Source organism: Pseudomonas fungipugnans (genome assembly GCF_029955235.1).
Classification (GTDB): domain Bacteria; phylum Pseudomonadota; class Gammaproteobacteria; order Pseudomonadales; family Pseudomonadaceae; genus Aquipseudomonas; species Aquipseudomonas fungipugnans.
Genome location: NZ_JARBWL010000001.1, coordinates 3326564 through 3383619, shown reverse-complemented (window position 1 = coordinate 3383619; position 57056 = coordinate 3326564). Strand labels below are relative to the sequence as shown.

Genomic DNA, 57056 nt, shown 5'->3' with positions numbered 1-57056 from the left:
GGCGGCGAACGAATTCGATCCGCTGTTCGAAGACGTCTATGACTGGTGCGAATTGCAGGAGCTGGACCTCGACACGCTGATCCACGAGGACGGCACGGCGCAGATGGAAATCAACTTCCGTCACGGCGACGCGTTGTCGCTGGCCGACCAGATTCTGGTGTTCAAACGCACCATGCGCGAAGCCGCGCTCAAGCACAACGTGGCCGCCACCTTCATGGCCAAGCCCATGACCGGCGAGCCGGGCAGTGCGATGCACTTGCACCAGAGCATCATCGACATCGAGACCGGCAAGAACGTCTTCTCCAATGAAGACGGGACCATGAGCCAGTTGTTCCTGAATCACATCGGTGGCCTGCAGAAATTCATTCCTGAGTTGCTGCCGCTGTTCGCGCCCAACGTCAACTCGTTCCGCCGCTTCCTGCCAGACACATCGGCACCGGTGAACGTGGAGTGGGGCGAAGAAAACCGCACCGTGGGCCTGCGGGTTCCGGACGCGGGGCCGCAGAACCGTCGGGTGGAAAACCGTCTGCCGGGCGCCGACGCCAATCCGTACCTGGCGATTGCCGCGAGCCTGCTCTGCGGTTTCATCGGCATGGTCGAAGGCATCAACCCGAGTGCCCCAGTGGTGGGCCGTGGCTATGAGCGCCGCAACCTGCGCCTGCCACTGACCATCGAGGACGCGCTGGAGCGTATGGAACACAGCGCGACCATCGAGAAATACCTGGGCAAGAAATTCATCACTGGCTACGTCGCGGTCAAGCGGGCCGAGCATGAAAACTTCAAGCGCGTGATCAGTTCGTGGGAGCGGGAATTCCTGCTCTTCGCCGTCTGATGCGCCGGGCGCCGTAGCTATATAGCGGCGCCTTCACCGATAACAAGGAGAATTGGCATGACCAGCAACAACCCGCAAACCCGTGAATGGCAAGCCTTGAGCAGTGATCACCACCTGGCACCGTTCAGCGACTTCAAACAGCTGAAAGAGAAAGGCCCGCGCATCATCACCAGCGCCAAGGGCGTTTATCTGTGGGACAGCGAAGGCAACAAGATCCTCGACGGCATGGCCGGCCTGTGGTGCGTGGCCATCGGTTACGGTCGTGACGAGCTGGCCGACGCCGCCAGCAAACAGATGCGCGAGCTGCCTTATTACAACCTGTTCTTCCAGACCGCCCACCCGCCGGTGCTGGAACTGGCCAAGGCCATCGCCGACATCGCGCCTGAAGGCATGAACCATGTGTTCTTCACCGGTTCCGGTTCCGAAGGCAACGACACCATGCTGCGTATGGTTCGCCACTACTGGGCGATCAAGGGCCAGCCGAAGAAGAAAGTCATCATCAGCCGCAAGAACGGCTATCACGGTTCCACCGTGGCCGGCGCGAGCCTGGGCGGCATGACCTACATGCACGAACAGGGCGATTTGCCGATTCCGGGCATTGTCCACATCGCCCAGCCGTACTGGTTCGGCGAAGGCGGCGACATGACTCCGGAAGAGTTCGGTATCTGGGCCGCCAATCAGCTGGAAGAGAAGATTCTGGAACTCGGCGTGGACAACGTCGGAGCCTTTATTGCCGAGCCGATCCAGGGTGCCGGTGGCGTGATCGTGCCGCCAGACAGCTACTGGCCGCGCATCAAGGAAATCCTCGCCAAGTACGACATCCTGTTCGTGGCGGACGAAGTGATCTGCGGTTTCGGCCGTACCGGTGAGTGGTTCGGTAGCGATCATTACGACTTGAAACCCGACATGATGACCATCGCCAAAGGCCTGACGTCCGGCTACATCCCGATGGGTGGCCTGATCGTGCGTGACGAAGTGGTGAAAGTGCTCAACGAGGGCGGCGACTTCAACCACGGCTTCACTTACTCCGGGCACCCGGTGGCGGCAGCGGTGGCGTTGGAAAACATCCGTATCCTGCGCGACGAGAAAATTATCGAGCGCGTTCATGCCGAAACGGCACCTTATTTGCAAAAGCGTCTACGGGAGCTGAGTGATCACCCGTTGGTGGGGGAAGTGCGTGGCGTCGGTCTGTTGGGGGCCATCGAACTGGTTCAGGACAAAGCCACGCGCAAACGTTACGAAGGCAAGGGCGTGGGCATGATTTGCCGCACCTTCTGCTTCGATAACGGCCTGATCATGCGCGCCGTGGGCGACACCATGATCATCGCGCCGCCGCTGGTGATTACTCCGGCCGAGATTGATGAGCTGGTGACCAAGGCACGCAAGTGCCTGGACCTGACCCTCAGTGCGTTGCAGGGCTAAGTGCTAGGCTCTGGGCGGGGTGCGATGCGGCACTTCGCTCAGTGCAGACAAAGGATGGGGCTTTGCTTGAAACCCCGCCTTGTAACTTGCCAGACTACCGGTTGTTCGGATGCCCGATCTCAGGCCGCTGAGCAGTGGTTAAAAAGAAAAATTGGAGCATGACCCATGAAGGCATTAGGTATGAAGATAGCTGGCAAGACCCTCCTCGCCATGTCCCTGATGGGCGCGGTGGCTGGTGCAGCGCACGCCGACGACAAGGTGCTGCACGTCTACAACTGGTCCGACTATATTGCGCCGGACACCATCGCGAACTTTGAGAAAGAGTCCGGGATCAAGGTTGTCTACGACGTTTTTGACAGCAACGAAACCCTGGAAGCCAAGTTGCTGGCAGGCAAGTCCGGCTACGACATCGTCGTGCCGTCGAACAACTTCCTCGCCAAGCAGATCAAGGCCGGCGTCTACCAGGAGCTGGACACGTCCAAGTTGTCCAACTACGGCAACCTGAACAAGTCGCTGCTCAAGGCCGTGTCCATCAGTGACCCGGGCAACAAGCACGCCTTCCCTTACATGTGGGGCTCGATCGGCATCGGTTACAACCCGGAGAAGGTCAAGGCTGCGCTGGGCGTCGACACCATCGATTCCTGGGACATCCTGTTCAAGCCGGAGAACATTGCCAAGCTCAAGAGCTGCGGCGTGAGCTTCCTCGATTCGCCGACCGAAATGCTCCCGGTCGCTTTGCACTACCTGGGCCTGCCAACCGACAGCCAGAAGAAAGAAGACATCAAGAAAGCCGAAGACCTGTTCCTCAAGATTCGTCCTTCGGTCACCTACTTCCACTCCTCCAAGTACATCTCGGACCTGGCCAACGGCAACATCTGCGTAGCCGTCGGCTACTCGGGTGACGTGCAGCAAGCCAAGTCCCGTGCTGCCGAGGCCGGTGACAAGGTGAAAGTCAGCTACGCCATTCCGAAAGAAGGCGCTGGCAGCTTCTACGACATGGTCGCGATTCCGAAAGACGCGGAAAACGTCGACGGTGCCTACAAGTTCATGAACTACCTGTTGCAGCCAAAAGTGATGGCCGACATCACCAACAGCGTGCGTTTCCCGAACGGCAACGCCGAGGCAACCCAGTACGTGAGCAAGGAAATCACCTCGGATCCGGGCATCTACCCGCCGGCTGACGTGCAGGCCAAACTGTATGCAATCGCCGACTTGCCGGCCGCGACCCAGCGTGAGCTGACCCGCAGCTGGACCAAGATCAAATCCGGTAAATAAGCCGGTTTGAAGCGCCAGCCTGTTACCGTCGTCAGCGCGACGACGGCAACAGGCACAATTAAATGTCAGAAAGTTTTGCTGTGTCGGTTGTTCGAGGGTAAGTTGCGCGCCGGTTTCGTTGCCAGGCAGCCATGGCTGTCATGTAACACGGGGCAACTTGGGCCCAACTAATTCAGAGGACCTCCACTTGCCTGTTTTTTCTTTATTGCGCAATGCCCTGCTGGCCAGCGCCGGACTGACACTGGCTGTCAGCGTCCAGGCCGCGCCTGTGGTGCATATTTATAACTGGTCGGATTACATCGCTGCGAACACCTTGGCCGATTTCCAGAAAGCCACCGGCATCAAGCCGGTGTATGACGTCTTCGATTCCAACGAAACCCTGGAAGGCAAGCTGCTGGCCGGGCGTACCGGCTATGACGTGGTCGTGCCGTCCAACCACTTCCTTGGCAAGCAGATCAAGGCGGGCGCGTTCCAGAAGCTCGACAAGTCGCAGCTGCCGAACTACAGCAACCTTGATCCGGTGCTGCTCAAGCGCCTGGAACAGAACGATCCGGGCAACCAGTACGCCGTGCCGTATCTGTGGGGCACCAACGGCATCGGCTACAACGTCGATAAAGTGAAAGCAGTGCTGGGCGTCGACAAGATCGATTCCTGGAGCGTGCTGTTCGAGCCGGAAAACATCAAGAAGCTGCACAGCTGCGGCGTGGCGTTCCTCGATTCGGCTGATGAAATGATGCCGACGGTGCTCAATTACATGGGCCTGAACGCCAACAGCACCAACCCTGAAGACTACAAGAAGGCCGAAGCCAAACTGCTGGCAGTGCGGCCCTACGTGACCTACTTCCACTCCTCCAAATACATTTCGGACCTGGCCAACGGCGATATCTGCGTCGCGATCGGGTTCTCCGGTGATGTGTTCCAGGCCAAGGCCCGTGCAGCCGAAGCCGGCAAAGGCGTGAACGTCGCCTACGCGATCCCGAAAGAGGGCGGAGCGTTGTGGTTCGACATGCTGGCGATTCCAAAGGATTCGACCAACGTCAAGGAAGCCCACGCCTTCATCAACTATTTGTTGAAACCTGAGGTGATTGCACAGGTCAGTGATTCTGTCGGCTACGCCAACCCGAACCCAGGCGCGGACAAACTGATGGAGCAGTCCATACGCACCGATGCTGCGGTTTATCCACCGCAAGCCGTGCTCGACAAGACTTACGTGTCGGTCGAGTTACCACCAAACATTCAACGTTTGATGACCCGCAGCTGGACCAAGGTCAAGTCGGGCAAATAGCTCAAACTATCCAAGGTTCGCTTGCCTTGAGCGAACTGCAAATTTTGTTGGGAGTTTCGTAAATGGCAGTTGCCTCCGGCGCCTACAAGAAAGCCCTTGAGGGCGACCAGACACCCAAAGAGGTGTTGGTCAGAATCGAACGGGTCACGAAGAAGTTCGACGAGACGATTGCCGTGGACGACGTGTCCCTGGAAATCAAGAAAGGCGAGATTTTTGCCTTGCTCGGCGGTTCGGGTTCGGGCAAATCCACCTTGCTGCGGATGCTGGCAGGTTTCGAACGGCCCACGGAGGGGCGCATTTTTCTCGACGGCGTCGACATTACCGACATGCCGCCGTACGAACGACCGATCAACATGATGTTCCAGTCCTACGCCTTGTTCCCGCACATGACCGTGGCGCAGAACATCGCCTTCGGCCTCAAGCAGGACAAGATCCCGTCGTCGGAAGTCGACGCCCGCGTGGCTGAAATGCTCAAGCTGGTGCAGATGAGCCAGTACGCCAAGCGCAAGCCGCATCAGTTGTCCGGTGGTCAGCGTCAGCGTGTGGCCCTGGCCCGTTCGCTGGCCAAACGGCCGAAACTGCTGCTGCTCGACGAACCGATGGGCGCGCTGGACAAGAAGCTGCGTTCGCAGATGCAGCTGGAACTGGTCGAAATCATCGAGCGCGTCGGCGTGACCTGCGTCATGGTGACCCACGACCAGGAAGAGGCCATGACCATGGCCGAGCGCATCGCGATCATGCACCTGGGCTGGATTGCCCAGATCGGCAGCCCGATCGACATCTACGAGACCCCGACCAGCCGTCTGGTGTGCGAGTTCATCGGCAACGTCAACATCTTCGAAGGCGAAGTGATCGACGACGCCGAAGGCCACGCGACCATCACCTGCAAGGATCTGGACCGCCACATCTACGTCGGCCACGGCATCAGCACCTCGGTGCAGGACAAATCCGTGACCTACGCGATCCGTCCGGAAAAACTGCTGGTCACCGCTGAAATGCCGACCTGCGAGCACAACTGGTCCAGCGGCAAGGTGCACGACATTGCCTACCTGGGCGGGCACTCGGTGTTCTACGTCGAATTGCCAAGCGGCAAGCTGGTGCAGTCCTTCGTCGCCAACGCCGAACGCCGTGGCGCCCGTCCTACCTGGGGCGATCAGGTCTACGTGTGGTGGGAAGACGACAGCGGCGTGGTGCTTCGCTCATGAACATGCGCAAACTCAAACGCCGCCTCAATCGAATAATTCCCGGTGGCCGCCAACTGGTCATCGGGGTTCCGTTCATCTGGCTGTTCCTGTTCTTCATGTTGCCGTTCTTCATCGTCCTGAAGATCAGCTTCGCCGAAGCCGACGTCGCCATTCCGCCGTACACCGAAATCTACAGTTTCGTTGACCAGAAGCTGCAACTGCTGCTGAACCTGGGCAACTACGCGATGCTCGGCGACGACGAACTGTACATCGCCGCCTACCTCGGCTCGCTGAAGATGGCGTTTTTCAGCACCATCCTTTGCCTGCTGATCGGCTACCCGATGGCCTACGCCATCGCCAGCGCCCGCAAAGAGCTGCAAACAGTGCTGGTGCTGCTGATCATGATGCCGACCTGGACCGCGATCCTGATCCGCGTATACGCGTGGATGGGCATCCTCAGCAACAACGGCCTGCTCAACGGCTTCCTGATGAGCATGGGCTGGATCAACGAACCGCTGCAGATCCTCAATACCAACCTGGCGGTGTACATCGGCGTGGTGTATTCGTACCTGCCGTTCATGATCCTGCCGCTCTACGCCAACCTGGTGAAGCACGATCACAGCCTGCTGGAAGCAGCGTCGGACCTGGGTTCGAGCACTTTCAACAGCTTCTGGAAAATCACCATTCCGCTGTCCAAGAACGGCATCATCGCCGGCTGCATGCTGGTGTTCATCCCGGTGGTGGGCGAGTTCGTGATCCCTGAACTGCTGGGCGGCCCGGAAACCCTGATGATCGGTAAAGTGCTGTGGCAAGAGTTCTTCAACAACCGCGACTGGCCGGTGGCGTCTGCCCTGGCGGTGGTGATGCTGGCGATCCTGATCGTGCCGATCATCCTGTTCAACCGTAGCCAGGCCAAAGAAATGGAGGGCAAAGAATGAAGCGCTTCAATTTCTCGAGTTTCATGCTGGTGTTCGGTCTGCTGTTCATCTACGCGCCGATGCTGATCCTGGTGATCTACTCGTTCAACGCCTCGAAACTGGTGACGGTGTGGGGCGGATGGTCGGTGAAGTGGTACGTCGGCCTGCTCGACAACACGCAACTGATGGGCTCGGTGCTGCGCTCGCTGGAAATCGCCTGCTACACCGCGATTGCCGCAGTGGCGCTCGGCACACTGGCAGCGTTCGTGCTGACCCGCATCACCCACTTCAAGGGCCGCACGCTGTTCGGTGGCCTCGTCACCGCACCGCTGGTGATGCCGGAAGTGATCACCGGTCTGTCGCTGTTGCTGCTGTTCGTGGCCATGGCGCAGATGATCGGCTGGCCACAGGAGCGTGGCATCGTCACCATCTGGATCGCCCACACGACGTTCTGCGCGGCGTATGTGGCGGTGGTGGTGTCGGCGCGTCTGCGTGAGCTGGACCTGTCGATCGAAGAAGCCGCCATGGACCTGGGTGCGCGGCCGTGGAAGGTGTTCTTCCTGATCACCATCCCGATGATCGCGCCGTCGCTGGCAGCGGGCGGCATGATGTCGTTCGCCCTGTCGCTGGATGACCTGGTGCTGGCGAGCTTTGTCTCGGGTCCGGGTTCCACGACCTTGCCGATGGAAGTGTTCTCGGCGGTGCGTCTGGGCGTGAAGCCGGAGATCAACGCCGTGGCCAGCCTGATTTTGCTGGCGGTGTCGATCGTGACGTTCCTGGTGTGGTTCTTCAGCCGCCGCGCCGAAGAAAGCCGCAAACGGGCGATCCAGCAGGCCATCGAAGAAGGCGCTGCCGATTCGTGGAAACAACCTGACGTACGCCGGGCAGCACAGGCGCCGGAAGCAGCTTGAGTGTGATCAGGGATTGACCACATTCTTGTGGTCATCCGGATCAAATGTGGGAGCAACTGTCTTGCTCCCACATTTGCTTTATGCAGCCCAGGGAGATTGGCGGATGATCTGGACAAAGTTCATCGGCTTGAACCCCGCCTCACTGTCCACCAGCACATCCGCATTCACCGTGCCGAATGTGGTGTCCGGCCGATGTTTGAAGCCATTGGCAAACGCACACAGAATGCATTCCTTGAACCCCTCGCCGCGTGGATGCGCATGCACCACGGCTTCCCTTTGCTGCGTCGGGAACGCCGCGTAATCAATCCCCAGCACATCCATCTCGACCCCCGCCGTCACCAGCGCCACGTTCGGCCGCAGATGCTGAGTTACGCCCGGTGTGGTGTGCAGGGCAATCGACAGCCACACTTGCTCGATATCGTCATCGCTCAGCCCATAAGGCTTGAGAAACGCCTTGGCCGCATTGGCTCCATCCACTTCGAAACGCTCGTCGTCACTGCGCTGGCCTTCCACCAGACCCAGGTCATGGAACATGGCGCCGACGTACAGCAGCTCCGGATTGTAGGCCAGTTGCTTGCGCTCACCGCTCAGCGCGCCGAACAGAAACACCCGGCGGGAGTGGTGGTAGAGCAGGTCGGATTCGATGTCACGAATGTACTCGGTGGTGGCGCGGGCCAGCGCACTGTCGGGGATTTTGATGCCGGCGATGATGTTGCTCATGGTGTTGTCCTCGTGGGCGGGAGTGATGAGGACAGTCTGTTCCGGCCCCTGAGGATGAACAATCGAGCCATGGGAGCGATCCCGGCCAATGAGCAGGCATATCGCGCCAGCCTCGCTTGTTGAGGGGGGATTGGCTAGGGTTGGTCACAATCCTTCAGTCAGACACAACACCTGTGGGAGGCGGCTTGCCCGCGATGGCGGTGGATCAGTCGACATCTTTGTCGCATTAAACTCAGTCATCGCGGGCAAGCCCGCTCCCCCAGGGTCTATGTTTGCCTTAGCTACGTCATCACCCATAGAGGGCGTTTCAAGCCATGCAAAAAACCGTCGCCATCGTGGTCTTCTCAGGCGTGCAGTCGCTGGACGTCACCGGCCCCATGGATGTGTTTTCCGAGGCCAATCGTTTTCTGGCCCCCGAGGATCACTATCGGCTGGAGGTCATTGGCGTCGAGCGCGGGCTGATGCCGTGTTCCAACGGTTTGTCACTCAACGCGCACAAGCATTTCAGCGAAGCGCTGGAGGCCTATGACCTGCTGCTGGTCGCGGGCGGGCCGCAGTTGCCGTTCATGGATTTCGGCGCGGTATTTGACGCCTGGCTGCGCGATGCCAGTGGCCGGGCGCGCCGCTTCGGTTCCATCTGCAACGGCGCGTTCATGCTCGCCCGGGCCGGGTTGCTGGAAGGCCGGACCGTCACCACGCATTGGGGCGATGCAGCGGCATTGGCTGTGTTGTGCCCGACGACTCAGGTCGAGGCAGACCGCTTGTATGTGCAGGACGGCGAGTTGTACACATCGGCCGGGGTTACGGCGGGGATCGACTTGTCGCTGTACCTGCTGGCGCAGGATCACGGTCCGGAAGTGGCGCTGCATGTGGCGAAACGTCTGGTGGTGTTCACCCAGCGCTCGGGCGGGCAATCGCAGTTCAGCCCGTTTCTCACGCCCCACGCGGAGCCGACCTCGGCGGTGGCGCTGGTGCAGCTGTATGTACTGGCCAATCTCACGGGCGATCTGGCACTGAGCGATCTGGCCAATGCCGCCAACATGAGTGCGCGCAATTTCTCTAGGGTGTTCGCCAGGGAAGCCAAAGTGACCCCGGCGGAGTTCGTCGAGCGGGCTCGGGTGGACGCGGCGCGGGTGCTGCTGGAAAGCACTCGATCGCCGCTCAAGACCGTGGCGTATCAGTGTGGGTTTCGTGACGCCCAGCATATGCGCAGTGTCTTCAATCGCAGGCTGGGGGTGACACCGCAGCAGTTCAGGCTGAATTTTGCGGCGATGGTTTGAGAGTTTGTGTTGTTTTGCAGGCCCCTTCGCGAGCCTGCTCGCGAAGGGGCCATCACCAACAACAAAAAATCTATTGTGAGACCCGCGCCGGCATCAGCTTCAACGTACTGCGCGTATTCGCCGTCACCTCTTCATCGTTGAAGTGCGCCTGCAAATACATCCCGTCGATATACGCCTCAGCCTGATCCTCATAGTGACGGTCGAACGGCACTCCGCTCTGGCCCACCGGGTTGATGGTCAGGCTGTGGGCCGGGTCGGCGAAGTCAATCAGGCGCCGGGTCGACGGGCCATATGTCACCGGCCACGGCGCCGGGCCGATCTTCGCCGAGAGGTTGTTCGGCACTTCATGGCTGCCGGGGGCCGCGAACGGGCCGACGTTGAAAATCCGGTCCAGCGGCTTTTGCATGCCCAGCGGATGACCATGGGTCAGCGTGTGCGCCTTGCTCCACTGCCATTGAGCGAAGTCGTTGCCGAGGGTGGCCTTGAGGTGCGCAATGCTCGCTTGCCACGCCACCTTCACCGTATCGGCGCGGGTCTCCCTGGCTGGCGTATCGCGATTGTCCCACCACGGCGAATCGGGGCTGGCGGCCAGTCGAGGTAATGCCGCATCGATCACCCGGGTCGAGAGCAGGGTTTCGAAGAAGTCGTCGCCCAGCTTGTTGCGCATGGTCGCGTCGGTCAGGTTGTACAGGAACTGATTGAACACCGTGGCGTTGATGGAATCCAGCGGATAGTCGCCTTGCCATTGCGCCAGCTGCTCGACCAGTTTCAGTTCCGCCGGATCGCTGACCACTTCACGCAACACCGGCAACAGCGGGGCGAGCACGCGTGGGCCATAAGCAGTGGTAGTGCCCAATTGCAGTTTCTGACTGGCCTCCAGGTCCCACTTCACGCTCTTGTCACTGAGCTGGCGATTGAGCTGCTGACCACGGTCGGCGAGGTTGTAGTAACCCGGAATTTCCATGCCGGTGGGCGATACCGGCTGGAAGTTGGCCGAGACGATGTAGCCCCGCGCCGGGTTCTCCTCCTGCGGGTTGGCGCTGAACGGGTAGAAGCCGTCCTTGTCCGCCTGATTGGTGCTGCCATCGAGGATGAACTCCGGTTTGACCCCGGCCGGGCGTTTGGGCAGCAGCGCCGACGCCCACCAGCCGATATCGCCCTTGGCGTTGGCATAGACGATGTTCAGCCCCGGCGCCTGCACCTTGGCTGCCGCCGCACGGGCCTTGGCCAGGGTGTCGGCACGATTGAGCTGGTAGAAGCCTTCGAGAATCGGGTTCGGCGTTTCAAGGAACGCCCACCACATGGCAATCGGCGTCTTGCCGGCCGTGCTGCCGATGACGTCGTTGATGATCGGACCGTGGGGCGATTGACGCAGAATCAACGTCACCGGCGCTTGCCCCTTCACCGCGATCTGCTGCTCGGTGTTGACCATGTCGACCCACTTGCCGCGATACCAGACCTGATTCGGGTTGTCCGGGTTGACCTTCTCGGCGATCAGGTCCAGATCGTCGTTCTGGAACATGGTCAGGCTCCAGCCGAAATCCAGGTTGTGGCCGAGGAATGCGAACGGCACCAGTGCCTGATGATGGCCGTACAGCTCGAAGCCCGGCGCCGACAGTTGCGCCTCGTACCACACCGACGGTACCGAGAAGCGGATGTGCGGATCACCCGCCAGCAGCGGTTTGCCGCTTTTGGTGCGATTGCCGGAAATCACCCAGGCGTTACTGCCCTCGAACTGCGGCAGGCCGTTGTCGGCCAGCGCCTGCTCGCTCAGGCGGGCGAGGGCGTTGAGGTCTTTCCAGTCACCGGCAGTCAGGGCGGGTGCCGGTTTGGCGCGAGTCTTGGCCAGCGCGCCGTTGGGCTGCCAGTCGAGGTCGAAGATGTTCAGGTATTCAGGGCCGAGCTGATCACGCACGTAAGTCAGCAACGGCTCTGTACGAAAAGCGGCGGCAAAGCTGTAGGCCATGTAGCCGGCGACGCTGATGCTGTCTTCAGCGGTGAACGTGCGCTTGCGGATGCCCAGCACGTCAAACTCGATCGGTGCGGCGTGGGTGTCCTGATATTGATTGATGCCATCCAGATAGGCTTGCAGGGCCTTCCACGCCGGAGACTGGCGGTCCAGGGCCGCCACATAACTTTCGGCACGTTCGCGAATGCGCAGGCTGCGGAACAGTTTGTCGGTGTCCACCAGCTTCGGCCCGAGCACTTCGGCCAGCTCGCCACGCGCCAGGCGGCGCATGACTTCCATCTGGAACAAACGGTCCTGAGCCTGCACATAGCCGAGGGCGCGATAGAGATCGGTTTCGTTGTCGGCACGAATGTGCGGCACCCCGCGCTCGTCATAACGCACCGTCACCGAGCCTTGCAGGTTGTTCAGCGCCACCTGGCCCTGACGCGTCGGCTGCTTGCTGTAGATGTAACCACCGACTCCGATGGCGAGCAGGACGATCAGCAAGGCAAGTACGGTCAGGACGCGTTTCATGGTGACTCCCTGTTCTTGTTGGATTGCCGTACGTATGGACTGCAAACATGTAGCACAGACCTCTCATGCCGGGCACCACCGTCCTTGAATAGTCCGGAATGCCTTACTTCACGTCCAGCGACCACGGGCAATAACACCCCACCGCCAGCGTATGCGTGGCATTCACTGTTCGCCCTTCGTTCAGTGCTTGCAGGATAGGCTCGATAAAGCTGTTGCTCGAATTGCAGGTCAGGCCTTCGCTGTACGGGCCGAAATAGGCGAGTTTGCCGCTGCGGTCCCAGATTGCCACGGCCGGGCTGGCAGGGATCTGTTCGGAGCCGGGGAGTACGGCGATGTGTTTGAGGCTGTTCAGGGTGGCGGGTAGCTGGCCGTGGCTGCCGGGTTTTTGCACGGCGAAGAATTCCACGCCCTGCGGGGCGTAGTGTTCGACGAGTTCGGTGAGGTGTTGCTGGTTGCCGACGTTGCACGGGCAGGTCGGGTCCCAGAAATGTACGAGGCGGATGGCGCCGGGGCCGGCGAGGTTGTCGGGCAGGCGCAGCGGGTCGCCGGAAAACACCGCCGTGTGTTCGCTGAACGCCCGCAGGTAGCGCCCCTGAAACCAGTCGTAGGCCGCCCACAGCACGCCGGCGCACACGAGGGTGAGCAGGCTGGCAATCAGGGTGGTTCGGTAGGCCGCACGCATGGCTTTCAATCCTCGAAGGGCGGCTAGCTTGCCATGCTTGCCGCGACAGATGAATATCGCAGGCCGATAAAGTCTGTTTCAAGCTTTGGAATTGCTCATGCCTGCCACTTTCGACCCTGATCATCTGCGCGCCAGCCTGCGGCCTCTGGCCGAGCGGCAGCCACTGTCGGTGGAGGCGCAGGCCTATCAGCGGTTTTATGGTCTGGATTTTCCCGGCCGCACCTTAAGCACTGGCCTGGGTCGCTACGCGGTCGACAGCTATGAGGTGGTCAGCCAGTTCTGGAAGCCCGAGCGGGCGAAAGCGACGCTGTTCCTGTTCCACGGTTTCTATGACCACACCGGGCTGTATCGGCATGTGATCGAGTGGGCGCTGGATCAAGGCTTTGCGGTGATTGCCTGCGACTTGCCGGGCCATGGCCTGTCCAGTGGCGAGCGCGCCAGCATCAAGGATTTCGCCGAGTATCAGGACACGCTGCAAGGGTTGTTCAAGGAGGCGCAGTCGCTGGATCTGCCGCAGCCGTGGCACCTGTGCGGGCAGAGTACCGGCGGGGCGATTGTGATTGATCATGTACTGAATCAGGGGGCGAGCAGTCCGGCCCAGGGTCAGGTCATTTTGCTGTCGCCGCTGGTGCGACCACGGGCCTGGGGCTGGTCGCAGCTCAGTTATTACCTGCTCAAACCCTTCGTCAAAGGTATCGACCGGCGCTTCAGCGAGAACTCCAACGACCCGGCGTTCTTGCCGTTTCTGCAGGCCGATCCGTTGCAGCCATTGCGGTTGCCGACGGCGTGGGTGGGGGCACTGGCGCGTTGGATCAAACGCATCGAAGCCGCCCCGCCGAGCCCGCGTCGTCCGTTGGTGGTGCAGGGGCAGGCGGACATGACCGTGGACTGGCAGCACAATCTTGAGGTGTTGAAGGCCAAGTTTGATCGGCCCCAGGTGTTGATGCTGCCTGAGGCGCGGCATCATCTGGCGAATGAGACAGAGGCGATGCGCGGGGAGTTTTTCGGGTTTTTGAGCAAGAGGATCAAAGGCCGAGGTCTTTAGGTGATCATGCCGGCCCCATCGCGAGCAAGCTCGCGATGGCTATGTGTCAGGCGCCGCATATTACTGGCCAGGATTAGTATTCTGCCCCACCGCCAACCCCGCCCGAATCGCCGCCAGCGCCGCCTGGTAATAGGCCTTGCCCTCAGACGACTCGGCAAACGTCGCAAACTCTTCCAACTCGTCATCCGACAGATCGCGATACACATACAGCAGCGTGTTGTTCATGTCGGCGCCAATCTGGTCCATCAAACGCTGACGTTGTCCGTTCAACATGCCTTGTGCCTGACCGCCGCCGAGCAGCCCCGGGATCATCGAACTCAAACTGTCCGCCGCCACGCCGGCAATCGCCAGGCTCACTTCGGCACCGGCTTCACGGGCGGGCAGGGCCTGGGCCAGGTGGCCGATGATCAGCAGACGGCTGTCGCTGGCTTGAATCTTGGGCAGGCCCTTGGCGTTTTTCGCCAGTTGATCGCGGCGGGTCGCCAGCAATTCGGCGGCGACGATTTTCTTGCCCAGGGGCGATTGAAAGAAGTTCAGGGCCGGTTTCGGGTCGGCCAGGGTGTGGCGCAGTTGAGCTTCGGCCCGCTGGTCCATGGCCTGCGGCGCAAAGCGCTGGTTGCTGTTGTTCACCAAGGCCTGGAACACCGCAGGCGGCAGGCTGTTCTGGTAGCGCTGCTGGGCGGCAGAAAGGGCGTCGTTAAAATGCGCGCGTTGGTCTGGCCAACCGGCGACCTTGTACAACTGGTCGTGGCCGTCTGCCCAGGCGGGCAAAACACAGAGCATCAACAGTGAAAAAAGCAAACGGCGCATAGGGACTCCTGTCAGCAGGCGACTATTCTCCGTGCGGTACAGGAACTTGTCGAGAATTCGTATCAGCCCGCTGCGTGGCTCTGTCGGATTTGTGGGCACAGGAATACTATGCGCGCCATGCAAATACCCTCTGATCACCCGCTGCTGTTACGTATCGTCGACGACCTGGCTGCACGCGGCTGGTCGCAGCAGAATATTTTCCTGCCTCTGGGTCTGACCCAGGAACTGGCGGCTGAGTGCCGTAAACGCGCCGCCGAGGGTGAACTGGCGCCGGCCGCCGTGGGGCGCGGTCCGACGTCGGAGATCCGTGAAGGGATTCGTGGCGACCGTATCCAGTGGCTCGAGCCCGGTGAAACCGTGGCCTGCGACAGTTATCTGGAGTTGATGGACAGCCTGCGCGAGGCCATGAATCGCGGTTTGTTCCTCGGTCTTGAGGACTTTGAAAGCCACTTCGCCCTGTACCCGCCTGGCGCGTTCTACCTCAAGCATGTGGACCGCTTTCGCGATGACGATCGGCGCATGGTCTCGGCGGTGATCTATCTCAATGACGCCTGGCTGCCCGAACACGGTGGTCAGTTGCGCATGTACCTCAAGGAAGGCGTCGAATACGATGTGGTGCCCACAGGCGGTTGCCTGGTGGTGTTCCTGTCGGGCGAGGTGCCCCACGAAGTCCTGCCCGCGACCCGGGATCGTCTGTCATTGACCGGCTGGTTCCGGCGTCGTGGTAACGAGCCGTTCTGATCATGCACAAGATTCTGATAAGCCGCTGCCTGCTGGGCCACCGCGTACGTTACGACGGCGGGGCGAGTGGGCCGTTCGATCAACTTCAGCAGTGGATTGAAGAAGGTCGGGTGGTGCCGTTGTGCCCGGAAGTGGCCGGTGGCCTGCCGACCCCACGGGCAGCGGCAGAAATTCCTGGTGGGCAGGGCACCGAAGTGCTTGATGGTCGCCAGCCGGTGATGACCACTGAAGGCGAGGACGTCAGCGCCGAGTTTCTTTCAGGCGCGTATCAGGCGTTGGAGCTGGTGCAAAAACACGGCATCCGCGTGGCCGTGCTCAAGGCCAACAGCCCGTCCTGCGGCAATTTGCTGACCTATGACGGGACGTTCAGCGGGGTGAAGGTCAGTGGCGAAGGGGTGACGGCGGCGTTGCTCAAGCGTCATGGGGTGTTGGTGTTCAGCGAGTTGGAGCTGCCGCAAGCGGCTGCTGCCTTGGCAACCTTGAACTAAAGACCGACACAAAACCCATGTGGGAGCGAGCCTGCTCGCGAAGGCGGACTAACATTCAACATTGATGTTGACTGGTCGGGCCTCTTCGCGAGCAGGCTCGCTCCCACAGGGTCAGTGGACAACCTGAAATCACGGCTTGGCCGCAATCCCCGTATCCGCCCCCAACCACTTCTGCGACAACGCCTCCAGCCGCCCATCTGCCTTGATCCGCTGCAACGCGCTTTCCAGGCTGGCGTGAAACGCCGGGTTGCCCTTCTGAAACGGAATCACCAGGCTCACTGTCGGGCTGACTTTCTTTGCCTCATCAAACGACTGCGCCAGCACCAGCGGGCGCGGCTGCGGTGGTTCGTGGGAGATCGCCTGCTCGGTGGTGCGGGCATAGGGCTCGCTGAAATCGAAACGATCCTTCAAATCCGGGGTCAGTGCTATGTGGTTGATGGCGACGTCGTATTTGCCGGATTCAACACCGGGCAGCAACTCGGCGGCCTCGGTCACGACGAAGTCGGCGCGCACATCCAGCTCATTGGCCAGCAGTTGGCCCAGCTCGACTTCAAACCCGGCGAGTTTGCCGTCGTCCTTGAAGTTGAAGGGCGGTGTATTCGCCTCGAGTGCAATGCGCAGTTCGCCACGGTCGTTGATGTCGTCAATCAACTCGGCATGAGCCAAGGGGCTCAAAAGGGGTAGCAGGCAGATCAGGCCAGGCAAAAAGCGCATGGTCACTCCTTTGAATTCATTATCGCGCCGCGCTGTTCAGCTGCGCTTTGCTATGGTTGTCGAGTGCCTTCGACAACGAATGGTCATGAAGTTGTCATGACCGCGCGGATTTTACGGAAAAACTGGAGAAGAGAATGCAAACATTCATGTCACGTGCTGGTTTGGCTGCCCTGCTGCTGGGCGCTTCGATGATGGCCAGTGCGGCTACCCCGGCCCCGCAAGGTGCAGCAGTGAATATCGGCTCGCCAACAAGCGGCGAAACGGTTGGCAAGACGTTCAAGGTCAAGTTTGAAGTCAAAGGCATTGCTCTGGCTCCGGCGGGCGATGCCACCGCGAACACCGGCCACCACCACCTGCTGATCGACGCCAAGCAGATCATTCCTGCCGGTGCGGTTATCCCGGTAGACGCCAATCACGTGCACTTCGGCAAGGCCCAGACCGAAACCGAGCTGACATTGACTCCGGGTCAGCACACCTTGCAACTCGAATTGGGTGACAAGAACCACATGGCTTTCGATCCGCCAATCGTCTCGGAAAAGATCACCGTGACGGTGAAATGACTTTCCAGCAGGCATGAAAAAGGGAGCTCCGAGGAGCTCCCTTTTTTTCGCTCAAGTCGCTATCAGAACAGCACGCGGCAACGAATGGTGCCGTTGATGTGTTGCAGCTTTTCTTGCGCCAGGTCCGAGTACTCGGCATCGACGTCGATGACCACGTAACCGACCTTCTCGTTGGTCTGCAGGAACTGACCGGAGATGTTGATACCGTTTTCGGCGAAGACCTTGTTGATCTCGCTCATCACACCCGGGATGTTCTCGTGGATGTGCAGCAGACGGTGCTTGCCAGGGTGAGCCGGCAGGGCCACTTCCGGGAAGTTGACCGACGATACCGAAGTACCGTTGTCGCTGTACTTGACCAGTTTTTCCGCCACTTCCAGACCGATGTTGGCTTGCGCTTCCGCGGTGGAACCACCGATGTGCGGGGTCAGGATCACGTTGTCCAGGCCACGCAGCGGGCTTTCGAACTCTTCATCGTTGGAACGTGGTTCCACCGGGAATACGTCGATGGCCGCGCCGATCAGGTGCTTGTCCTTGATCGCGTCCGCCAGGGCGTCCAGCTCGACCACGGTGCCGCGAGCCGCGTTGATCAGGATGCCGCCTTTCTTGATGGCGCGGATTTCCTTCTCGCCGATCATCCACTGGGTGGCTGCGGTTTCCGGTACGTGCAGGGTGACGATGTCGGACATGCCCAGCAGCTCGGTCAGGTTGCCGACCTGGGTGGCGTTGCCCAATGGCAGCTTGGTCACGACGTCGTAGAAGAACACCTGCATGCCCAGGCCTTCAGCCAGGACCGACAGTTGCGTACCGATCGAGCCGTAACCGACGATGCCGAGCTTCTTGCCACGGATTTCGAAGGAGTTGGCCGCGCTCTTGATCCAGCCGCCACGGTGGCAGGAAGCGTTCTTCTCCGGGATGCCGCGCAGCAGCAGGATCGCTTCGGCCAGCACCAGTTCAGCCACGGAACGGGTGTTGGAGTACGGTGCGTTGAACACCGCGATGCCGCGTTCGCGAGCCGCGTTCAGGTCGACCTGGTTGGTGCCGATGCAGAAACAGCCGACAGCGACCAGCTTCTTCGCGTGATCGAAGATTTCTTCGGTCAGTTGCGTGCGGGAGCGAATGCCGATGAAGTGCGCATCAGCGATCTTTTCCTTCAGCTGGGCTTCAGGCAGAGAACCGGTGAGGTACTCGATGCTGGTGTAGCCCGCCGCCTTGAGGACGTCGACAGCCGATTGGTGGACGCCTTCGAGAAGAAGGAACTTGATCTTGCTCTTATCGAGAGAAGTCTTGCTCATCTGCGTAAACCTGTATCCCGGAGAAAAATGGCAGGAAATGGTCAAGGTGTCCTGCCTTACACGTCCTGTTCCTTTTTGACGGCGTCTGTTGCCGTCATGCTGCGTTGTCGCTCCTCGCCATAGCGGGCTATGACTCGTCGCGGCGCCTGGCCTGACGACAACAGCCACTCGTCAAAAGAGGAACGTACGTGTAAAGCAGGGCACTGGATGCTGACCCGGACGGCAAGAATACCGTCGCCGCAGAAAGCCCTTGGGCACTATCCTGCGGGGTCGATATGCTAGCATATGCACCCCGCTAAACACTCATTCCTGCGACGTGAAGCGTCTTCAGGATGACCATGAATTGTTCGAGAGTTCTGTCGATGACCAATCCTGCCCTGATTGATGAGCTGAAGACCCTGGTTGAGCCTGGCAAGGTGCTGACCGATGCCGACTCCCTCAATGCTTACGGCAAGGATTGGACCAAGCATTTCGCCCCGGCGCCATGCGCTATCGTGTTCCCCAAGACCACCGAACAGGTGCAGGCCATCGTGCGTTGGGCCAATGAACACAAGGTGGCGCTGGTGCCGTCCGGTGGTCGTACCGGCCTGTCTGCCGCCGCTGTCGCCGCCAATGGCGAAGTGGTCGTGTCATTCGATTACATGAACCAGATCCTCGACGTGAACCTGACTGACCGCACCGCCGTCTGTCAGCCGGGCGTGGTCACTGAGCATCTGCAGAACGTCGCTGAAGAAAAAGGCCTGTACTACCCGGTGGACTTCGCTTCGGCCGGCTCCAGCCAGATTGGCGGCAATATCGGCACCAATGCCGGCGGAATCAAGGTCATTCGCTACGGCATGACCCGTAACTGGGTGGCGGGCATGAAGGTTGTCACCGGCAAGGGCGACCTGCTGGAACTGAACCGGGACCTGATCAAGAACGCCACCGGCTACGACCTGCGTCAGCTGTTCATCGGCGCCGAGGGCACCCTCGGTTTCGTGGTCGAAGCCACCATGCGTCTGGACCGTGCGCCGAAAAATCTCACTGCCATGGTCCTCGGCACCGCCGATTTCGACTCGATCATGCCGGTATTGCACGCGTTCCAGAGCAAACTCGACCTGACCGCTTTCGAATTCTTCTCCGACAAAGCCCTGGCCAAGGTCATGGCCCGTGGCGACGTACCGGCGCCGTTCGAGTCCGACTGCCCGTTCTACGCGCTGCTGGAATTCGAAGCGACCACCGAAGAAGTCGCCAACCACGCCCTGGAAACCTTTGAGCACTGCGTCGAGCAGGGCTGGGTGTTGGACGGCGTGATGAGCCAGAGCGAAACCCAGTTGCAGAACCTGTGGAAGTTGCGCGAGTACATCTCCGAAACCATCTCCCACTGGACCCCGTACAAAAACGACATCTCGGTCACTGTGTCGAAGGTGCCGGCATTCCTGAAAGAAATCGACGCGATCGTCGGCAAACACTACCCGGACTTCGAAATCGTCTGGTTCGGCCACATCGGCGACGGCAACCTGCACCTGAACATCCTCAAGCCGGATGACCTGAGCAAGGACGAGTTTTTCGCCAAGTGCGCCACCGTCAACAAGTGGGTGTTCGAGACCGTCGAGAAGTACAACGGCTCGATTTCCGCCGAACACGGCGTGGGCATGACCAAGCGTGACTACTTGACCTACAGCCGCTCGCCGGTCGAAATTGAGTACATGAAAGCCGTCAAGGCGGTGTTCGACCCGAACGGCATCATGAACCCGGGCAAGATCTTCGCTGTTTGAATCAACGAACCAGGAGTCGGTAATGAGCTATCAGCACCAGTATGTCGACGGTACGCGTATTCACTTCCCGCTGGGCAAAGTGGTGTGCATCGGCCGCAACTACGCCGAACACGCCAAGGAACTGGATAATCCGGTCCCGACCGAGCCTTTGTTGTTCATCAAGCCGGGCAGTTGCGTGGTACCGCTGGAAGGCGGGTTTGCCATTCCGACCGAGCGTGGCTCGGTGCATTACGAGGCGGAAATCGCCGTGTTGATCGGCAAGCCGCTGTCGACCAAGCCGAGCCGCGAAGAAGTGCTGGACGCCATCTCCGGCTTCGCTCCGGCCCTGGACCTGACCTTGCGCGACAAGCAGGCCGAGCTGAAATCCAAAGGCCTGCCGTGGGAAGTCGCCAAATCCTTCGACGGCGCGGCGGTAATTGCTCCGTTCGTGGCCGGCAGCACGTTTGCCGACCTGACTGATATAGGGATTCGCCTGACCATCAATGGCGAAGTGCGCCAGGATGGCAACAGCAAGGACATGCTCAACCCGATCGTGCCGATGATCCAGTACATGGCCGGCTGCTTCTCGCTGCAGGCCGGTGACGTGATTCTGACCGGCACGCCAGTGGGTGTTGGCCCGCTGAATGTGGGCGACGACCTGGTGTTGGAACTGCCGGGCGCGAGCAGCTTCACCAGCAGCGTCCGCTAGCTCACACAAAACCTGTGGGCGCTAGCCTGCTCGCGAAGACGTCGGACCCGTCGACATCAATATTGACGGACACGCCGCTTTCGCGAGCAGGCTCGTTCCCACATTTGGTTTTGTGACCCTGCCCGCAAACCGAAATGTCCGGGCAGGGCTTTCCCGCCATTTACCGTTTTTTTCACATCCTGTCTGGATAATTCCGGGGCTCTGGCGTGCGACTTTGCCCGTTTGTGCTATTACCTTTAGCCTGAATTTCTGGAACGCATTCCCCGATGGCAACGCAACCGCTCCCGACTCTGCAACCCCCTCGTCGCCCACGCCTGCTGATGCGCTGGTATTACTGGCTGTTGCTGGCCGTTGTGGCAGCTTATGGCCTGGCGTTTGCGATGCATTGGGATGATCGCGGCGTCCTGTGGCTCCGGGAGCGTTTTGAAAGCCCCTCGGTGCGTCAGCAAAGTGTCTGGCTGCCGGATTACCGGGCAGTGATCGATGCCAAGCTGCTGCCGGGCATGGAAAAGGACGAAGCCTCGGATCTGTCTTACGATCCGCAGACCAAGACCCTGTTCTCGGTGATGGGCAAGAACCCGTTTCTGGTCGAGCTGACCCTGCAGGGCGACGTGCTGCGCAAGATGCCGCTGGTGGGCTGGGTCAATCCCGAAGGCCTGACGGTGATGGGTAACGGTCTGATGGCCATTACCGATGAGCGTGAACACATGCTGTCCATCATCAAGGTCGATGCCGACACTCGTGAGCTGAACCGCGACAACTTCCCGAAATACGACCTCGGCCCATCAAAAAACCAGAACAAGGCTTTCGAAGCCATCGCCTGGGACCCGCGCAATCAGCAACTGTTGCTGGGTGAAGAACGCCCGCCAGCGCTGTTCACCTGGAAAAGCGACGGTAGCCAGACGCTCAAGGGCGACAAGCAGAAACTGGTCAGCAATGAACTGGACATCCGCAACCTGTCGGCCCTGGCCATCGATCCGCGTACCGGCCATACGCTGGTACTGTCCGCCGACTCGCACCTGTTGCTGGAGCTGGACGAGAAGGGTGAACAGGTCAGCTTCATGACCCTGCTGGGTGGCTTCAACGGCCTGAACAAAACCATCCCCCGCGCCGAAGGCGTGACCATGGACGAAGCGGGTACGCTCTATATGGTCAGCGAACCGAACCTGTTCTACCGTTTCGAAAAACAGAAGTAATAATGCCCGATTCGCGTAGGAGCCGGCGCAGTAAGGGGTGATATTGTCGTTTAAGGCCACTGGCCATTAAGCTTGAATTCATGCGCTCGTGATATTTCATCCGCCCGCCCTGTTTTCGAGTTTGCCTGAATGCGTCGACTTGCCCGTCCCCAGCCCCTCATTTTGATCCTGTCGGTGATTGCACTGATCGCCTTGGTCGCGGTCGGTCAGTACCTGCGTCTGTTCGAACGCGGCTGGTTCAACCTGCATACCCTGTGGCAGCCGGTCAACGTTCAGTCCATTGCTCTGGACCAGTATCAGGTCTCGGTCGAAGCGCGGGTGATCGAAGGGCTGAACAAAGATGTGTCGGCCCTGACCTACGATCCGGTGCGTAAAAGTCTGTTCACAGTGACCAACAAAAACGCCGAGCTGATCGAGTTGTCCCTGGACGGCAAGATCCTGCGGCGTGTGGCGTTGATTGGTTTTGGCGACGCGGAAGCCGTGGAATTCATCAGCGCCGACACTTATGTGGTCAGCGACGAACACCAGCAGCGGCTGATCAAGATTCACCTGGAGGAGGGCACGACCTTCCTCGACGCCGCGGAGGCTGAACAGATGACCCTCGGCGTGCACGCCGGCGGCAACAAGGGGTTTGAAGGCCTGGCCTATGACTCGGTGGGCAAGCGGCTGTTTGTCGCCAAGGAACGCGACCCGATGCTGGTCTATGAAGTACAGGGCTTCCCTCATTACAACCCGGAAAAATCCTATTCGGTGCACGTGATCAACAACCCCAAGCGCGATGCCGGGATGTTCGTGCGCGATCTGTCGAGCCTGCAATACGACGAGCGCAGCGGCCATTTGATGGCGCTGTCGGATGAGTCAAGGTTGATTCTGGAACTGGATATCGACGGTCGGCCATTGAGCACGATGTCACTGAGCAAGGGGCGCCAGGGCCTGCAAAAGACCGTGCCGCAAGCGGAAGGCATTGCGATGGATGACGAGGGGACGTTGTACCTGGTGAGCGAGCCGAATCTGTTTTACGTCTTCAAGAAACCAACACAAAACTAGTCAACACCACACAAACCAATGTGGGAGCGAGCCTGCTCGCGAAGGGGCCGTGTCAGCCGATGAAGATATCGAATGACACACCGCCTTTGCGAGCAAGCCCACTCCCACATTTTGATTGGCGTGTGCCTTATTTGGCGCGCAGGGTTTTCACGCCTTCTTTGGTCCCCAACAACAGCAAATCTGCCGGACGTGCCGCAAACAACCCATTGGTCACTACGCCGACGATCGCATTGATCTGCGTCTCCAGTTCCACCGGGTTGGTGATCTGCATGTTGAACACGTCGAGGATGATGTTGCCGTTGTCGGTCAGCACGCCTTCACGGTAAACCGGGTCGCCGCCCAGCTTCACCAGCTCGCGGGCGACGTGGCTGCGGGCCATCGGGATCACTTCCACCGGCAACGGGAACGCGCCGAGTACCGGCACCAGTTTGCTGCCGTCGGCGATGCAGATGAAGGTCTTGGCCACGGCCGCGACGATCTTCTCGCGGGTCAGGGCTGCGCCGCCGCCTTTGATCAGGTTCAGGTGTTCGTCGCTTTCGTCGGCGCCATCGACATAGAACTCCAGGTCGCTGACCGTATTGAGTTCATACACCGGAATGCCGTGGCCCTTCAGGCGCGCAGCCGTGGCTTCGGAGCTGGCAACCGCGCCATCGAAAGCACCTTTGTGTTTGGCCAGGGCGTCGATGAAGCAGTTGGCGGTAGAACCGGTGCCGACCCCGACGATGCTCTTGTCATCGAGTTTCGGGAGGATGAAGTCGACGGCGGCTTGGGCCACTGCCTGTTTGAGTTGATCCTGGGTCATGCGGGCTCCGAGGTGCCGAAGGGGGACGAAAGGCCGGCATTATAGGCGCCAGGGCGGGGAAGGTCATTGCCCGATTGGCTGATGAGGTGCGCGGGGAGCGATGCGGTCCCTGTGGCGAGGGAGCTTGCTCGCGCTAGGCTGCGCAGCAGTCGCAAAACCTGCTTGCAGGGTATGTCTGAAAGAATGCAGGGGGGGACCGCTTCGCGCTCCAGCGGGAGCAAGCTCCCTCGCCACAATGAGTCGGTGGAATACAGGAGGGGTTTAAAACCCCCTGTTTAGTGTGGTCGCCCGGACGAAAGCCGGGTTAGACTCCTTGGCCCTGCCCAACCCGCTCAGTGATGCTTTCCGATGCTCGAACAGTACGTCAAGAAGATCCTCACCTCGCGCGTTTATGACGTTGCCGTAGAAACCCCGTTGCAGACTGCTCGCCAGCTCTCCGAGCGGCTGGGCAATAACATCTGGCTCAAGCGCGAAGACTTGCAGCCGGTGTTTTCCTTCAAGATTCGCGGTGCCTACAACAAGCTGACGCAGCTGAGCGATGAAGAACGCGCTCGCGGCGTGGTCACCGCGTCGGCAGGCAACCACGCACAAGGCCTGGCCCTGGCCGCGAAAGTGTTGGGCGTGAAAGCCACCATCGTGATGCCCAAGACCACCCCGGAGATCAAGGTCGAGGGCGTGCGTTCCCGTGGCGGCAAAGTGGTGCTGCACGGCGATACGTTCCCGGAAGCGCTGGCCTACTCGCTGAAACTGGTCGATGAAAAGGGCTACGTCTATATCCATCCGTACGACGATCCCCACACCATCGCCGGGCAGGGCACCGTGGCCATGGAAATCCTGCGCCAGCACCCTGGCCGCCTGGACGCGATTTTTGTCCCGGTAGGCGGTGGCGGCCTGATCGCCGGTATTGCGGCGTACGTGAAATACCTGCGCCCGGAAATCAAGATCATCGGCGTCGAGCCCGACGACTCCAACTGCCTGCAAGCCGCGATGGCGGCGGGCGAGCGCGTGATTCTGCCGACCGTGGGCATCTTTGCCGACGGTGTCGCGGTGGCGCAGATCGGTCAGCATACCTTCGACATCTGCAAGCACTATGTCGATGAAGTGATCACCGTCAGCACCGATGAGATCTGTGCGGCGATCAAGGACATCTACGACGATACCCGCTCGATCACCGAACCTGCCGGCGCCCTGGGCGTGGCCGGGATCAAGAAATACGTGGAGCTGAACGGCGTCACCGGCCATACCTTCGTGGCCATCGACTCCGGCGCCAACGTCAACTTCGACCGCCTGCGCCACGTTGCCGAACGCGCCGAACTGGGCGAAGGCCGCGAAGCGATCATCGCCGTGACCATCCCCGAGAAACCGGGCAGCTTCAAGGCGTTCTGCGAGGCCGTCGGCAAGCGCCAGATCACTGAATTCAACTACCGCTACAACACCGGCAGCGAAGCGCACATCTTCGTTGGCGTGCAGACGCACCCGGAAACCGACCCACGCAGCGCGCTGATCGCCAGTCTGAGCGAGCAGGGTTTCCCGGTGCTGGACCTGACCGACAACGAATTGGCCAAGCTGCACATTCGCCACATGGTCGGCGGCCACGCGGCCCATGTGATTGATGAAGTGGTGCTGCGCTTCGAATTCCCGGAGCGGCCAGGCGCGCTGTTCAACTTCCTCAACAAACTGGGCGGGCGCTGGAACATCTCGATGTTCCACTACCGCAACCACGGCGCGGCGGATGGCCGTGTGGTCGCCGGCCTGCAAGTGCCCCACGAGGAACGTCATCTGGTGCCGGCGGCGTTGGAAGAAATCGGCTACCCGTACTGGGACGAAAGCGACAACCCGGCCTATCAGCTGTTTCTCGGCTGAGCGGCTACGCTGATGGGCAGCTCATAAGGAAATCGAACAATGGAAACGTTAACCGCCCTCAAAACCGGGCACATGGTCGCGACTGCAGTGCTGTTGCTCTGTGCGCTGGGGCTGGCGATCCGGGTCTGGCGCACGCGGCGCAACGGTGATGCGAACGCTGCGGGCCATACGTTGCAGCGGCCATGGGTATTTGTCTGGCTGTTGATGGGGCTGGCGCTGCTGAGCATGCCCTTCACCGGCTGGTGGATGGTGCATCTGGTGGGCTGGCCACTGGGGCAGACGTGGCTTCTGGCTTCCAGTGTGCTGTACACCGTGGCGGCGCTGGGCTGGTTCTGGTTGCTGGTGCGGCTGAGCAAGTTGCGCAAGGCGACGGGGGCGGGCAACGGGAAGTTCACCTTTGCCTTGGCGTTGTTCAGCTTTGTCTGCTTTATCGCGATTGCGGGGTTGATGGGCGCCAAGCCGGTTTAAGGCTTCAGACCGCGTTGGCCCCTTCGCGAGCAGGCTCGCTCCCACATTAGATCTTCAGTGAGCACAGATTTTGTGAACAAAGCAGATCCAGTGTGGGAGCGAGCCTGCTCGCGAAAGCGGTTTCAGTCGCGCAGACTCATCACCGGCCATCCACGCTTTTCAGCCTCAGCCCGCAGATTCGGATCCGGATCAACCGCCACCGCATGCGTCACCTGCTCCAGCAACGGCAAATCATTCATCGAATCACTGTAGAAATAACTGCCTTGCAGCGAATACCCGGTCTCTTCCAGCCAGCGATTGAGCCGTGTCACCTTGCCCTCGCGAAAGCACGGAATGTCGGTACTGCGCCCGGAATAACGGCCATCAATCATTTCGCATTCGGTGGCGATCAAGGTTTCAACGCCCAGACGCTGGGCAATCGGCCCGGTGACGAAGCGGTTGGTGGCGGTGATGATCACCAGCTTGTCGCCAGCCGCACGGTGTTTGGCCAGCAATTCGAGCGCCTTGGGCAGCATGATCGGTTCGATGCAGTCGCGCATGTAGTCGCGGTGCCATTCATCGAGCTGGGCCATGTCGGTGCGGCCAAGGATTTCCAGGCAGAAGTTCAGGTATTCGGCGTTGTCCAGCGTGCCGGCCAGGTAGTCCTGGTAGAACTCGTCGTTGCGTGCCTTGTAGGCCACGGCGTCGAGGATGCCCCGTTCGCACAGGTAATCGCCCCAGGCGTGGTCACTGTCACCGCCCAGAAGCGTGTTGTCCAAGTCGAATAAAGCCAGGCGCATTGCAGTTACTCGCTGAAAAGTCTGTAGAAAGGCGTCCAGAATACGTACTTTTCACAAGAGTGCACATAAGGTAGGCCGGCTCGTTGCTGCCTTCACAACCTTTGTGGAACAATGCGGCAACATGCGTTTGCGAGGTTGTTGCCGTGATCGACCCCGATGGTTTCCGCCCCAATGTCGGGATCATTCTCACGAATGATGCTGGCCAGGTGCTATGGGCTCGCCGTATCAATCAAGATGCCTGGCAGTTTCCTCAGGGCGGAATCAATCCCCAGGAGACGCCGGAAGACGCCTTGTACCGCGAGTTGAACGAAGAAGTGGGTCTAGAGCGCGAAGATGTTGAAATTCTCGCCTGCACCCGGGGCTGGTTGCGCTATCGTTTGCCGCAACGTCTGGTCCGTACCCACAGCCAACCGCTGTGCATCGGCCAGAAACAGAAATGGTTTCTCCTGCGCCTGGTCTCCAACGAGCAGCGGGTGCGGATGGATTTGACCGGTAAACCGGAATTCGATGGCTGGCGCTGGGTCAGTTATTGGTATCCGTTGGGCCAGGTGGTGACATTCAAGCGCGAGGTGTATCGACGCGCTCTCAAAGAGCTTGCCCCGCGCCTTTTAGCGCGCGACTGACGACGGAGTTCGACCCCGAGCCATGCTCAATACGCTGCGCAAGATCGTCCAGGAAGTTAACTCCGCCAAGGATCTCAAGGCGGCGTTGGGGATTATTGTGTTGCGCGTCAAAGAGGCCATGGGCAGCCAGGTCTGCTCGGTCTACCTGCTTGATCCAGAGACCAACCGCTTCGTACTGATGGCCACCGAGGGCTTGAACAAGCGCTCGATCGGCAAGGTCAGCATGGCACCCAACGAAGGTCTGGTCGGCCTGGTCGGCACGCGTGAAGAACCCCTGAACCTCGAGAACGCCGCGGATCACCCGCGCTACCGCTACTTTGCCGAAACCGGTGAAGAACGCTACGCCTCGTTCCTTGGGGCCCCCATCATTCACCACCGCCGCGTTGTCGGGGTGTTGGTCATTCAGCAAAAAGAACGTCGCCAGTTCGATGAAGGTGAAGAAGCCTTCCTCGTGACCATGAGCGCGCAGCTTGCCGGCGTTATCGCCCACGCCGAGGCCACCGGTTCGATCCGTGGCCTGGGCCGTCAGGGCAAAGGCATCCAGGAAGCCAAGTTCGTCGGCGTACCCGGTTCGCCGGGTGCAGCGGTCGGTACGGCGGTGGTCATGTTGCCGCCGGCGGATCTGGATGTGGTGCCGGACAAGGCGATCAGCGACATCGACGCGGAACTGAAGCTGTTCAAGACCGCCATCGAAGGCGTACGCGCCGACATGCGCGCCTTGTCCGCCAAGCTCGCGACGCAGTTGCGTCCAGAAGAGCGCGCACTGTTCGACGTCTACCTGATGATGCTCGACGATGCCTCGCTGGGCAGCGAAGTCACCACTGTGATCAAGACCGGTCAGTGGGCCCAGGGCGCGTTGCGTCAGGTGGTCACCGATCACGTCAACCGTTTCGAACTGATGGACGACGCCTACCTGCGTGAGCGCGCCTCGGACGTCAAGGACCTCGGTCGCCGCCTGCTCGCCTACTTGCAGGAAGAGCGCCAGCAGACCCTGGTCTACCCCGACAACACCATTCTGATCAGCGAAGAACTGACGCCGGCGATGCTCGGCGAGGTGCCGGAAGGCAAGCTGGTCGGTCTGGTGTCGGTACTCGGTTCCGGCAACTCCCACGTCGCGATCCTGGCGCGAGCCATGGGCATTCCGACGGTGATGGGCCTGGTCGACTTGCCGTACGCCAAGGTCGACGGCATCCAGATGATCGTCGACGGTTATCACGGCGAGGTCTACACCAACCCCAGCGACGTGCTGCGCAAGCAGTTCGCCGAGGTGGTCGAGGAAGAGAAACAACTGGCACTGGGGCTGGACGCGTTGCGCGACCTGCCGTGCGTGACCGTCGATGGCCACCGCATGCCGCTGTGGGTCAACACCGGCCTGCTGGCGGATGTGGCGCGGGCGCAGAAGCGCGGCGCCGAGGGCGTGGGCCTGTACCGCACCGAAGTGCCGTTCATGATCAACCAGCGTTTCCCGAGTGAGAAGGAGCAGCTGGCGATCTATCGCGAGCAACTCGCCGCCTTCCACCCGCAACCGGTGACCATGCGCAGCCTGGACATTGGCGGCGACAAGTCACTGTCGTATTTCCCGATCAAAGAGGACAACCCGTTCCTCGGCTGGCGCGGGATTCGCGTCACGCTGGATCACCCGGAGATCTTCCTGGTCCAGGCCCGCGCCATGCTCAAGGCCAGCGAAGGCCTGAACAACCTGCGGATCCTGCTGCCGATGATCTCCGGCACGCATGAACTCGAAGAAGCGCTGCACCTGATTCACCGCGCCTGGGGCGAAGTTCGCGACGAAGGCACTGACGTGCCGATGCCGCCGATTGGCGTGATGATCGAGATTCCAGCGGCGGTTTATCAGACCCGGGAACTGGCGCGGATGGTGGACTTCCTGTCGGTCGGCTCCAACGACCTGACCCAGTACCTGCTGGCCGTGGACCGCAACAACCCGCGTGTGGCAGATCTTTACGACTACCTGCACCCGGCGGTGCTGCAAGCCTTGCAGAACGTGGTGCGTGACGCCCATGCCGAAGGCAAGCCAGTCAGCATCTGCGGTGAAATGGCCGGTGACCCGGCGGCGGCGGTGTTGTTGATGGCGATGGGGTTCGACAGTCTGTCGATGAACGCCACCAACTTGCCGAAGGTGAAATGGATGTTGCGCCAGATCAACCTGAGCAAGGCCAAGGAATTGCTCGCCGAGCTGATGACCATCGACAACCCGCAAGTTATCCACAGCTCGCTGCAATTGGCGCTGAAGAACCTTGGGTTGGCGCGGATCAATCCGTCTTCGGTCAAGACCCTCTAATCTGGCCTTTGTGGCGAGGGAGCTTGCTCCCGCTGGAGCGCGAAGCACTCCCAAGCCGGCTAACGCGTTCTTTCTGGAAGATCGCATTAGCGGGATGACGACTGCTTCGCAGCCGAGCGGGAGCAAGCTCCCTCGCCACAATTTGGTGCCTGACCGTCAAACTCGCAACGCCACTTCCCCCAAATGCCCCCCATACGGCCCGAAACTCCTCTCGACCATATGCCGCGTCCCATCCGCACCCACAATCAACGCCGTACTCGCCCGCGTCCCATACGTCGGACTGGCAATAAACACACTCGACAACAAACTCTCCGTCGCCAAACCGACCCCCGTATCCGGCAACTGCGCAAACGACGCCACCTGCGCATCACTCAAAATCGCCAGTAACGCCTCAGGCCGCGGATCGTCCAGCACCTCAATCAATGCCGCCCTGGCCTTGAGCAACTTGGGCCACGGCGTATCCAGCCCCGCATTCGACACGCCATAAACCCCAGGCGCCAGCATCACCGGTCCTGACTCCCGGGCGTTGAAATGCCACAGCTCATGGGCATTGCCGAGCAGCAGGTTGAACCCGGCATATTCAACCGAGCGGCCAACGACATCGGTCAGATAATCATCAATCGACATCTCGCCACTGAGAAACCGCGCCACCAGTTCGCCCCGTGATTTACGCGCCGGCGGTTGATGGGGATCGCGGATGTTGGTCAGGGCGGCAAAGCGGCCATTGGCGCCGACACCGAGCCAGGTGCCACCGGCTTCCAGGTCGCGACCGGCATGGACTTGGGGTGCTTCAGGCCACGAGGCCAAGGGCAGGCTGGGCCGGGCGTAGAACTCGTCGCGGTTGGCTGCGACGATCAGCGGCAGGGCGTGGCCGGGTCGCCAGGCGAAAACAATCAGGCACATAAGGTGGTCCTTGTGTGTTTTTTGCTCACTCTACGCAGACATCGCTCATCGATCCATCGCCTTGCGCAGTGGAGCTGGAGGCCATTACTCCGTTACCATGCCGCTCGTATTTTTGGGTAGTGGAGACGAACGGTCATGGCATTCGTACTCTACCTGTTGCTGGGCGCCTGTGCGGGCGTGCTGGCCGGGCTGTTCGGTGTCGGTGGCGGGATCATCATCGTGCCGGTGCTGGTGTTCAGTTTCACCTTGCAGGGCTTTGATGCGTCGATCCTGACTCACCTGGCAGTCGGTACATCGCTGGCGACGATCATCTTCACTTCGGTCAATGCCATTCGTGAACATCACCGCCGTGGCGCGGTGCGGTGGCCGATCTTTGCCTGGATGACGGTCGGTATTCTGATCGGCGCCGGGTTTGGCGCGCTGACTGCCCAGGCGATTTCCGGGCCGAATCTGCAGAAGATCATCGGCGTATTTGCCCTGGTGATTGCCGTGCAGCTTATGCTGGACGTCAAACCCAAGGCCAGCCGAACGGTGCCGGGTAAAGTCGGTCTGACCCTGGCAGGCGGCGTGGTGGGCTGGGCCTCGGCGATCTTCGGGATTGGCGGCGGTTCGTTGACCGTGCCGTTCCTGACCTGGCGCAGCGTGCCGATGCAGCAGGCGGTGGCGACGTCTTCGGCGTGCGGCTTGCCGATTGCCTTGGCAAGTGCATTAAGTTTCATGATTCTGGGCTGGCACGATCCGTTGCTGCCAGCCCATAGTCTCGGTTTTGTTTATTTGCCGGCGTTGCTGGGCATCGCGTTGACCAGCATGTACTTCGCCCGGATCGGGGCGCGCCTGGCGCACAAGTTGTCGCCGCGCTTGCTGAAAAGACTGTTCGCCGCTTTGCTGTTTTGCGTGGGCCTGAATTTCCTGCTCTGACACAGCGCACAATCCTGGCTTAATCCTGAGGTGGCAGCGTCCCCCGGGAATATTGAAAGTTTCAACTCTAACGAGGAGTCGCAATGCTGCCTTACCCGCAGATCGACCCGGTGGCACTGGCCATCGGTCCGCTGAAAATCCACTGGTACGGTCTGATGTACCTGATCGGCATCGGCGGCGCCTGGCTGCTGGCGTCCCGACGGCTCAACCGCTTCGACCCGACCTGGACCAAGGAAAAACTCTCCGACCTGATCTTCTGGTTGTCGATGGGGGTCATTGTCGGTGGCCGTTTGGGTTATGTGCTGTTTTACGACCTGAGCGCCTACATCGCCAACCCGACGCTGATTTTCGAGGTGTGGAAGGGCGGCATGGCGTTCCACGGTGGCTTTATCGGCGTGATGATCGCGGCCTGGTGGTTCGGTCGCCGTAACGGCAAGTCGTTCTTCCAACTTATGGACTTCGTCGCGCCCATGGTGCCGATTGGTCTGGGCGCCGGGCGTATCGGCAACTTCATCAACGCCGAGTTGTGGGGCAAGCCAACCGATCTGCCGTGGGCGATGGTGTTCCCGCCGTTCAGCGACCCGGCGCAGCTGCCGCGTCACCCGTCGCAGCTGTACCAGTTCGCACTGGAAGGCGTCGCGCTGTTCCTGATTCTCTGGCTGTTCTCGCGCAAGCCGCGGCCAACCATGGCAGTGTCCGGCATGTTCGCGCTGTTCTACGGGATTTTCCGTTTCATCGTCGAATTCGTTCGCGTACCCGATGCGCAGCTCGGTTATCTGGCGTTCGGTTGGGTGACCATGGGGCAGATTCTGTGCATCCCGATGATCGTCGCCGGTCTGTTCCTGATCTGGCTGGCTTATCATCGTCAGCCAAAGGCTCCAGTGACTTCGGCCGCCTAAGACGCCGCGATCTACATTCGAACCCGGGGTTTCGGCCCCGGATTCAAGGACACAGGTAACTCATGAAGCAATATCTCGATCTGGTGGCGCACGTCATCAAGAACGGCACCAAACAGGCCAACCGTACCGGCATCAACACCATCAGCTTTCCTGGCGCGATGCTGCGTTATGACCTGAAGGAAGGCTTTCCGGCGATCACCACCCGCAAGATGGCCTTCAAATCGGCGATCGGCGAGATGTGCGGTTTTCTGCGTAGTGTGAACAACGCCGCCGAATTCCGTGCCCTGGGCTGCAAGGTCTGGGACCAGAACGCCAACGAGAACGCCCAGTGGCTGGCCAACCCGTTCCGTCAGGGCGAAGACGACCTGGGCGAGATCTACGGTGTGCAGTGGCGCAAATGGCCGGCGTACAAGCAGATCCCGGTCAGCAATAAAGCCGCTATCGAGCAGACCCTGGGCCAGGGCTATCGCCAGATCGCCGAAGGCGAAGAAGACGGTCAGGCCTACGTGGTGTTGTACAAGGCGATCGACCAGATCCGCCAGTGTGTCGACACCATCATCAAGGATCCGGGCAGCCGCCGCATCCTGTTCCACGGCTGGAACGTCGCCCAGCTCGATGAAATGGCCCTGCCGCCGTGCCACCTGCTGTACCAGTTCCATCCGAATGTCGAGACCAGAGAGATTTCCCTGACCCTCTACATCCGCTCCAACGACCTGGGCCTGGGCACGCCGTTCAACCTCACCGAAGGCGCCGCGCTGCTGAGCCTGATCGGTCGCCTGACCGGCTACACGCCGCGCTGGTTCACCTATTTCATCGGCGACGCCCACGTCTACGAAAACCACCTGGACATGCTCAACGAACAGCTCACCCGCGAGCCGTTCCCGATGCCGAAACTGGTGATCAGTGATCGTGTGCCGGCGTTTGCCGAGACTGGCGTGTACCAACCGGAGTGGCTGGAGTTGATCGAGCCGGGCGATTTCTCGCTTGAGGGTTATCAGCACCACGCGCCGATGACGGCACCGATGGCGGTCTGAAGAACTCCGCCGACCCTGTGGGAGCGAGCTTGTTCGCGATGAGGCCATAACATTCAACATCTATGTTGACTGTCAGACCGCCATCGCGAGCACGCTCGCTCCCACATTGTTTTTGTGTTGTGTTCAATGCCCGTGGCTTCTCCCAACATGGGAATGCTCAACCTCAGTCGCCACAACCCCGCCACTCACTTCCAGCCGCTGCAAGATCCCGCACTGTTCAACATCCGCCCCTTCGCCACAGCGTTGGCGCAGGTCGAGCAGTTGTGCCTGCAAGGCCAGCAAACCATCGATCCGCGCTTTGACGTGATGAATATGCTCGTCGATCAGCGCGTTGACGTTTTCGCACTGATCTCGCGGGCTGTCGCGCAGGGCCAGCAGGCTGCGGATTTCTTCCAGTGTCATGTCCAGTGTGCGGCAATTGCGGATAAAGGTCAGGCGCTCAGCGTGGGCCTGGGTGTAGACGCGGTAGTTGCCGTCGCTGCGGGCCGGCTCCGGCAGCAGGTTTTCGCGCTCGTAATACCGAACGGTTTCGACGGCGCAGTCGGTGAGTTTCGCCAGTTCTCCGATCTTCATCGCGGCAATCTCCAAATAGGTGCTTGACCCTATAGTGGCTACAGGGTCTTTACTTGGCAACAGGCACCTTTATGGACGCGACCCAATGAGCGATTCCCAACACACCCACAAGCCCGAGACTGGGCACGATCACGATCACGATCACGATCACGCACACAGCCACAAGCTGCAGCCTGTGCAAAAGCAGCATGACCACGGCAGCCACGGCGATTCCTGCTGTTCCTCCAACGTGGCGGCGCCTTCGCTGATCAAGCTCAGCGACAAGCCGACGGACGGTGCACGGCTGAGCAGTTTCCGCATCGACGCCATGGACTGCCCGACCGAGCAGACGCTGATCCAGAACAAACTGGGCAAGCTCGCCGGTGTGCAACAGCTGGAATTCAACCTGATCAACCGCGTGCTGGGTGTGACCCACGACCTGCCGAGCACTGCGCCTATCGTCGAGGCGATCAAGTCGCTCGGCATGCAGGCCGAGCCGCTGGAGTCGGGTGTCGAAGTCCCGGCGCCTGCGCCTGAGAAAAAGCCCTGGTGGCCGCTGGCGTTGTCCGGCATCGGCGCGCTCGCTGCTGAAGTCATTCACTTCACCAGCGCGGCGCCGACCTGGGTGGTCGCCGTCATCGCGCTGATCTCGATTCTCAGCGGCGGCCTCACCACCTACAAAAAGGGCTGGATCGCCCTGAAAAACCTCAACCTGAACATCAACGCACTGATGAGCATCGCCGTGACCGGTGCGGTGCTGATCGGGCAGTGGCCGGAAGCGGCGATGGTGATGTTCCTGTTCACCGTGGCCGAGTTGATCGAAGCCAAATCCCTGGACCGTGCGCGCAACGCCATCAGCGGCCTGATGCAGATGACGCCGGAGCAGGCCACGGTGCTGCAGGCCGATGGCAGCTGGGCTGAGCTGGACGTCAAAAGCATCGAGCTGGGCGCGCGAGTGCGTGTGCGTCCGGGCGAGCGCATTGGTCTGGACGGCGAAGTGGTCTCGGGCAGTTCGACCATCGATCAGGCGCCGATCACCGGTGAAAGCCTGCCGGTGGAAAAAACCGTAGGCGACAAAGTGTTCGCCGGCACCATCAACCAGGCCGGCTCGCTGGAATACACCGTCACCGCAGCGGCCAACAATTCAACACTGGCGCGGATCATCCACGCCGTCGAACAGGCCCAAGGCGCACGGGCACCGACCCAACGCTTTGTCGATCAATTCTCGACAATCTACACCCCGGTGGTGTTTCTCCTCGCGCTGGCAGTCGCCGTCATCCCGCCGCTGTTCATGGGCGCGGTGTGGTTCGACTGGATCTACCGGGCGCTGGTGCTGCTGGTGGTTGCCTGCCCGTGTGCGCTGGTGATTTCCACCCCGGTGACCATCGTCAGCGGCCTCGCGGCGGCAGCGCGCAAAGGGATTCTGGTCAAGGGCGGCGTCTATCTGGAGGGCGGTTACAAGCTCGACTACCTGACGCTGGACAAGACCGGCACCATCACCCACGGCAAACCGGTGCAGACCGATTATCTGTCGCTCGATCCAACCGCCGACGAAACCGCACCGGCCATTGCCGCCGCGCTGGCCGGTCGTTCGGACCACCCGGTGTCACTGGCCATCGCCAACGCAGCTGTGGATAAACAATTCGCAACGCTGACTGTGGATAACTTCGAAGCGCTGGCCGGTCGCGGTGTTCGGGGTGAAATCAACGGTCAGGTGTACTACCTGGGCAACCACCGGCTGGTGGAAGAGCTGAAGCTGTGTTCGCCAGCGCTGGAAGAAAAACTGTTCGCGCTGGAGAAGCAGGGCAAGTCCGTGGTGTTGCTGCTTGATCAGTCCGGTCCGCTGGCGTTGTTCGCCGTGGCTGACACGGTGAAAGAGTCCAGCCGCGAAGCGATCCGCCAGTTGCACGAACTGGGGATCAAGACCCTGATGCTCACCGGCGACAACGTCCACACCGCCCGGGCGATTGCCGCGCAAGTCGGCATCGATGAGGCCAAAGGCGATCTGCTGCCGACCGACAAGCTGCAAGCCATCGAAGCCCTTTACGCCCAGGGCCATCGGGTGGGCATGGTCGGCGACGGCATCAACGACGCCCCGGCGCTGGCGCGTGCGGAGATCGGTTTCGCCATGGCCGCTGCCGGCACCGATACTGCCATCGAGACCGCCGATGTCGCCCTGATGGACGACGATCTGCGCAAGATCCCGGCATTCATCCGCCTGTCACGGCAGACGTCGAGTGTGCTCAAGCAGAACATCGCCCTCGCATTGGTCATCAAGGCGATCTTTCTTGGGGTAACCTTCTTTGGGCTCGCCACCATGTGGATGGCGGTGTTCGCCGACATGGGCGTCAGCCTGTTGGTGGTGTTCAACGGTTTGCGCCTGTTGCGCAAATAGACGATGAGGGGCGGGTGTGCTGAGTGCCGAGCTGAAAGCGTTTTACATGGTGGCCCGGCTGGGCAGCATTACCCTGGCGGCGAAAAAACTCGGCTTGAGCCAACCGACGGTGACGACCCAGATTCGCCACCTGGAAAGCCAGTACTCGGTGGAACTGTTCTACCGTGGCGGCCGCCGCCTCAGCGTCAGTGATGAAGGCGCGCGGTTGCTGCCGATGGTCAAGGCGCTGTTGCAGCAGGAAGCCGACATCGAGTTTTTCCTGCGCAACAGCGGTCAGGTCCAGGGCGTGCTGCGCATCGCCGCCACGGCGCCTTATTACATCCTCGATCTGGTAAAGACCTTTCGCGAGCGCCTGCCGCAAGTGGAGGTGTCGGTGGAGATCGGCAACTCCCAGCAGGTGCTGGAAGCGCTGGAGGATTATCGGGTCGATGTCGCCGCGTCCTCGCAGTTGCTGGACGATGCGCGATTGATTCGGCGGGTATTGGGCAGCGATCCACTGGTGCTGGCGGTGCATCGCAATCATCCACTGGCGGTGCATGAGCATGTGCCGCTCAGTGCGCTGGCCGGGCATACCTTGTTGATGCGCGAGTCCGGTTCGACCACTCGCCGGTTGACCGAAGAGCTGCTGGCCAGCGCCGGAGTGAGTTTCGGGCCGCTGCTGGAGATTGGCAGTCGTGAATCGATCCGCGAGGCGGTGCTGCGCAATATCGGCATCAGTATCATCGCCCGCCAGGAAGTGCCGCACGATCCGCAGTTGCGAGTGCTGACCATCGAGAATGCGCCGCAAATTCCCGAGTACCTGTATTGCCTCAAGGAACGCAAAGGCGCGCGATTGCCGGCGGCGTTTCTGGGGTTGGCGCAGGAAATGGCGCCGGCGTAAGCCTCTGTGGCGAGGGGGCTTGCCCCCGTTGGGCCGCGCAGCAGCCCCAAAACCTGCGGTCGTATTTCTTCAGGCATACAGTATTCAATGGCTTTACGACGGCTGCGCAGCCGAACGGGGGCAAGCCCCCTCGCCACAATGTTATCCGGCCGAAGACCGCAGAGCTCTCCAACCCAAATCCTTGAATACCACTATCAGCCGTTTTTGCCTCACTGCCACATGACGGACGCATTACAACCCTAGGATGGCCCTCATCTGCTTGATGAGGTCTGCCCATGAACCATTCGATCGCCACTGCCCTGACCAACCCCGGCGCGCCCATGAAAGTGCGCGGTGTGCAGAAACGCTTCGGCGCCTTCACCGCGCTGGATAACGTCTCCCTCGACGTGGCGGCCGGTGAGCTGGTGTGTCTGCTCGGTCCGTCCGGTTGCGGAAAGACCACCTTGTTGCGCTGCATCGCCGGCCTTGAGAAACAGGACAGTGGCGAGTTGTTCCTCGGTGATCGCGACGTGTCCCGCCTGGCGCCCCAGGCGCGGGACTACGGCATTCTGTTTCAGTCCTACGCGCTGTTCCCCAATCTCACCGTCGAAGCGAACATTGCCTACGGCCTCGCCGGCAGCGGTCGCGATGAAGTGCGCAAGCGGGTCGGGCAGATGCTGGAACTGGTCGGCCTGACCGGCAGCGAGAAAAAGTACCCCGGCCAATTGTCCGGCGGCCAACAGCAGCGGGTCGCCCTGGCGCGCGCCCTGGCACCGGCGCCGTCCTTATTGCTGTTGGACGAGCCGATGTCGGCCCTCGATGCCCGTGTCCGCGAGCACCTGTGCACCGAGCTGCGCCAACTGCAACGCAACCTCGGCGTCACCACCCTGATGGTCACCCACAATCAGGACGAAGCCATGCTGATGGCCGACCGCATCGCCGTGATGAACAACGGCCGCGTCGAGCAATACGCCACGCCGCAGGACATCTATAACCGCCCGGCGACGCCCTTCGTGGCGGAGTTCGTCGGACAGGGTAACTGGCTGCCATTTCGCCGCAGCAGCGACAGCCATGCCCAGGTCGGCGGGCTGAACATGCGTTTGGCCGACGGCTGTGCGAAAACGGCGTCGGGCCGTTTGTTCTGCCGCCCGGAGGCGATCAACGTCAACCCGCCGGTTCACGAAGAAAACCTGTTTGCGGCGAAAGTCCGCGAGATCACCTTCCTCGGCAATCGCTGCCGCATGAGTTTTGAACTCGACCAGCTACCGGGCCACGCGCTGCTGGCGGAACTGGCGCCGGAAGCGATGCCACGCCTCGGCGCCCAGCAGATCATGGTCGCCTTGCCGCCGCGCAGCTTGCAGGTGTTTGCCTGATGAGCGCGAACCTCGCGCTGCCGATACCGCACAAGCAGGTTCGGCAGGCCTCCCGCGCCGAGATCGGCGACCGGGTATTTGTGGTCGGTGGCAAAGTTCTGCTGCTGGTGCTGCTCGGTCTCGCCGTGTTGATGCCGTTGCTGGCGATCTTCTGGCGCGGTTTCAGCGCCGAGGCCGGGCAGGGCGGTGGTCTGGTCGCTGCTCGGGAACTGGTCACCAGCGCCAACTTCCACTGGTTGCTGGGCAATAGCCTGAAAGTGTCCCTCAGTGTGGCGGCCATTGTCGTACCGCTGGCCTACCTGTTTGCCTACGCCCTGCAACGCACACTGATTTGCGGTAAAGGCCTGTGGCGCGGCATTTCGCTGCTGCCGTTGATGGCGCCGTCGATGCTACCGGGGATCGCGCTGGTCTATCTGTTCGGCAATCAGGGCCTGCTGCGCGGGCTGTTCTCGGACAACATCTACGGGTACTGGGGCATTGTGCTGGGTGAGGTCATCTACACCTTCCCCCACGCCTTGATGATTTTGCTGTCGGCGCTGTCGCTGGCGGATGCGCGATTGTTCGATGCCGCGTCCAGCATGGGCGCGGGTCCGGCCAGGGCCTTTCGCAGCATCACCTGGCCGGCGACCCGTCAGGCCGTGTTTGCCGCCTTCTGTCTGGTGTTCACCCTGACCATCACCGACTTCGGCGTGCCGGTGGTGGTCGGTGGCGACTACCAGGTGCTGGCGCTCGAAGCCTACAAAGCCGTGGTCGGTCAGCAGCAGTTTGGCCGCGGCGCGTTGATTGGCATGGTTCTGCTGCTGCCGGCGCTGTTCAGTTTCGGGGTCGATGCCTGGTTGCGTCGGCGCCATGGCGATTCCATGAGCGGTCGGGCGCAAGTCTTCAAACCAGCGCCTTCGAAGCTGCGTGATGGTTGCTACCTGGCCATCGTGCTGCTGATCTGCGCGGCCTTGCTGCTGGTGTTCGGCATGGCGGTGTACTCGTCGCTGGTCAAGTTCTGGCCATACAACCTGTCGCTGTCGCTCAATCATTATCAGTTCAACGACACCGCGGGTGGCGGTTGGCTGGCCTACAGCAACAGCGTGAAGATGGCTCTGTGCACGGCGCTGATCGGCAGTGTGCTGATCTTCACTGGCGCCTACCTGATGGAAAAAACCAAAGGCCAGCGCGGACTGAACCTGACCCTGCGCCTGCTCAGTTTCGTGCCGATGGCGGTGCCGGGTCTGGTGCTGGGTCTGGGCTACGTCTTCTTCTTCAACCTCGGCGGCAACCCGCTGCATGTGCTCTACGGGACCATGACGCTGCTGGTGGTCTGCACCATTGCGCATTATCTGACCACCGCACAAATGACCGCCACCACCGCGCTGCGCCAGCTCGACGCCGAGTTCGAAGCCGCTGCGTTGTCGCTCAAGGCGCCGCTCTACCGCCATTACCTGCGGGTCACCGTGCCGATCTGCCTGCCGGCGCTGCTGGACATCGTGCGCTACCTGTTCGTCTCGGCGATGACCACTGTTTCGGCGGCGATCTTCCTCTACAGCCCCGACACCATCCTCGCGGCGGTGGCGGTGCTGAACATGGACGACGCCGGCAACGTGGGCGGCGCGGCGGCCATGTCGACCCTGATTCTGTTCACCTCGGCGGGCGTGTCCCTGCTGCTGGCCTGGGCCTCGCGCGGTTTGCTGCGCCGCTCCCAGGCCTGGCGGCAGACCGCGCCCGGTCAATGATTTCCATCGTGCACACCTCAACTCAAAACAGGAAAGAGATCATGTTCAAGCCCCTGGCCCTGGCCGCTGCTGTCCTCACCGCTTTCAGCCTGAACGCCTTTGCGGCGAAAACCGAGTTGACGGTATACACCGCCCTCGAAGCCGAGCAGTTGACCGCCTACAAGGCCGCCTTCGAAAAGGCCAACCCGGACGTCGAGATCAAATGGGTGCGTGATTCCACCGGTATCATCACCGCCAAACTGCTGGCTGAAAAAGCGCGCCCGCAGGCTGATGCGGTCTGGGGCCTGGCGGCCTCAAGCCTGGCGATCCTCGACCAGCAGGGCATGCTGCAAACCTATGCGCCGAAGGACCTGGCGAAGATCGGCGGCAACTACCGCGACGCCGCCAACCCGCCGGCCTGGGTCGGCATGGACGTGTGGGCCGCGACCATCTGCTTCAACACGGTCGAAGCGCAAAAGCAGGGCCTGAGCAAGCCCGTAAGCTGGCAGGACCTGACCAAGCCTGAGTACAAAGGCAAGATCGTCATGCCCAACCCGGCCTCGTCCGGCACCGGTTTCCTCGACGTCAGCGCCTGGCTGCAGACTTTCGGCGAGAAGCAGGGCTGGCAGTACATGGACGACCTGCACCAGAACATCGGCCAGTACGTTCACTCCGGCTCCAAGCCGTGCAAACTCGCGGCGTCGGGTGAGTTCCCGATTGGCATTTCCTTCGAGTATCCGGCGGTCCAGTTGAAGCGCCAGGGCGCGCCGCTGGACATCATCCTGCCCAAAGAAGGCCTGGGCTGGGAGATCGAAGCCACTGCCGTGATCAAGGGCACGGCGCATGAAGAGGCGGCGAAGAAACTGGCTGACTTCTCGGCCAGCCCGGCGGCGATGGAGCTTTATAAAGAGAACTTCGCGGTGCTTGCACAGCCCGGTATCGCCAAGCCGCAGACCGAACTGCCGGCTGACTATGAACAGCGTCTGATCAAGAACGACTTTGCCTGGGCTTCGAAGAACCGCGACGAGATCCTGACCGAGTGGCGCAAGCGCTATGACGGCAAGTCCGAGAAGGTGGTTGCCAAGTAAATCTTCATTGGCTGACAGGGCCTCTTCGCGAGCAGGCTCGCTCCCGCATTGGATCTGTGTCGTGCACAAAATCTGTGGTCACTGAAGATCAATGTGGGAGCGAGCTTGCTCGCGAAAGCGGCTTCAAATTCAGGGCATCTCTTAATGACACAACACAACGACATGCTGATCGTCGGCGCCGGCATCCTGGGTCTGTCCCACGCCTACGCCGCCGCCAGACGTGGTCTCAAGGTCACGGTTTTCGAACGCAGCGAAACGCCCTTGGGCGCTTCGGTGCGCAACTTCGGCCAGGCCTTGGTCACCGGCCAGCCTCCAGGCCAGATGCTCGACCTGGCCAAAGCCAGCCGCGAAATCTGGGGCCAGTGGGCACAAGCGTCCGGCCTGCAACTCAAGCGCAACGGTTCTTACCTGTTCGCCCGCACCGAAGCCGAAGAGCACCTGCTGCAAGCCTTCTGCGATGGCCGGGCGGTAGAGCACGGCTACAACGTCAAGCTGCTGCGCGGCGCGCAATTGCGCGACTTGTACGGCGGCCAGTTCAGCCATCACCGCGCCGCCTTGCACGGCCTGGACGACCAGCAAGTGTATTCCCGGGAAGCGATCCCACAGCTGATCGACTACCTGCGCCGCGAGCTCGGTGTCGAGTTCCACTTCTCGACCCTGGTGCGCGACATCGAGCCAGGCTGTTTGCACAGCACCGCCGGCAGTTTCAGTGCCGGGCAGATCATCGTCTGCTCCGGTCACGATTATCAGACGTTGCTGGCCGAGCAAATTGCCGGGCTGAACCCGCAAATTTGCCGCTTGCAGATGCTTCGCGCGCGCCCGCAAATCAATCTCGGCCTGCAACATGCCTTGCTCACCGGATTGAGCTGCGTGCATTACGGCGCTTTTGCCGATCTGCCGGAAGCGGCTGCGGTACAGGCCCAGATTCTGCGAGAGGCGCCCTATCTGCACGAAAACGGCATTCACCTGCTGATCAGCCCGACGCCTTACGGTGAGCTGATCATCGGCGATTCGCACCATTACGGCGGCGATCCATCGCCATTCAACGCCGAACAGGTCGATGACTGGATGATCGAACTGGCGCAACAGACGTTGGGCTGCAAGGTGCAGGTGCTTGAACGCTGGCAGGGCGTTTACGGCTCACGCGGGCCGGGGCCGTTCTCATTCCTGCGGCCGGCACCGGGCTTGAGTGTGGCGCTGATGCACACCGGCGTCGGCATGAGCGTTGGGCCGGCCATGGCCGAGCGTAATATCGCTGCGTTGTTGGGAGAGCATTGATGGGGCGGCACGAGCAGGTGATTGCCGAAGTCTTCGGCCTGTACGAGCGCTTTGGCGACAGCGACTACATTGGCGAACCGGTGTCGCAGATCGAGCACATGTCCCAGGCTGCCGAACTGGCGATGGCCGAGGGCTTTGATGATGAGGTGGTGTTGGCAGCGTTCTTTCATGACATTGGGCATATCTGTGCCGAAAGCGCCGAGAACATGGGTGGATTTGGCGTGGTCAGTCATGAACGTCTGGGCGCCGATTATCTGCGGCGTGCCGGGTTCAGCGAACGGCTGGCGCGGCTGGTGGAGTATCACGTTCAGGCCAAGCGGTATCTGACGCTTAGAGAGCCTGGGTACTTCGAGTGTCTGAGTGAAGCCAGTCGGCGGACGCTGGCGTATCAGGGTGGAGTGATGACGGAAGCTGAAGCGCAGGCATTCGAGCAGGACCCGTTGTGCGAGGTCAGCCTGCGGATGCGGCAGTGGGATGAGCTGGCCAAGGAACTGTGGGTGCCGGTGATTGATCTTGAGATCTTGAAGCGTAAGGCACTTGGTTTGTTATCCGGTACGTAGGGGCTTGGCATCGTGGGACGTTTGAGTACCAACTGCTTTCAGCTGGCGATGAATTATCCTACATGGGAAGCAGAGTGGTCTTGCAGATAGTTCGGTAAGGAGGGGCTAGCGTGGCCGGCCTTTTATCGATGAGAGACATCTACATGCGCTATTTGAAAGTGACTGCCCAGGACCGAATCGGGAATGGCAAGGCAGATACTGTGCTTCTTCATTTTTTCGAGGAAACCAAGGCTGCCGAAGATACGCTCGTCCATAAAGCCTATGCGCTGGATATGACCGCCAATGGCAAGATTGATTTTCAGGTCGGCGACGTAAACAACGATGGCAAGGAAGACCTCAGCGACGAGCGTTTGCTCAAGGCGTTTGCGGAGACGTTCTTGCAGCTCAACTGGTTTAATCGCGGGGAGACCTGGGAGCGCTATCTGAAAATATTCACCGAGGACTTTGCCAACGACGGTTCGCCAGACACCGTGCGTCTGCATTTCCATGAAGGCATCGGCAAACCGTCGGATCAAAGCATTGTTTACACCGCGTCTGCCTACGACACCAACAACGATGGAAAGCTGGACTGGACGATCAACTTCGATATCGATAACGACGGTGATCAGGATGCGGTGGATCAGAAACTGGTCTCGCACCTGAGTAACGGGTATCTGAAGTTCAACTGGCGTTAATCATCTGCTAGCTCAAAGCTGCTGCGCCAATACCTCAACCTGCTCCTGCCGTTCCGCCTGATTCAACTTCGCATGGGGATTAAGCGACGACCACTGCGGATGCGCCCGTGCCTTGTTCAATGCGTTCGGCAGCTTGCCTTCGCGCCAGGTCTTGTCCTGGGGTGTGGCGACCTGGATGCTGTCCATCGCTGCATGCCCGCGCTGGTTCAGCGCTTGCACCAATTGGCGCTGACGCAAGGCCAGCAGGCGCAGCACGCTGTCGTCGACGGTCAGTTCGCGCTGGCCCTTGATTTTGCCCAGCAAACGACTGCCATAACTGCGCGCCGTTTGCAGGGCGCCACCGGCAATGGCCCCGGCCAATGCGGCGGCACCGAGGGTCAGGCCGCCCACCAGCAAGTCGACGCCAGCACCGGCTGCCGCGCCGGCTGCAATGCCGCTACCGACTCGCACACCGAGCTGTTTCAGGGTTTCGGGGTTGAACAGGTCATCGCCCCAGCGCCCATCCAGCAGCGGCAAGTCACTGGCGGCCGCGTCCTGCGGGCGAAAGCCGTAAAGCTTCAGCAGGGCTTCGACGCAGCGTTGCTCACGTTGGCGAACGGCTTTGCGCAACTCGCTGATTGCCTGTTGCTCCTGCCCGGCATCGCTGACCACGCTGCGCCGGCAGGCCGCGCAATCGATCAGCAATTCGGCAATCAATCGCGCCGCGCTTTGCTGGCGGACCAGGCGCTGGGCCTGCTGGTCGACGATCAGCCGTTCGAGTTGTGGCCGGGCATTTTCCAGCAACAGGGCAAGGCTTTCATAGAGTCGTTGTTCGCCATCTTCCGGCGGCGCGACGCTGTCAAAACGCACCAGGGCATGCAGCCCAAGCCGCGCCAGGGCTTCGCGCCAATCGGGCTCGCGGTGGTTGGCGCTGCTGACGAAATTGAGCACCGGCAATAACGGTTTGCCACAACTGGCCAGCACTTGCAGCTCGTCGCGGTACTTGGCCAACACCGGTTCCCGGGCGTCGATCACGTACAGGCCGGCATCCGAGGCCAGCAGTTGGCGCAGGACTTTGGCTTCCTGTTCGAACCGTTGCCGCGCCTCGCTGCCTTCAAGGAATCGGGCCAACCGCGCCGGGCCGTCGAGGCGTTCGCCGGGACGTTCCAGGCGCTCCAGATAGTCGAGCAGAGCGATGGCGTCTTCCAGCCCCGGTGTGTCGTACAGATCAAGCAGCGGTTCGCCGTCCACCGACAGACGTGCGCCCTCGACGTGTCGAGTGGTGCTGGGCCGGTGGGACACTTCGCCGAAGCCGACATCCCGGGTCAGGGTGCGCAACAACGAGGTTTTGCCGACATTGGTGTGGCCGACGACGGCAAGCTTTAGAGGTTTAGTCATGGCCGGTCTCCAGCCAGTTCAGCGGCGCGCAATCGGCGAATGGCAGCTCCAGCTGTTGCAGCGCCGCGTGCCAGTCACCGAGCCGTGCGGCGTCAAGCGCTTCACCGGGCGGCGCTTGCAGCAGCCAGACTCGCGTGGCGCTGGCACTGCGGGCCAGCTCGGCAATCAGCGCCAGGCTGCCGCGATCCGGCGACCGCCGTGGGTCGCAGGCAATGGCCAGACGGGCCGGGGGAAAGCGGCTGAGTTGTTCCAGCAGTTTGTTGCGCGACTCTCGGCTGTCGAGAATGCCTGCGTTGCTCACCGTTTTCGGCAGTGCTGGCGGCCATGGGCGTTGCTCGTCCAGCTCGATGGCCACCAGCAGCGCGCCGTCGCTTTGCAGGTCGCTGACGCCGCTTTCGACCTGATGTAACTGATCCGGCGCCGCGTCGCTGATGCCCAGGCGTTCGCTGCTGGGCATCAGGCGTTCGCGCAATTGGGCATAGCCGGGCAGGTTCAAATCCAGACGCAACGCGCCACGGCCGGTTTTCCAACGCCACAGGCAAAACAGTGCCAGCAGCAGGCGGGGCGCCACGCCGTAGACCACCACCACGCCCACCAGCCACGTCGCCCAGGCCTGACGGGCGCTTTCGATATTGAGCGCGGTGTCGCCACTGGCGCGGATCATCTCCACGGTCGGCACGTTGAAACCGAGCAGTGCCGGCAAGGTGCCGAGGGTTTGGGTCATTGCGACAAAGGTGTCGGCGCTGAGCAGGGTGGTTTCCCAGACAAAGCCGTAACGGCGGGTCGCCATCAGCGTCAGCAACAGGGTCAGGGCGCTGAGCATCGCCAGCGACCACACACTGTTGACCAGCACGCCGATGGCCCAGCGATTGAGTTTTTGCCGTTGCAACAACAACAGCAGCGCCGGCGCCAGTTGTGCAGCCTTGGCATCGCGGGCGAATTTTTCGCTGAGCCACAGCCACAGGCGTCCGAGGGTGGCGCCGTGTTCACCGGCAAACACCAGGCCCAAGGCCCAGCTCAGCAGCAGAATCAGGTTCAACCCGAGCAGACTGCCCAGTGCCCAGAACACATTCACCGCCAGTTGTCCGTCGCCCAGCGCGGCAAACGCCAGGCCGGCACCGCTGATCGCCGCCAGCACCGCCAACACCAGCAGTGCCAGACGCGCACCTTGCAGCCAGTGCTTGAGCGCGTTGGTCAGTCCGTCCCGTTCGGCCAGCCACAGGGCCCGGTACTGAATCCGGGCCGGCAGGTCGCCGCCTGCGGTGCGGGCCAGCCGATTGGCTTCCAGATCATCCAGCAAGCCCGCGTGTTCTTCACGCAGGCGAATGGTCTCGGTCAGCCAGAGGTTATTCAGTTCAGTCACGCGTCATCCCGTCGCTCCAATGAACGCTGAGCATAACCGCTGTGGCGCTTATCGGGGAAAGGGTGGCTCTGGTATCCTCGCCGACATGACTAAATCACTCCCCCTCAGCCTGATCGCAGCCCTCGGTGAAAACCGTGTGATCGGCGTCGACAACAGCATGCCCTGGCACTTGCCGGGGGACTTCAAGTACTTCAAGGCCACCACCTTGGGCAAGCCGATCATCATGGGTCGCAAGACCTGGGATTCCCTTGGCCGTCCGCTGCCGGGCCGGTTGAACATCGTGGTCAGCCGTCAGGCGGATCTGGTGCTTCAAGGCGCGGAGGTTTATCCGTCACTGGAGGCCGCAGTGGTTCGCGCTGAAGCGTGGGCGACGGAGCAGGGCGTTGATGAGCTGATGCTGATTGGCGGGGCACAGTTGTATGCCCAGGGCCTGGCACAGGCCGATCGGCTGTACCTGACACGCGTGGCGCTTAGCCCGGAGGGGGATGCGTGGTTTCCGGAGTTTGATTTGGGCCAGTGGAAGCTGGTGTCGAATGTGCCGAATGCGGCAGAAGGGGATAAGCCGGCGTACAGCTTCGAGGTGTGGGAGAAAGCCTAAAAGCTTCGCGAGCAAGCTCGCTCCCACAGTGGTTTGAGGTGAAACACATATTCTGTGAACACCGCAGATCCCTGTGGGAGCGAGCTTGCTCGCGAAGAGGCCCGCTCAGGCAACGAAAATCTTAAGCCTGAGCCAACTCCGCATGCTCATCCGCATCCAGCAGCGCTTTATCGGTCTGCTGCATCATCTGGCTGGTGATCGCCCCGGCCGTGATCGAACCACTCACGTTCAACGCCGTGCGGCCCATGTCGATCAGCGGTTCAACCGAGATCAGCAACGCCACCAGTGACACCGGCAAGCCCATGGCCGGCAGCACGATCAACGCGGCAAATGTCGCACCGCCACCCACGCCCGCCACACCGGCCGAACTCAGGGTCACAATCGCCACCAGTGTTGCGATCCACAGCGGATCCAGCGGGTTGATGCCCACGGTCGGCGCCACCATCACGGCCAACATTGCCGGGTACAGACCGGCGCAGCCGTTCTGGCCAATGGTCGCGCCGAACGAGGCGGCGAAACTGGCAATGGACTGCGGGATGCCCAGACGACGGGTCTGCGCTTCGATGCTCAACGGAATGCTTGCGGCGCTGGAGCGGCTGGTGAAGGCAAAGGTCAGCACCGGCCAGATCTTGCGGAAGAAACGCAGCGGGTTGATCCCGGCCGCCGACACCAGCAAACCGTGGACGACAAACATCAAACCCAGCCCGATGTAGGACACCACCACGAAACTGCCAAGCTTGATGATGTCTTGCAGGTTGGAACCGGCGACCACTTTGGTCATCAGCGCCAGCACACCGTACGGAGTCAGCTTCATCACCAGGCGCACCAGACGCATCACCCAGGCTTGCAGGGTGTCGATGGCGTTGATCACTTTCTGACCTTTTTCGACATCATCTTTCAGCAGTTGCAGCGCGGCGACGCCGAGGAACGCGGCGAAAATCACTACGCTGATGATCGACGTCGGCTTGGCGCGCGCCAGGTCGGCGAACGGGTTCTGCGGGATGAACGACAGCAGCAGCTGCGGCACATTCAGGTCGGCGACCTTGCCGGCGTAGTCGGTCTGGATCGTTTGCAGGCGCGCCATTTCCTGAGTGCCAGCGACCAGGCCGTCGGCGGTCAGGCCAAACAGGTTGGTCAGGCCGATGCCGATCAGCGCCGCGATGGCGGTGGTGAACAGCAGCGTGCCGATGGTCAGGAAACTGATCTTGCCCAGCGACGAAGCGTTGTGCAGGCGGGCCACGGCGCTGAGGATCGAGGCGAACACCAGCGGGATCACGATCATTTGCAGCAACTGCACGTAGCCGTTACCGACCAGATCGAACCAACCGATCGAGGCTTTCAGGACCGGGTTGCCGGCACCGTAAATGGCGTGCAGTGCCACACCAAAGACCACGCCCAGCGCCAGGGCGAGCAAGACTTTCTTGGCCAGGCTCCAGCCGGTATGACGGGTTTGCGCCAGGCCGAACAGCAGCGCGAGGAACACCAGCAGATTGAGAATCAGCGGCAGATTCATAGAGTCTCCATAGACTTGTGCCAGCTGCATGCTTGGGCAGCTGCGAACCGGCAAGCCTAACAGCTTGATATCTAATGAATTAATACCAAAAATGAAGGTGGACTGTCGTTTTTGGAATAAGCCGGTGCCGCTGCGGGGAATGCGCCTGACGGAATCAGGACGCAAGCGGTCGCGGGCAGACGAGGATTGTCATACTTTTTTGTTAGCGTCGATTCTTTGAATCAGGGTCTCTCTACAAGGAAGCATGCCGATGAAATTCGCACCGAAGATTCTGGCTGTCGCATTGACTTTAGGAGTGGGGTTAGGCCTCGCCAGCCAGGCGTTCGCCACCGAGTTGAAACACTGGCCAGCCGATCAGGCCAGAGCGCTGGACGCCATGATCGCGGCCAATGCCAACAAGGGTAACTTTGCGGTGTTCGACATGGACAACACCAGTTACCGTTATGACCTCGAAGAGTCACTTCTGCCGTTTCTGGAGAACAAGGGCCTGATCACCCGCGAGACACTTGATCCGTCCCTGAAACTGATCCCGTTCAAAGACACCGCCGACCACAAGGAAAGCCTGTTCAGTTACTACTATCGCCTCTGCGAAATCGACGACATGGTTTGCTATCCATGGGTTGCGCAGGTGTTTGCCGGCTTCACCCTTCAGGAACTCAAGGGCTATGTCGATGAGCTGATGGCGTCCGGCAAACCGGTGCCGAGCACTTATTACGACGGCGATGTGGTCAAGAACATTGATGTTCCACCGCCGAAAGTCTTCACCGGCCAGGCCGAGCTGTACAACAAGCTGATGGAGAACGGCATTGAGGTCTATGTGATGACCGCCGCCTCCGAGGAACTGGTGCGTATGGTCGCTGCCGATCCGAAGTACGGCTACAACGTCAAGCCGCAGAACGTGATTGGCGTGAGCACGCTGCTCAAGGACCGCAAGACCGGCGAACTGACCACTGCGCGCAAGCAGATCACCGCTGGCAAGTATGACGAGAAGGCCAACCTCGGCCTGGAACTGACGCCTTATCTGTGGACTCCGGCGACGTGGATGGCCGGCAAACAGGCGGCGATCCTGACCTATATCGACGAATGGAAAAAACCGGTGCTGGTCGGCGGCGACACCCCGACGAGCGATGGCTACATGCTGTTCCACAGTGTTGACGTGGCCAAGGGTGGCATCCACTTGTGGGTCAATCGTAAAGATAAATACATGACCCAACTCAACGGCATGATGGCCAAGCATGCCGCGGCCCAGGCCAAAGAAGGCCTGCCGGTGACGGCGGACAAGAACTGGGTGATCGTCAAGCCGGACGAGATTCAGTAAGGCCGGGTCGCTCTCATCGCGAGCAGGCTCGCTCCCACAAAGGATCGAGGTGAATCACAAGTTCTGTGGACGCCAGAGCCCCCCCTGTGGGATCTGGCTTGCCTGCGAAGGCATCAACTCGGTGTATCAGATAGATCGAGTTGTCTGCATCGCAGGCAAGCCAGCTCCCACATTGATCTCCAGTGTCTCCAGTGTTTAAGGGATTCGGCCAGGCACAAAAATGCCCCGCACTTGGCGGGGCATTTTTATTTCTGCGACTGACGCTTACAGCCCGTCTAGCATCGCCTTGTTACGCACGGCACCCTTGTCGGCACTGGTGGCCAGCAGGGCGTACGCTTTCAGCGCGGTGGTGACTTTGCGTGGGCGTTTTTCCACCGGTTTCCAGCCTTTGCTGTCCTGCTCGACCCGGCGTGCCGCCAGCTCTTCATCGCTGATCAACAGGTTGATCGAGCGGTTCGGAATGTCGATCAGTACCTTGTCGCCATCTTGCACCAGGCCAATCGCACCGCCGGCAGCGGCTTCCGGCGAAGCGTGGCCGATGGACAGGCCCGAGGTGCCGCCGGAGAAACGGCCATCGGTGAGCAAGGCGCAGGCTTTGCCCAGGCCTTTGGATTTCAGGTACGAGGTCGGGTAGAGCATTTCCTGCATGCCCGGGCCGCCTTTCGGGCCTTCGTAACGAATGATCACGATGTCGCCGGCCTTCACTTCGTCCGCGAGGATGCCGCGTACAGCGCTGTCCTGGCTTTCGAAAATCTTCGCGTTGCCTTCGAACACGTGGATCGACTCGTCGACGCCGGCAGTTTTGACCACGCAACCGTCCAGGGCGATGTTGCCGTAGAGAACGGCCAGGCCGCCTTCTTGCGAGTAAGCGTGTTCGACACTGCGGATGCAGCCGTTTTCACGGTCGTCGTCCAGGGTTTCCCAGCGGGTCGACTGGCTGAACGCGGTTTGCGTCGGGATGCCCGCAGGGCCGGCCTTGAAGAAGTGATGCACGGCTTCGTCGGTGGTCTGGGTGATGTCCCACTTGGCGATGCCTTCGGCCATGGTCTTGCTGTGCACGGTCGGCAGCTCGGTGTGCAGCAAGCCGCCACGGGCCAGCGAACCGAGGATGCTGAAGATGCCGCCGGCGCGGTGCACGTCTTCCATGTGGTACTTCTGGATGTTCGGCGCGACTTTGCACAGTTGCGGCACGTGGCGGGACAGGCGGTCGATGTCCTTCAGGTCGAAGTCGATCTCGGCTTCCTGGGCGGCGGCCAGCAAGTGCAGGATGGTGTTGGTGGAGCCGCCCATGGCGATGTCCAGGGTCATGGCGTTCTCGAACGCCTTGAAGTTGGCGATGTTGCGCGGCAAGACCGACTCGTCGTTCTCGCCGTAGTAACGCTTGCACAGCTCGACGATGGTGCGGCCGGCTTGCAGGAACAGTTGCTCGCGGTCGCTGTGGGTGGCCAGGGTCGAACCATTGCCCGGCAACGCCAGGCCCAGGGCTTCGACCAGGCAGTTCATCGAGTTGGCGGTGAACATGCCGGAGCACGAACCGCATGTCGGGCAGGCGCTACGCTCGTATTCAGCGACTTTCTCGTCAGAAGCGCTGGAGTCGGCGGCGATCACCATGGCGTCGACCAGGTCGAGGCCGTGGCTGGCGAGCTTGGTCTTGCCGGCTTCCATCGGGCCGCCGGAAACGAAGATCACCGGGATGTTCAGGCGCAGGGAGGCCATCAGCATGCCGGGGGTGATCTTGTCGCAGTTGGAGATGCAGACGATGGCGTCGGCGCAGTGGGCGTTGACCATGTACTCGACGGAGTCGGCGATGATCTCGCGGCTCGGCAGCGAATACAGCATGCCATCGTGGCCCATGGCGATGCCGTCATCGACGGCGATGGTGTTGAATTCTTTTGCGACGCCACCGGCCCGTTCGATTTCACGAGCGACCAACTGACCCAGGTCCTTGAGGTGGACATGGCCCGGTACGAACTGGGTGAAGGAGTTGGCAATGGCGATGATCGGCTTCTTGAAGTCGTCATCTTTCATCCCCGTGGCGCGCCACAGTGCGCGGGCGCCGGCCATGTTGCGACCGTGGGTGGACGTTTTCGAGCGGTAATCAGGCATGGAGCACTCCGGGCGGCTAATCAGGTATCAAAGGGGAGTGAGCTTCTATTGACGTCTGGAACACCCGGAAATAGCCGTGTGTCCTGAAGTTGCCGATGACTTTGCGGGATCGCCGCTTGCCTCAGCCTGAGCTCATAAACCCGCCGGGGGATGAATGGCGATGAATCTCGTGATTCTACACCGCTGACGTCAGGAGGGAATGGCACAAAGTGTTGATCCAGCGCTGACGCGGCGTGCGGGATGACGACCGGCCGTGTTCAGCCGCTGACCAGCATGCGCTGACGGCGGCTGATCAATGCGTTGAGGGTGATGGCCAAGGTACTCAATAGCAGGAAAGTCAGGGCAAGACTCGTTTGCAGGTTGGCGCCGTTCAGGTTGATCAGGGCGCTGATCAAGCCACCGAAAATGAACACCAGCGTACTTCCCGCCGACGCCGATGTACCGGCATTGTCAGGAAACACTTCCATGGCCCTGGAGGTGGCAATCGGGCGGGCAATGGTGGTGCCGGCGGTGCAGATGATCATCGGGACCAGCACCGTGAGGATCGAGAGCCCCAGCAGGACGGCGAGCGCCAACATCACCAGGCCCGAAAGGAAGATCAGGCTCAGGCCCGTGAAAATTTGTGTATTGGGTGCCATGCGGCCGGCGAGAAAGCGGGCGACGATGCCGCCGATGATGTACGCCAGGCCGTAGAGCAGCAGCGTCAGGGAGAACGCGTAGGGCGATAGCTGCAACCTCTCCAGGAAGATCAGCGGCGAAATCACAATGAAGGAAAAGTGGCAGGCAAAGGCAATCGCCGCGATCAGCCAGTAACCGAGGAATACCGGGTCGCGGTAAACCCGCTGGTATGAGCGAATGATGCCGTGGGGTGCGGTGTTGGCCGGGCGCAGATTTTCCAGGAAGACACAGGCTTTCAGGAAAACGGCGCAGGCCAGGGCGATGAATACGACAAAGCTGCCGGGCCAGTCCATGGCCTGCTGCAGCAAGGTGCCCGCCAGCGGCGAAATGGAAATGAAGACCCCGCTGGCGGTGGCCATCAAAATCCTCAAGCGGTCACGTTCCTTGCCTTCGAACAGGTCCTGCACCAGTGCCTGGGTCAGCACGAAACAGCCGCAGCCGATGGCTTGCACCAGCCGGAACAGCAGGAACCAGGCGTACTCGGTGGACATCAGGCAGCCGAGCGCGCCGATAATCGAGACTGCCATACCCAGCAGCAACAGACCTTTGCGCCCGAGTGTGTCCGACAATGGGCCGATCAACAGTTGCGACAGTGAAATCCCGACGGCGAACAGGCTGATGGAGAAAGCAATGTCGGCGGGGGTGGTGCGAAAGTGCTCGGCTAACGCCGGAAATGAAGGCAGCAGCACGTCCAGCGGGAACACCCCGAGCAGAACCATGGTCATCAACAGGGTGATGGCAGCGCGGCGTTTACGGAGGCTGACCGCTGTTGTTCCTTCATCCATCGACAAGTCCTGCCTGCGTGAACAGTTGTTGATTGGAGGGCAGGTCGAAGAAACCGGCCTTTTTCAAAGCTTGCAGCGTAGCGTCAGCCCCGGAACGCGCACGCCGGATAACGGCTTGCGTGCCGCTTATGTCGCACAGAATATCGCAGACGGCTTGCTCGCCAAGCCCTGCGCTGTGCAGGCTGCTCATGAGCCATTGCTCGTCGGCGTCGAAGAAAATCAGCAGGATATCCAGCAGCAGCCTGGCGGCGAACGTGCGCTGGCCGCCGTCCAGGGTGAGCCATAGAAACTCGAACACTTCGCAGAAATAACGACTGTGCCGCGCCTCATCGATGAGATGGTCCCTGAGCATTTCCTCGACGCAAGACACCAGCGCATCGCGGCAAACCTCCAGCAGCTCTCTGGCAATGATTGTCTCCGACACGAATCCGGTCAGGAACCAGGCCAGCGGCTTGTGTCGCTTGGGAACATTGGTGAGCAGGGCGTTGAGGCGGGTGATGCGACGGGGCATTACCGGGCGTGGCACGATGCTGTAGAAGCGGGAGATCCGTGCTGCGAGGCCGTCCGAGAACAGTGCATGAAAGCCCTCATCGGTATAAAGCTGCAGGGCGGCGGTCTTCATGGGTTGCGGGATGCGGACCCCCAATTCGCCGTGAATGATGGTTTCCACTGAGCGGTTGACGATGCGGTGTTCCAGCAGGGTGGTGTAGTCGAGAAAATACACCAGGTGATTCGCCGTCAACCGGTGGATTGTCGACCGGCCTGCCTGCGCAATGGCCGGGTGGCTGAGGTACGGCACAAGGGCCGGCGGGAACCAGTGCCGCGTCTCCAGCTGTTGGGCCAGGTCCACCGGCAGAAGGTAGTTATGCCTGCTGCTGCGCACCGAGGCGCGGGTGTTCCAGTTACCCAGGGTAAAACGATGGTACGTGCTGTCGGCGCGGGCTTCGCTCATGACGGCAGATCCTGGCGGCTGAGGAGTTCCTTGAGTTCCTTGCACATCACCTGCCCGTCGCTTTGCCCACAGCCAACGAAGAACAGCGGCTGTTCTGCGCTGTTATCCAGCTTGAGCAGCGTTTCAACCTGATCATCCATGAGCGCGCCCGTCAGCCAGGTGCCCAGACCCAATACTGTCGCCACCAACTGGAAAGACTGGGAAATATGCCCTGCCTCGATGTAGGCCATGCGATACGCCCGCGAGTGTTCGTATTTCCACCACAACTTGTCGAAGCGCACGCTGATGAACAGTCCCATGGGCAAGTCATTGATGAAGTGCTGCCCGCACAGCAGTTGACCCAGCGATGATTCGGGCAGCGGGTTGACGACACTCAGGGCGTGCTCGGCGGGATGGTAGGCGTAAACCCCGGGTGCCAGACCGCTGATGTTGCGCGCCAGCACAAAGCCCTCAGAGGCATTCAATCCGCCCCCGGACGGGCTGCTGCGGCGGGCTCCCTGGCCCTCGGCAACGCACTCATCGGTGCCGCCAGCGCGCTCCTTGAGGTAGCCGAGGGACAGATACAGCAAGGTGCTGACCTCGCCGAGCGATAGCGCTTCACCGGTAAAGGAGCGGCAGGTCTTGCGCTTGATCAGGGCGTCGGTCAGGTCGCCAGCGGGAAGCCGGGCGGGCTCGGGCAGAGCGATCAGTTCCAGGGACGAATGGTGATCGGGGCCCAAGCATGGCGCGGCCTGGGCGAGTACTTCGGTGCAGTGGTCGAGGTATTGTTTTGACCACTCCTGAATATTCTGTGGCATGTATTCGCAAGGAATATTTTTGGTGCCGATATGAAATATCTTTGATAGATCATCCCAGCCCCATTTGGCAGTGGCGGGCATGGAAGTTGTCATTATTCCGGTGTTTAAAAACTGATTGTCGATCTTGTTGTGGGTGTCGAATATGTTCGGGTTCTCGATAAGCTCTGCGAGCCGTATTGAATATTCAAGGTCTAGTTCAAACTGGGTATGGCTTTTGTAATCCCAGACTATCTGACGGGGCGTACGTGGCAGTATGAACAGGTGCGGATTTATATGCATGAAATCGCTTGGCTCTGGATGGGGGTTGTAGAAAACACTGGGTAGCCGGCACTCCCCAGTGCTTCAGTCACTTAGCGGGCTATAGGTGCAACCAGAAAAGCCAGGTTGGCGATCTTGTTGGTTTCCAGAGTAACTGCTTTCATGTATTTAACTCCTTGTAAGTGATGTCGGATGTCACGACTTTGTGACAACTCAATCATAGTTTGTAATGAGGCCTTATCAAGGGGGGATTGAGTAGGACTGTTCCAGTATTTCTGTGGGAACGATCTTACGAGGTACGAGAATTGTAAGTGCGGGTTTATTGAATAGAGGGCGCAGGGAAATTTCCTGCGTATTATTGGAAGGTAATTGTAAGAGGCAGGGCTTTAGTGAGCGAAGTGTTGCGAGCGAACAGCAAACGGGGAGCCTGTTGGCTCCCCGTCAAAACCGCATGATCAGCTGTTTGGCAGCAAGCGGCAGGTGATGCTCTTGATGTAGCGGGTTTCGGCGATGGCCGGGTGAACCGGGTGATCCGGGCCCTGGCCGCCACGCTCCAGCATCTGGATGTTGCGATCCAGGTGGCGGGCGCTGGTCAGCAGGATGTTTTGCAGATCATCTTCAGGCAGGTGCATCGAGCACGAAGCGCTGATCAGGATCCCGTCCTTGCTGAGCAGGCGCATGGCTTGCTCGTTCAGGCGGCGGTAGGCGCCTTCACCGTTCTTCATGTCTTTCTTGCGTTTGATGAACGCCGGAGGATCGGCCACGATCACGTCGAAACGCTCTTCGCTGGCTTTGAGTTCTTTCAGGGCTTCGAAGACATCGCCTTCGATGCAGGTCATTTTCTCGGCAAAACCGTTCAGCGCGGCGTTGCGCTCGACGCCGTCCAGGGCGAAGGCCGACGCATCGACGCAGA

At 60.7% G+C, this 57056-nt stretch carries 51 protein-coding genes (2 of these 51 running past the window's edge); 33 read left to right on the top strand and 18 right to left on the bottom strand.

All coding sequences use genetic code 11. The annotated features are described in order from the left end of the window. The 7 genes from POF45_RS14400 to POF45_RS14370 all read left to right on the top strand — a co-directional run. Nucleotides 1-832, top strand: the 3' portion of a protein-coding gene (locus POF45_RS14400; protein WP_259497358.1) for a glutamine synthetase family protein. It extends 527 nt beyond the left edge of the window; 832 of the gene's 1359 nt are visible here — the last part of the coding sequence; its start codon lies off the left edge, out of view; the stop codon is at nt 830-832. A gap of 57 nt (nt 833-889) precedes the next feature. After that, entirely contained in the window at nt 890-2254 is a 1365-nt protein-coding gene (locus POF45_RS14395) for an aspartate aminotransferase family protein (RefSeq protein ID WP_282315936.1), read from the top strand. Between the two features lie 180 nt (nt 2255-2434). Beyond that, nucleotides 2435-3529: a polyamine ABC transporter substrate-binding protein gene (locus POF45_RS14390; RefSeq protein WP_259503289.1), complete on the top strand. Its 1095-nt coding sequence runs from the start codon at nt 2435-2437 to the stop codon at nt 3527-3529. 187 nt (nt 3530-3716) lie between these two features. Continuing rightward, complete coding sequence (locus POF45_RS14385) at nt 3717-4814, top strand: polyamine ABC transporter substrate-binding protein (protein WP_282315935.1); 1098 nt, start codon at nt 3717-3719, stop codon at nt 4812-4814. A 62-nt stretch (nt 4815-4876) separates the two neighbouring features. After that, a complete protein-coding gene (locus tag POF45_RS14380) occupies nt 4877-6019 on the top strand; it encodes an ABC transporter ATP-binding protein (protein WP_259497356.1) in 1143 nt (380 codons plus the stop codon). A gap of 35 nt (nt 6020-6054) precedes the next feature. Further along, on the top strand, nt 6055-6936 hold the full coding sequence (locus POF45_RS14375) for an ABC transporter permease subunit (RefSeq protein ID WP_259503287.1): 882 nt from the start codon (nt 6055-6057) through the stop codon (nt 6934-6936). Then, nucleotides 6933-7826, top strand: coding sequence for an ABC transporter permease subunit (locus POF45_RS14370; protein ID WP_259497355.1), 894 nt, complete (start codon nt 6933-6935; stop codon nt 7824-7826). The genes POF45_RS14375 and POF45_RS14370 overlap by 4 nt, the downstream gene beginning before the upstream one ends. Before the next feature lie 78 nt (nt 7827-7904). On the opposite strand, the gene POF45_RS14365 is transcribed toward POF45_RS14370, so the two are convergent. Continuing rightward, the gene (locus POF45_RS14365; RefSeq protein ID WP_282315934.1) at nt 7905-8546 is read right to left on the bottom strand and encodes an HD domain-containing protein; all 642 of its coding nucleotides are present in this window, start codon (nt 8544-8546) and stop codon (nt 7905-7907) included. A gap of 314 nt (nt 8547-8860) precedes the next feature. Between POF45_RS14365 and POF45_RS14360 the strand changes: the two genes are divergently transcribed. Continuing rightward, entirely contained in the window at nt 8861-9826 is a 966-nt protein-coding gene (locus POF45_RS14360; protein ID WP_282315933.1) for a GlxA family transcriptional regulator, read from the top strand. Nucleotides 9827-9896: 70 nt separating this feature from the next. Here POF45_RS14360 and POF45_RS14355 read toward each other — a convergent pair whose 3' ends face one another. Further along, entirely contained in the window at nt 9897-12308 is a 2412-nt protein-coding gene (locus POF45_RS14355; RefSeq protein ID WP_282315932.1) for a penicillin acylase family protein, read from the bottom strand. A 103-nt stretch (nt 12309-12411) separates the two neighbouring features. After that, nucleotides 12412-12990, bottom strand: a complete 579-nt coding sequence (locus POF45_RS14350) for a DUF6436 domain-containing protein (protein ID WP_259497351.1) — start codon at nt 12988-12990, stop codon at nt 12412-12414. Nucleotides 12991-13087: 97 nt separating this feature from the next. On the opposite strand from POF45_RS14350, the gene bipL reads away from it, so the two are divergent. Further along, nucleotides 13088-14035, top strand: coding sequence for a phospholipase BipL (gene bipL / locus POF45_RS14345; RefSeq protein WP_282315931.1), 948 nt, complete (start codon nt 13088-13090; stop codon nt 14033-14035). Between the two features lie 60 nt (nt 14036-14095). On the opposite strand, the gene POF45_RS14340 is transcribed toward bipL, so the two are convergent. Then, complete coding sequence (locus POF45_RS14340; protein ID WP_259497349.1) at nt 14096-14845, bottom strand: DUF2059 domain-containing protein; 750 nt, start codon at nt 14843-14845, stop codon at nt 14096-14098. A 108-nt stretch (nt 14846-14953) separates the two neighbouring features. Between POF45_RS14340 and POF45_RS14335 the strand changes: the two genes are divergently transcribed. Further along, on the top strand, nt 14954-15586 hold the full coding sequence (locus tag POF45_RS14335; RefSeq protein WP_282315929.1) for a 2OG-Fe(II) oxygenase: 633 nt from the start codon (nt 14954-14956) through the stop codon (nt 15584-15586). Nucleotides 15587-15588: 2 nt separating this feature from the next. Continuing rightward, nucleotides 15589-16074: a 2-thiouracil desulfurase family protein gene (locus tag POF45_RS14330; protein ID WP_282315928.1), complete on the top strand. Its 486-nt coding sequence runs from the start codon at nt 15589-15591 to the stop codon at nt 16072-16074. A 129-nt stretch (nt 16075-16203) separates the two neighbouring features. On the opposite strand, the gene POF45_RS14325 is transcribed toward POF45_RS14330, so the two are convergent. After that, nucleotides 16204-16788, bottom strand: a complete 585-nt coding sequence (locus POF45_RS14325; protein WP_259497346.1) for a transporter substrate-binding domain-containing protein — start codon at nt 16786-16788, stop codon at nt 16204-16206. Between the two features lie 134 nt (nt 16789-16922). Between POF45_RS14325 and POF45_RS14320 the strand changes: the two genes are divergently transcribed. Then, nucleotides 16923-17348: a DUF4399 domain-containing protein gene (locus POF45_RS14320; RefSeq protein WP_259497345.1), complete on the top strand. Its 426-nt coding sequence runs from the start codon at nt 16923-16925 to the stop codon at nt 17346-17348. A gap of 62 nt (nt 17349-17410) precedes the next feature. Here the strand turns inward: POF45_RS14320 and serA are convergent, their stop codons facing one another. Next, on the bottom strand, nt 17411-18640 hold the full coding sequence (gene serA / locus POF45_RS14315; RefSeq protein WP_259497344.1) for a phosphoglycerate dehydrogenase: 1230 nt from the start codon (nt 18638-18640) through the stop codon (nt 17411-17413). 362 nt (nt 18641-19002) lie between these two features. Between serA and POF45_RS14310 the strand changes: the two genes are divergently transcribed. From POF45_RS14310 to POF45_RS14295, 4 genes are all read left to right on the top strand, one after another. Further along, entirely contained in the window at nt 19003-20397 is a 1395-nt protein-coding gene (locus POF45_RS14310) for an FAD-binding oxidoreductase (RefSeq protein WP_282315927.1), read from the top strand. Nucleotides 20398-20419: 22 nt separating this feature from the next. Next, nucleotides 20420-21085: a fumarylacetoacetate hydrolase family protein gene (locus POF45_RS14305; protein WP_259497340.1), complete on the top strand. Its 666-nt coding sequence runs from the start codon at nt 20420-20422 to the stop codon at nt 21083-21085. Nucleotides 21086-21351: 266 nt separating this feature from the next. Beyond that, entirely contained in the window at nt 21352-22281 is a 930-nt protein-coding gene (locus POF45_RS14300; RefSeq protein WP_259497339.1) for an SdiA-regulated domain-containing protein, read from the top strand. A 129-nt stretch (nt 22282-22410) separates the two neighbouring features. After that, nucleotides 22411-23328, top strand: a complete 918-nt coding sequence (locus tag POF45_RS14295; RefSeq protein WP_259497338.1) for an SdiA-regulated domain-containing protein — start codon at nt 22411-22413, stop codon at nt 23326-23328. A 127-nt stretch (nt 23329-23455) separates the two neighbouring features. On the opposite strand, the gene rpiA is transcribed toward POF45_RS14295, so the two are convergent. Beyond that, nucleotides 23456-24130 (bottom strand): ribose-5-phosphate isomerase RpiA, encoded by a 675-nt coding sequence (gene rpiA, locus POF45_RS14290; RefSeq protein ID WP_259497337.1) that lies wholly within the window; start codon nt 24128-24130, stop codon nt 23456-23458. 348 nt (nt 24131-24478) lie between these two features. On the opposite strand from rpiA, the gene ilvA reads away from it, so the two are divergent. After that, a complete protein-coding gene (gene ilvA, locus POF45_RS14285) occupies nt 24479-25993 on the top strand; it encodes a threonine ammonia-lyase, biosynthetic (RefSeq protein ID WP_259497336.1) in 1515 nt (504 codons plus the stop codon). Between the two features lie 39 nt (nt 25994-26032). Beyond that, entirely contained in the window at nt 26033-26461 is a 429-nt protein-coding gene (locus POF45_RS14280; RefSeq protein ID WP_282315926.1) for a DUF2269 domain-containing protein, read from the top strand. A 122-nt stretch (nt 26462-26583) separates the two neighbouring features. On the opposite strand, the gene POF45_RS14275 is transcribed toward POF45_RS14280, so the two are convergent. Then, a complete protein-coding gene (locus POF45_RS14275) occupies nt 26584-27240 on the bottom strand; it encodes a histidinol-phosphatase (RefSeq protein ID WP_259497334.1) in 657 nt (218 codons plus the stop codon). A 143-nt stretch (nt 27241-27383) separates the two neighbouring features. On the opposite strand from POF45_RS14275, the gene POF45_RS14270 reads away from it, so the two are divergent. Next, on the top strand, nt 27384-27863 hold the full coding sequence (locus tag POF45_RS14270) for an RNA pyrophosphohydrolase (protein WP_008064982.1): 480 nt from the start codon (nt 27384-27386) through the stop codon (nt 27861-27863). A 22-nt stretch (nt 27864-27885) separates the two neighbouring features. Beyond that, nucleotides 27886-30162, top strand: a complete 2277-nt coding sequence (ptsP, locus tag POF45_RS14265) for a phosphoenolpyruvate--protein phosphotransferase (protein WP_259497333.1) — start codon at nt 27886-27888, stop codon at nt 30160-30162. Between the two features lie 156 nt (nt 30163-30318). Here ptsP and POF45_RS14260 read toward each other — a convergent pair whose 3' ends face one another. Continuing rightward, nucleotides 30319-31065 carry an NRDE family protein gene (locus POF45_RS14260; RefSeq protein ID WP_259497332.1) on the bottom strand — a complete coding sequence of 249 codons (747 nt, stop codon included), beginning with the start codon at nt 31063-31065 and terminating at the stop codon, nt 30319-30321. 135 nt (nt 31066-31200) lie between these two features. Between POF45_RS14260 and POF45_RS14255 the strand changes: the two genes are divergently transcribed. The 3 genes from POF45_RS14255 (at nt 31201) to POF45_RS14245 (ending at nt 33916) form a co-directional block, all read left to right on the top strand. Next, complete coding sequence (locus POF45_RS14255; protein ID WP_259497331.1) at nt 31201-31983, top strand: sulfite exporter TauE/SafE family protein; 783 nt, start codon at nt 31201-31203, stop codon at nt 31981-31983. A gap of 83 nt (nt 31984-32066) precedes the next feature. Next, the gene (lgt, locus tag POF45_RS14250; RefSeq protein WP_259497330.1) at nt 32067-32882 is read left to right on the top strand and encodes a prolipoprotein diacylglyceryl transferase; all 816 of its coding nucleotides are present in this window, start codon (nt 32067-32069) and stop codon (nt 32880-32882) included. A 62-nt stretch (nt 32883-32944) separates the two neighbouring features. Further along, the gene (locus POF45_RS14245; protein ID WP_282315918.1) at nt 32945-33916 is read left to right on the top strand and encodes a thymidylate synthase; all 972 of its coding nucleotides are present in this window, start codon (nt 32945-32947) and stop codon (nt 33914-33916) included. Between the two features lie 123 nt (nt 33917-34039). Here the strand turns inward: POF45_RS14245 and cadR are convergent, their stop codons facing one another. Continuing rightward, entirely contained in the window at nt 34040-34489 is a 450-nt protein-coding gene (gene cadR, locus POF45_RS14240; protein ID WP_282315916.1) for a Cd(II)/Pb(II)-responsive transcriptional regulator, read from the bottom strand. An 85-nt stretch (nt 34490-34574) separates the two neighbouring features. Here cadR and POF45_RS14235 point away from each other — a divergent pair, with 85 nt between their 5' ends. The 8 genes from POF45_RS14235 to POF45_RS14200 all read left to right on the top strand — a co-directional run bounded on the left by POF45_RS14235 (nt 34575) and on the right by POF45_RS14200 (nt 44398). Then, the gene (locus tag POF45_RS14235) at nt 34575-36863 is read left to right on the top strand and encodes a heavy metal translocating P-type ATPase (RefSeq protein WP_282315914.1); all 2289 of its coding nucleotides are present in this window, start codon (nt 34575-34577) and stop codon (nt 36861-36863) included. Between the two features lie 16 nt (nt 36864-36879). Then, nucleotides 36880-37743: a LysR family transcriptional regulator gene (locus POF45_RS14230; protein WP_259497325.1), complete on the top strand. Its 864-nt coding sequence runs from the start codon at nt 36880-36882 to the stop codon at nt 37741-37743. 275 nt (nt 37744-38018) lie between these two features. Next, complete coding sequence (locus POF45_RS14225; RefSeq protein WP_259497324.1) at nt 38019-39095, top strand: putative 2-aminoethylphosphonate ABC transporter ATP-binding protein; 1077 nt, start codon at nt 38019-38021, stop codon at nt 39093-39095. Next, nucleotides 39095-40819, top strand: a complete 1725-nt coding sequence (locus tag POF45_RS14220) for a putative 2-aminoethylphosphonate ABC transporter permease subunit (RefSeq protein WP_282315913.1) — start codon at nt 39095-39097, stop codon at nt 40817-40819. Before POF45_RS14225 ends, POF45_RS14220 begins: the two co-directional genes overlap by 1 nt. A 41-nt stretch (nt 40820-40860) precedes the next feature. Continuing rightward, complete coding sequence (locus POF45_RS14215; RefSeq protein ID WP_282315912.1) at nt 40861-41886, top strand: putative 2-aminoethylphosphonate ABC transporter substrate-binding protein; 1026 nt, start codon at nt 40861-40863, stop codon at nt 41884-41886. A gap of 144 nt (nt 41887-42030) precedes the next feature. After that, entirely contained in the window at nt 42031-43164 is a 1134-nt protein-coding gene (locus POF45_RS14210) for a TIGR03364 family FAD-dependent oxidoreductase (RefSeq protein WP_259497321.1), read from the top strand. After that, nucleotides 43164-43724 carry a phosphonate degradation HD-domain oxygenase gene (locus POF45_RS14205; protein WP_282315911.1) on the top strand — a complete coding sequence of 187 codons (561 nt, stop codon included), beginning with the start codon at nt 43164-43166 and terminating at the stop codon, nt 43722-43724. The genes POF45_RS14210 and POF45_RS14205 overlap by 1 nt, the downstream gene beginning before the upstream one ends. Nucleotides 43725-43834: 110 nt before the next feature. Then, on the top strand, nt 43835-44398 hold the full coding sequence (locus POF45_RS14200; RefSeq protein ID WP_282315910.1) for a hypothetical protein: 564 nt from the start codon (nt 43835-43837) through the stop codon (nt 44396-44398). 12 nt (nt 44399-44410) lie between these two features. Here the strand turns inward: POF45_RS14200 and POF45_RS14195 are convergent, their stop codons facing one another. Beyond that, nucleotides 44411-45775, bottom strand: a complete 1365-nt coding sequence (locus POF45_RS14195) for a GTPase/DUF3482 domain-containing protein (RefSeq protein WP_259497316.1) — start codon at nt 45773-45775, stop codon at nt 44411-44413. After that, nucleotides 45768-47138: a DUF2868 domain-containing protein gene (locus POF45_RS14190; protein WP_282315909.1), complete on the bottom strand. Its 1371-nt coding sequence runs from the start codon at nt 47136-47138 to the stop codon at nt 45768-45770. Before POF45_RS14190 ends, POF45_RS14195 begins: the two co-directional genes overlap by 8 nt. Nucleotides 47139-47223: 85 nt before the next feature. Between POF45_RS14190 and POF45_RS14185 the strand changes: the two genes are divergently transcribed. Further along, nucleotides 47224-47736, top strand: a complete 513-nt coding sequence (locus POF45_RS14185; RefSeq protein WP_282315908.1) for a dihydrofolate reductase — start codon at nt 47224-47226, stop codon at nt 47734-47736. Between the two features lie 121 nt (nt 47737-47857). Here POF45_RS14185 and POF45_RS14180 read toward each other — a convergent pair whose 3' ends face one another. Next, nucleotides 47858-49249, bottom strand: coding sequence for an L-cystine transporter (locus POF45_RS14180; RefSeq protein WP_259497312.1), 1392 nt, complete (start codon nt 49247-49249; stop codon nt 47858-47860). 250 nt (nt 49250-49499) lie between these two features. Between POF45_RS14180 and POF45_RS14175 the strand changes: the two genes are divergently transcribed. Further along, nucleotides 49500-50567, top strand: coding sequence for an HAD family hydrolase (locus POF45_RS14175; RefSeq protein WP_282315906.1), 1068 nt, complete (start codon nt 49500-49502; stop codon nt 50565-50567). A 264-nt stretch (nt 50568-50831) separates the two neighbouring features. Here the strand turns inward: POF45_RS14175 and ilvD are convergent, their stop codons facing one another. From ilvD to POF45_RS14150, 5 genes are all read right to left on the bottom strand, one after another. Beyond that, nucleotides 50832-52673, bottom strand: coding sequence for a dihydroxy-acid dehydratase (ilvD, locus tag POF45_RS14170; RefSeq protein ID WP_259497310.1), 1842 nt, complete (start codon nt 52671-52673; stop codon nt 50832-50834). Nucleotides 52674-52930: 257 nt separating this feature from the next. Further along, nucleotides 52931-54136, bottom strand: a complete 1206-nt coding sequence (locus POF45_RS14165; RefSeq protein ID WP_282315904.1) for an MFS transporter — start codon at nt 54134-54136, stop codon at nt 52931-52933. After that, a complete protein-coding gene (locus POF45_RS14160) occupies nt 54129-55088 on the bottom strand; it encodes a diiron oxygenase (protein WP_259497308.1) in 960 nt (319 codons plus the stop codon). The genes POF45_RS14165 and POF45_RS14160 overlap by 8 nt, the downstream gene beginning before the upstream one ends. Continuing rightward, nucleotides 55085-56164 carry a SagB/ThcOx family dehydrogenase gene (locus tag POF45_RS14155; protein ID WP_259497307.1) on the bottom strand — a complete coding sequence of 360 codons (1080 nt, stop codon included), beginning with the start codon at nt 56162-56164 and terminating at the stop codon, nt 55085-55087. The genes POF45_RS14160 and POF45_RS14155 overlap by 4 nt, the downstream gene beginning before the upstream one ends. A gap of 434 nt (nt 56165-56598) precedes the next feature. After that, nucleotides 56599-57056 carry the 3' portion of a class I SAM-dependent rRNA methyltransferase gene (locus tag POF45_RS14150; protein WP_259497306.1) on the bottom strand. 739 nt of this gene lie beyond the right edge of the window, so the window shows 458 of its 1197 coding nt (coding positions 740-1197); its start codon lies off the right edge, out of view; its stop codon occupies nt 56599-56601.

Excerpts from the sequence above, each read along its gene's own strand:
- serA (WP_259497344.1), bottom strand. The coding sequence starts at position 18,640 with ATGAGCAAGACTTCTCTCGATAAGAGCAAGATCAAGTTCCTTCTTCTC.
- POF45_RS14275 (WP_259497334.1), bottom strand. The coding sequence starts at position 27,240 with ATGCGCCTGGCTTTATTCGACTTGGACAACACGCTTCTGGGCGGTGAC.
- POF45_RS14335 (WP_282315929.1), top strand. The coding sequence starts at position 14,954 with ATGCGCGCCATGCAAATACCCTCTGATCACCCGCTGCTGTTACGTATC.
- POF45_RS14220 (WP_282315913.1), top strand. The coding sequence starts at position 39,095 with ATGAGCGCGAACCTCGCGCTGCCGATACCGCACAAGCAGGTTCGGCAG.
- POF45_RS14175 (WP_282315906.1), top strand. The coding sequence starts at position 49,500 with ATGAAATTCGCACCGAAGATTCTGGCTGTCGCATTGACTTTAGGAGTG.
- POF45_RS14280 (WP_282315926.1), top strand. The coding sequence starts at position 26,033 with ATGGAAACGTTAACCGCCCTCAAAACCGGGCACATGGTCGCGACTGCA.
- POF45_RS14390 (WP_259503289.1), top strand. The coding sequence starts at position 2,435 with ATGAAGATAGCTGGCAAGACCCTCCTCGCCATGTCCCTGATGGGCGCG.
- POF45_RS14340 (WP_259497349.1), bottom strand. The coding sequence starts at position 14,845 with ATGCGCCGTTTGCTTTTTTCACTGTTGATGCTCTGTGTTTTGCCCGCC.
- POF45_RS14225 (WP_259497324.1), top strand. The coding sequence starts at position 38,019 with ATGAACCATTCGATCGCCACTGCCCTGACCAACCCCGGCGCGCCCATG.
- POF45_RS14295 (WP_259497338.1), top strand. The coding sequence starts at position 22,411 with ATGCGTCGACTTGCCCGTCCCCAGCCCCTCATTTTGATCCTGTCGGTG.
- POF45_RS14160 (WP_259497308.1), bottom strand. The coding sequence starts at position 55,088 with ATGAGCGAAGCCCGCGCCGACAGCACGTACCATCGTTTTACCCTGGGT.
- POF45_RS14370 (WP_259497355.1), top strand. The coding sequence starts at position 6,933 with ATGAAGCGCTTCAATTTCTCGAGTTTCATGCTGGTGTTCGGTCTGCTG.
- ilvA (WP_259497336.1), top strand. The coding sequence starts at position 24,479 with ATGCTCGAACAGTACGTCAAGAAGATCCTCACCTCGCGCGTTTATGAC.
- cadR (WP_282315916.1), bottom strand. The coding sequence starts at position 34,489 with ATGAAGATCGGAGAACTGGCGAAACTCACCGACTGCGCCGTCGAAACC.
- POF45_RS14325 (WP_259497346.1), bottom strand. The coding sequence starts at position 16,788 with ATGCGCTTTTTGCCTGGCCTGATCTGCCTGCTACCCCTTTTGAGCCCC.
- POF45_RS14245 (WP_282315918.1), top strand. The coding sequence starts at position 32,945 with ATGAAGCAATATCTCGATCTGGTGGCGCACGTCATCAAGAACGGCACC.
- POF45_RS14185 (WP_282315908.1), top strand. The coding sequence starts at position 47,224 with ATGACTAAATCACTCCCCCTCAGCCTGATCGCAGCCCTCGGTGAAAAC.
- POF45_RS14155 (WP_259497307.1), bottom strand. The coding sequence starts at position 56,164 with ATGCATATAAATCCGCACCTGTTCATACTGCCACGTACGCCCCGTCAG.
- POF45_RS14350 (WP_259497351.1), bottom strand. The coding sequence starts at position 12,990 with ATGCGTGCGGCCTACCGAACCACCCTGATTGCCAGCCTGCTCACCCTC.
- POF45_RS14355 (WP_282315932.1), bottom strand. The coding sequence starts at position 12,308 with ATGAAACGCGTCCTGACCGTACTTGCCTTGCTGATCGTCCTGCTCGCC.
- ptsP (WP_259497333.1), top strand. The coding sequence starts at position 27,886 with ATGCTCAATACGCTGCGCAAGATCGTCCAGGAAGTTAACTCCGCCAAG.
- rpiA (WP_259497337.1), bottom strand. The coding sequence starts at position 24,130 with ATGACCCAGGATCAACTCAAACAGGCAGTGGCCCAAGCCGCCGTCGAC.
- POF45_RS14255 (WP_259497331.1), top strand. The coding sequence starts at position 31,201 with ATGGCATTCGTACTCTACCTGTTGCTGGGCGCCTGTGCGGGCGTGCTG.
- POF45_RS14235 (WP_282315914.1), top strand. The coding sequence starts at position 34,575 with ATGAGCGATTCCCAACACACCCACAAGCCCGAGACTGGGCACGATCAC.
- POF45_RS14360 (WP_282315933.1), top strand. The coding sequence starts at position 8,861 with ATGCAAAAAACCGTCGCCATCGTGGTCTTCTCAGGCGTGCAGTCGCTG.
- POF45_RS14380 (WP_259497356.1), top strand. The coding sequence starts at position 4,877 with ATGGCAGTTGCCTCCGGCGCCTACAAGAAAGCCCTTGAGGGCGACCAG.
- POF45_RS14310 (WP_282315927.1), top strand. The coding sequence starts at position 19,003 with ATGACCAATCCTGCCCTGATTGATGAGCTGAAGACCCTGGTTGAGCCT.
- POF45_RS14205 (WP_282315911.1), top strand. The coding sequence starts at position 43,164 with ATGGGGCGGCACGAGCAGGTGATTGCCGAAGTCTTCGGCCTGTACGAG.
- POF45_RS14165 (WP_282315904.1), bottom strand. The coding sequence starts at position 54,136 with ATGGATGAAGGAACAACAGCGGTCAGCCTCCGTAAACGCCGCGCTGCC.
- POF45_RS14320 (WP_259497345.1), top strand. The coding sequence starts at position 16,923 with ATGCAAACATTCATGTCACGTGCTGGTTTGGCTGCCCTGCTGCTGGGC.
- POF45_RS14215 (WP_282315912.1), top strand. The coding sequence starts at position 40,861 with ATGTTCAAGCCCCTGGCCCTGGCCGCTGCTGTCCTCACCGCTTTCAGC.
- bipL (WP_282315931.1), top strand. The coding sequence starts at position 13,088 with ATGCCTGCCACTTTCGACCCTGATCATCTGCGCGCCAGCCTGCGGCCT.
- ilvD (WP_259497310.1), bottom strand. The coding sequence starts at position 52,673 with ATGCCTGATTACCGCTCGAAAACGTCCACCCACGGTCGCAACATGGCC.
- lgt (WP_259497330.1), top strand. The coding sequence starts at position 32,067 with ATGCTGCCTTACCCGCAGATCGACCCGGTGGCACTGGCCATCGGTCCG.
- POF45_RS14210 (WP_259497321.1), top strand. The coding sequence starts at position 42,031 with ATGACACAACACAACGACATGCTGATCGTCGGCGCCGGCATCCTGGGT.
- POF45_RS14195 (WP_259497316.1), bottom strand. The coding sequence starts at position 45,775 with ATGACTAAACCTCTAAAGCTTGCCGTCGTCGGCCACACCAATGTCGGC.
- POF45_RS14300 (WP_259497339.1), top strand. The coding sequence starts at position 21,352 with ATGGCAACGCAACCGCTCCCGACTCTGCAACCCCCTCGTCGCCCACGC.
- POF45_RS14395 (WP_282315936.1), top strand. The coding sequence starts at position 890 with ATGACCAGCAACAACCCGCAAACCCGTGAATGGCAAGCCTTGAGCAGT.
- POF45_RS14305 (WP_259497340.1), top strand. The coding sequence starts at position 20,420 with ATGAGCTATCAGCACCAGTATGTCGACGGTACGCGTATTCACTTCCCG.
- POF45_RS14365 (WP_282315934.1), bottom strand. The coding sequence starts at position 8,546 with ATGAGCAACATCATCGCCGGCATCAAAATCCCCGACAGTGCGCTGGCC.
- POF45_RS14180 (WP_259497312.1), bottom strand. The coding sequence starts at position 49,249 with ATGAATCTGCCGCTGATTCTCAATCTGCTGGTGTTCCTCGCGCTGCTG.
- POF45_RS14330 (WP_282315928.1), top strand. The coding sequence starts at position 15,589 with ATGCACAAGATTCTGATAAGCCGCTGCCTGCTGGGCCACCGCGTACGT.
- POF45_RS14260 (WP_259497332.1), bottom strand. The coding sequence starts at position 31,065 with ATGTGCCTGATTGTTTTCGCCTGGCGACCCGGCCACGCCCTGCCGCTG.